The 45,291-nt window shown below is 59.5% G+C and carries 43 protein-coding genes and 4 pseudogenes; 16 read left to right on the top strand and 31 right to left on the bottom strand.

What is annotated here, in order from left to right; genetic code table 11:
- Window positions 1-729: 729 nt before the first annotated feature.
- From IVB12_RS32835 to IVB12_RS32790, 10 genes and pseudogenes are all read left to right on the top strand, one after another.
- Window positions 730-1,094, top strand: a pseudogene (locus IVB12_RS32835) (IS66 family transposase zinc-finger binding domain-containing protein); the annotation flags it as partial.
- A 726-nt stretch (window positions 1,095-1,820) separates the two neighbouring features.
- Entirely contained in the window at window positions 1,821-2,483 is a 663-nt protein-coding gene (locus tag IVB12_RS32830; protein ID WP_247305826.1) for a hypothetical protein, read from the top strand.
- The gene (locus tag IVB12_RS38535; protein ID WP_247305824.1) at window positions 2,480-3,466 is read left to right on the top strand and encodes a FliM/FliN family flagellar motor switch protein; all 987 of its coding nucleotides are present in this window, start codon (window positions 2,480-2,482) and stop codon (window positions 3,464-3,466) included. Before IVB12_RS32830 ends, IVB12_RS38535 begins: the two co-directional genes overlap by 4 nt.
- Window positions 3,463-4,125, top strand: a complete 663-nt coding sequence (gene sctR / locus IVB12_RS32820; protein ID WP_247305822.1) for a type III secretion system export apparatus subunit SctR — start codon at window positions 3,463-3,465, stop codon at window positions 4,123-4,125. The genes IVB12_RS38535 and sctR overlap by 4 nt, the downstream gene beginning before the upstream one ends.
- Window positions 4,122-4,382: a type III secretion system export apparatus subunit SctS gene (gene sctS, locus IVB12_RS32815; protein WP_247305821.1), complete on the top strand. Its 261-nt coding sequence runs from the start codon at window positions 4,122-4,124 to the stop codon at window positions 4,380-4,382. The genes sctR and sctS overlap by 4 nt, the downstream gene beginning before the upstream one ends.
- Window positions 4,383-4,460: 78 nt before the next feature.
- Window positions 4,461-5,270 carry a type III secretion system export apparatus subunit SctT gene (sctT, locus tag IVB12_RS32810; RefSeq protein ID WP_247305819.1) on the top strand — a complete coding sequence of 270 codons (810 nt, stop codon included), beginning with the start codon at window positions 4,461-4,463 and terminating at the stop codon, window positions 5,268-5,270.
- A 5-nt stretch (window positions 5,271-5,275) separates the two neighbouring features.
- Window positions 5,276-6,334: an EscU/YscU/HrcU family type III secretion system export apparatus switch protein gene (locus IVB12_RS32805; protein WP_247305817.1), complete on the top strand. Its 1,059-nt coding sequence runs from the start codon at window positions 5,276-5,278 to the stop codon at window positions 6,332-6,334.
- A gap of 165 nt (window positions 6,335-6,499) precedes the next feature.
- A complete protein-coding gene (locus tag IVB12_RS32800; protein ID WP_247305815.1) occupies window positions 6,500-6,823 on the top strand; it encodes a hypothetical protein in 324 nt (107 codons plus the stop codon).
- Window positions 6,824-6,826: 3 nt separating this feature from the next.
- Window positions 6,827-7,313: pseudogene (locus IVB12_RS32795) on the top strand (aldehyde dehydrogenase family protein); the annotation flags it as partial.
- Window positions 7,314-7,753: 440 nt separating this feature from the next.
- Window positions 7,754-7,885: an MFS transporter gene (locus IVB12_RS32790; RefSeq protein WP_247305813.1), complete on the top strand. Its 132-nt coding sequence runs from the start codon at window positions 7,754-7,756 to the stop codon at window positions 7,883-7,885.
- A gap of 420 nt (window positions 7,886-8,305) precedes the next feature.
- Here IVB12_RS32790 and ald read toward each other — a convergent pair whose 3' ends face one another.
- Window positions 8,306-9,418 (bottom strand): alanine dehydrogenase, encoded by a 1,113-nt coding sequence (gene ald, locus IVB12_RS32785; RefSeq protein ID WP_247305810.1) that lies wholly within the window; start codon window positions 9,416-9,418, stop codon window positions 8,306-8,308.
- A gap of 559 nt (window positions 9,419-9,977) precedes the next feature.
- On the opposite strand from ald, the gene IVB12_RS32780 reads away from it, so the two are divergent.
- The 3 genes and pseudogenes from IVB12_RS32780 to IVB12_RS32770 form a co-directional block, all read left to right on the top strand.
- Window positions 9,978-10,109: an autoinducer binding domain-containing protein gene (locus tag IVB12_RS32780; protein WP_247305808.1), complete on the top strand. Its 132-nt coding sequence runs from the start codon at window positions 9,978-9,980 to the stop codon at window positions 10,107-10,109.
- Between the two features lie 145 nt (window positions 10,110-10,254).
- Window positions 10,255-10,437 (top strand): helix-turn-helix domain-containing protein, encoded by a 183-nt coding sequence (locus IVB12_RS32775; protein WP_247305833.1) that lies wholly within the window; start codon window positions 10,255-10,257, stop codon window positions 10,435-10,437.
- Between the two features lie 143 nt (window positions 10,438-10,580).
- Window positions 10,581-10,953: pseudogene (locus tag IVB12_RS32770) on the top strand (acyl-homoserine-lactone synthase); the annotation flags it as partial.
- 306 nt (window positions 10,954-11,259) lie between these two features.
- Here IVB12_RS32770 and IVB12_RS32765 read toward each other — a convergent pair.
- The 24 genes from IVB12_RS32765 to IVB12_RS32650 all read right to left on the bottom strand — a co-directional run bounded on the left by IVB12_RS32765 (window position 11,260) and on the right by IVB12_RS32650 (window position 38,914).
- Window positions 11,260-11,502 (bottom strand): DUF2274 domain-containing protein, encoded by a 243-nt coding sequence (locus IVB12_RS32765; protein WP_247305831.1) that lies wholly within the window; start codon window positions 11,500-11,502, stop codon window positions 11,260-11,262.
- Window positions 11,503-11,507: 5 nt separating this feature from the next.
- Window positions 11,508-12,713: a TrbI/VirB10 family protein gene (locus IVB12_RS32760; protein WP_247305804.1), complete on the bottom strand. Its 1,206-nt coding sequence runs from the start codon at window positions 12,711-12,713 to the stop codon at window positions 11,508-11,510.
- Window positions 12,710-13,684: a P-type conjugative transfer protein TrbG gene (gene trbG, locus IVB12_RS32755; protein ID WP_247305801.1), complete on the bottom strand. Its 975-nt coding sequence runs from the start codon at window positions 13,682-13,684 to the stop codon at window positions 12,710-12,712. Before trbG ends, IVB12_RS32760 begins: the two co-directional genes overlap by 4 nt.
- Before the next feature lies 1 nt (window position 13,685).
- On the bottom strand, window positions 13,686-14,366 hold the full coding sequence (gene trbF / locus IVB12_RS32750) for a conjugal transfer protein TrbF (RefSeq protein WP_247305798.1): 681 nt from the start codon (window positions 14,364-14,366) through the stop codon (window positions 13,686-13,688).
- Between the two features lie 51 nt (window positions 14,367-14,417).
- A complete protein-coding gene (gene trbL, locus IVB12_RS32745) occupies window positions 14,418-15,650 on the bottom strand; it encodes a P-type conjugative transfer protein TrbL (RefSeq protein WP_247305796.1) in 1,233 nt (410 codons plus the stop codon).
- Window positions 15,651-15,653: 3 nt separating this feature from the next.
- Window positions 15,654-16,025 (bottom strand): putative entry exclusion protein TrbK-alt, encoded by a 372-nt coding sequence (trbK-alt, locus tag IVB12_RS32740; RefSeq protein WP_247305793.1) that lies wholly within the window; start codon window positions 16,023-16,025, stop codon window positions 15,654-15,656.
- A 2-nt stretch (window positions 16,026-16,027) separates the two neighbouring features.
- On the bottom strand, window positions 16,028-16,762 hold the full coding sequence (trbJ, locus tag IVB12_RS32735) for a P-type conjugative transfer protein TrbJ (RefSeq protein ID WP_247305790.1): 735 nt from the start codon (window positions 16,760-16,762) through the stop codon (window positions 16,028-16,030).
- Window positions 16,762-19,194 carry a conjugal transfer protein TrbE gene (trbE, locus tag IVB12_RS32730; RefSeq protein WP_247305787.1) on the bottom strand — a complete coding sequence of 811 codons (2,433 nt, stop codon included), beginning with the start codon at window positions 19,192-19,194 and terminating at the stop codon, window positions 16,762-16,764. The genes trbJ and trbE overlap by 1 nt, the downstream gene beginning before the upstream one ends.
- A gap of 8 nt (window positions 19,195-19,202) precedes the next feature.
- Complete coding sequence (locus IVB12_RS32725) at window positions 19,203-19,466, bottom strand: VirB3 family type IV secretion system protein (protein WP_247278017.1); 264 nt, start codon at window positions 19,464-19,466, stop codon at window positions 19,203-19,205.
- Window positions 19,466-19,786 carry a TrbC/VirB2 family protein gene (locus IVB12_RS32720; protein ID WP_247305829.1) on the bottom strand — a complete coding sequence of 107 codons (321 nt, stop codon included), beginning with the start codon at window positions 19,784-19,786 and terminating at the stop codon, window positions 19,466-19,468. The genes IVB12_RS32725 and IVB12_RS32720 overlap by 1 nt, the downstream gene beginning before the upstream one ends.
- Window positions 19,787-19,788: 2 nt before the next feature.
- A complete protein-coding gene (gene trbB, locus IVB12_RS32715) occupies window positions 19,789-20,709 on the bottom strand; it encodes a P-type conjugative transfer ATPase TrbB (RefSeq protein WP_247305784.1) in 921 nt (306 codons plus the stop codon).
- Window positions 20,710-21,198: 489 nt separating this feature from the next.
- Window positions 21,199-22,494, bottom strand: coding sequence for a C4-dicarboxylate transporter DctA (gene dctA, locus IVB12_RS32710; protein ID WP_247305782.1), 1,296 nt, complete (start codon window positions 22,492-22,494; stop codon window positions 21,199-21,201).
- A gap of 540 nt (window positions 22,495-23,034) precedes the next feature.
- Window positions 23,035-24,249 (bottom strand): TlpA disulfide reductase family protein, encoded by a 1,215-nt coding sequence (locus IVB12_RS32705; protein ID WP_247305780.1) that lies wholly within the window; start codon window positions 24,247-24,249, stop codon window positions 23,035-23,037.
- Window positions 24,250-24,466: 217 nt separating this feature from the next.
- The gene (locus IVB12_RS32700; RefSeq protein WP_247305827.1) at window positions 24,467-25,714 is read right to left on the bottom strand and encodes an MFS transporter; all 1,248 of its coding nucleotides are present in this window, start codon (window positions 25,712-25,714) and stop codon (window positions 24,467-24,469) included.
- 2,075 nt (window positions 25,715-27,789) lie between these two features.
- Window positions 27,790-27,939, bottom strand: a complete 150-nt coding sequence (locus IVB12_RS32695; RefSeq protein WP_247278021.1) for a hypothetical protein — start codon at window positions 27,937-27,939, stop codon at window positions 27,790-27,792.
- Between the two features lie 790 nt (window positions 27,940-28,729).
- On the bottom strand, window positions 28,730-29,731 hold the full coding sequence (locus tag IVB12_RS32690) for a nitrilase-related carbon-nitrogen hydrolase (RefSeq protein WP_247305777.1): 1,002 nt from the start codon (window positions 29,729-29,731) through the stop codon (window positions 28,730-28,732).
- Between the two features lie 10 nt (window positions 29,732-29,741).
- Window positions 29,742-30,452 (bottom strand): SDR family oxidoreductase, encoded by a 711-nt coding sequence (locus IVB12_RS32685; protein ID WP_247305775.1) that lies wholly within the window; start codon window positions 30,450-30,452, stop codon window positions 29,742-29,744.
- Window positions 30,449-30,787, bottom strand: coding sequence for a hypothetical protein (locus tag IVB12_RS32680; RefSeq protein WP_247305772.1), 339 nt, complete (start codon window positions 30,785-30,787; stop codon window positions 30,449-30,451). Before IVB12_RS32680 ends, IVB12_RS32685 begins: the two co-directional genes overlap by 4 nt.
- A gap of 592 nt (window positions 30,788-31,379) precedes the next feature.
- A complete protein-coding gene (locus IVB12_RS32675; protein ID WP_247278024.1) occupies window positions 31,380-31,799 on the bottom strand; it encodes a CopG family transcriptional regulator in 420 nt (139 codons plus the stop codon).
- A 12-nt stretch (window positions 31,800-31,811) separates the two neighbouring features.
- The gene (locus IVB12_RS32670; protein ID WP_247305770.1) at window positions 31,812-33,791 is read right to left on the bottom strand and encodes a conjugal transfer protein TraG; all 1,980 of its coding nucleotides are present in this window, start codon (window positions 33,789-33,791) and stop codon (window positions 31,812-31,814) included.
- A gap of 1,285 nt (window positions 33,792-35,076) precedes the next feature.
- On the bottom strand, window positions 35,077-36,804 hold the full coding sequence (locus tag IVB12_RS32665; protein WP_247305769.1) for a VirD2 family relaxase/mobilization nuclease: 1,728 nt from the start codon (window positions 36,802-36,804) through the stop codon (window positions 35,077-35,079).
- 240 nt (window positions 36,805-37,044) lie between these two features.
- Complete coding sequence (locus IVB12_RS32660; protein ID WP_346658361.1) at window positions 37,045-37,638, bottom strand: lytic transglycosylase domain-containing protein; 594 nt, start codon at window positions 37,636-37,638, stop codon at window positions 37,045-37,047.
- A 305-nt stretch (window positions 37,639-37,943) separates the two neighbouring features.
- The gene (locus IVB12_RS32655) at window positions 37,944-38,408 is read right to left on the bottom strand and encodes a S26 family signal peptidase (protein ID WP_247305765.1); all 465 of its coding nucleotides are present in this window, start codon (window positions 38,406-38,408) and stop codon (window positions 37,944-37,946) included.
- 41 nt (window positions 38,409-38,449) lie between these two features.
- Window positions 38,450-38,914, bottom strand: coding sequence for a DUF2840 domain-containing protein (locus IVB12_RS32650; RefSeq protein ID WP_247305763.1), 465 nt, complete (start codon window positions 38,912-38,914; stop codon window positions 38,450-38,452).
- A 171-nt stretch (window positions 38,915-39,085) separates the two neighbouring features.
- Here IVB12_RS32650 and IVB12_RS32645 point away from each other — a divergent pair, with 171 nt between their 5' ends.
- Window positions 39,086-40,138 (top strand): IS110 family transposase, encoded by a 1,053-nt coding sequence (locus IVB12_RS32645; protein WP_247305761.1) that lies wholly within the window; start codon window positions 39,086-39,088, stop codon window positions 40,136-40,138.
- Window positions 40,139-40,790: 652 nt separating this feature from the next.
- On the opposite strand, the gene IVB12_RS32640 is transcribed toward IVB12_RS32645, so the two are convergent.
- The 3 genes from IVB12_RS32640 to IVB12_RS32630 all read right to left on the bottom strand — a co-directional run bounded on the left by IVB12_RS32640 (window position 40,791) and on the right by IVB12_RS32630 (window position 42,281).
- The gene (locus IVB12_RS32640) at window positions 40,791-41,579 is read right to left on the bottom strand and encodes a replication initiator protein A (RefSeq protein ID WP_247305759.1); all 789 of its coding nucleotides are present in this window, start codon (window positions 41,577-41,579) and stop codon (window positions 40,791-40,793) included.
- A 3-nt stretch (window positions 41,580-41,582) separates the two neighbouring features.
- A complete protein-coding gene (locus IVB12_RS32635; protein ID WP_148742779.1) occupies window positions 41,583-41,861 on the bottom strand; it encodes a helix-turn-helix domain-containing protein in 279 nt (92 codons plus the stop codon).
- Between the two features lie 123 nt (window positions 41,862-41,984).
- A complete protein-coding gene (locus tag IVB12_RS32630) occupies window positions 41,985-42,281 on the bottom strand; it encodes a DUF2285 domain-containing protein (protein ID WP_247278032.1) in 297 nt (98 codons plus the stop codon).
- Between IVB12_RS32630 and IVB12_RS32625 the strand changes: the two genes are divergently transcribed.
- Window positions 42,247-42,465, top strand: coding sequence for a helix-turn-helix transcriptional regulator (locus IVB12_RS32625; protein ID WP_247305755.1), 219 nt, complete (start codon window positions 42,247-42,249; stop codon window positions 42,463-42,465). The genes IVB12_RS32630 and IVB12_RS32625 overlap by 35 nt on opposite strands.
- Window positions 42,466-42,851: 386 nt before the next feature.
- Here IVB12_RS32625 and IVB12_RS32620 read toward each other — a convergent pair whose 3' ends face one another.
- The 3 genes and pseudogenes from IVB12_RS32620 to IVB12_RS32610 form a co-directional block, all read right to left on the bottom strand.
- The gene (locus tag IVB12_RS32620) at window positions 42,852-43,034 is read right to left on the bottom strand and encodes a hypothetical protein (RefSeq protein ID WP_247305753.1); all 183 of its coding nucleotides are present in this window, start codon (window positions 43,032-43,034) and stop codon (window positions 42,852-42,854) included.
- Window positions 43,035-43,129: 95 nt separating this feature from the next.
- Entirely contained in the window at window positions 43,130-43,324 is a 195-nt protein-coding gene (locus IVB12_RS32615; RefSeq protein ID WP_247305750.1) for a hypothetical protein, read from the bottom strand.
- Window positions 43,325-43,327: 3 nt separating this feature from the next.
- Window positions 43,328-44,105 (bottom strand): annotated as a pseudogene (locus IVB12_RS32610) (ferredoxin--NADP reductase).
- A gap of 681 nt (window positions 44,106-44,786) precedes the next feature.
- Here IVB12_RS32610 and IVB12_RS32605 point away from each other — a divergent pair.
- Window positions 44,787-45,077, top strand: a complete 291-nt coding sequence (locus IVB12_RS32605; protein WP_247305747.1) for a hypothetical protein — start codon at window positions 44,787-44,789, stop codon at window positions 45,075-45,077.
- The last annotated feature ends 214 nt before the right edge of the window (window positions 45,078-45,291 follow it).

Below are 45,291 nucleotides of genomic sequence, written 5' to 3'. Positions count from 1 at the left end.
GATGATCTGCTCTTCCGTAAAGCGGCTGCGCTTCATGCTCTGGTCCTCATATGGGCCAGAGCGAACTTCAATCTGGATTAAGTCCAGGGGGCAAGGTCAAAGGCTCTCGACCTCGGTAAAGTGAAAATAGAAACGGAAGAGGAATTAGTTAAAAGAAAGGGTGCGGCGTATCTGCGCATTCCGACACCAGATCATGCGCGCCCCACCGATGCTGAAATAGAATAAACTTGTATCGGAGTTGCGAAACGTCGCTCATACGGGTGATGTTCATTTGCATGTTCATTGCCGGGGCGGCATGGGGCGTACAACGCTGCTGATGACCCTGGCAGACATGTTGCACAATTCCGACAAAGTGCAATGTGCACAGATCATAGAACGCCAGGTAAGAAGCGGATGCCATTTCCTGGACGGAATGGCTCGCTTTAAAAGCACATCATGAGCATCAGATGTTCGATACATCCAGTTCCGGTATGCCGCCGACCGCGGCTCCCGGCAATAGGATGCCGTGAAATGGACCCCGCGTGGCGGGACCGCTTGAACCGGCTTCTTAGTTGGAAGCTGACCGCTCTATGTTGAAACCCATTCACGTTGGGAAAGCTAGATCGCGTTGACGGCTCTAATCCAGAGCATCGCAGCGGCGATGTGTTCGCCGTCAGGGCGTGTGAGACAAATTGAACGGTTTTGCGGAGGGGTAGGATTTCTGGTTCATCGTAGCCGCCAAGAGCGAAGATGAAGCAGAAATCCGGACCGCGCAAAGCGCCGGCAGAACAAGTGGTAAAGGACATTCGGCGCCAGACACGCGGGCAGTATTCAGCTGAAGAGAAGACCCGGTTGGAAGGGCTGCGGGGCGAGGAGAATATTCCCGAGCTGTGCCGGCGCGAGGGCATTGCCGCCTCAATGTACTATGGCTGGTCCAAGGAGTTCCTCGAAGGCGGTGAGCGTCGTCTGGCGGAGCGTCTGGATGTGGTGCCGGCGAAGTTCCGTGTGATCGTCACGCGTCGTCCGAAGTACGCCTTCAGGAACGCGGACGGCGTCGTCAGGCGCCGGCGCCGGCCCATATCATTGAAGGAGGCATTCCGACGGAAGCGCGCCTTTCGACTCCGTACGGATCGGACACTTCGCTTCGATTAAGCTCAGCCACCAAAAAGATGGACCACGCCTCATCCGGGATCGCGGATACTCCGGACGAGCGGTCGCACTGCAAGCCATCGTGAACTGATCATAGCCATCCGGTATCCGCTTCGCTTGCAAGCATCATTGCTTTCCACGCACACGAGACGCCGGGACACTAACCGGCCCATCTGTCAAACGGCGCGACTGTTTCCAGTCAAGCCTCTGATCGAAAATCGAGTCCATCTTAGTCGGCCAGCACTCCAAACATAACATGGCCTGCGTCTCACCAGACAAGCACGCCGCGAAGACCCTTGCCAGTCACGGGACGTCATGCCGATCAGCCGAATGTGTGAGTGACCTCCGAAAATCGCACAGGTCTCTGCTCATTCAAATCGGCCATCGGACCTGAGCATGTTGTTCCTGAAAGGCATAACGTCATCAGCTGACCCCATATCGAAATTGTATTGGCTTCTGGTCGACCGTGAGTAGATGGAGAGGTGGATGCTACTCCGTTGAGCGGCTGCTTGCTCTTCTCCTAGGAAGTAGGTTCCGACAAATACGATCCTGGAGACGTAGGCCCAGTGAAAACTACTGTTGTGGTTCGGTAAGTCGCCGTGATGGTGAATGGAGTTTCCTGCCGAGCCCGTCAACGCGGCTGCGCCGGGTAACCCATTCCCATAGCGGCCAAACTCAGCGGAGGGAGTTGGATGCAACTAGCGAAAAGGGCTGCGATGTCGTGCATCACGCCACGTGACCGTTCAATTGCGGTGGCGGCCCCGGTGCCGACGTGCGTGCGTACCGGGGATATCGCTTGGTTCTCGCAAATGATCGAAGAGACGAACTTAGACGCTTGCGAGGGATCCGATCGCGCACCCAATTGCAAGGATTTCGACAATGATCCGCATGATCTGGCCGAAAGCGAAAGCGCCACGTCTTCTCCCTTGATTGCCGGTTCAATCATCGGTGCCATGCCGAGCCCTATACAGCGCCGGCGAGCCCCCGAAAAGCTGTCACGATCGGTTGAACTCGCCGAGTTGACCAGGAGGATCACCGAGCGCACTTTGGTCAGCCGCGACTATGCCGGCAATACTGGGGTGCAGATCATGCTGAACCGCGAATTGTTCGGCAATGCGCGTGTAATCGTCAGTTTCCAGCATGATACCCTGAGGGTTTGCATCGAATCCGAGCGGCTTTGGCCTATCCTGCAGGTACATGGCTATCCATTTGCGCGCGATTTGTCTGATCAGCTTGAAATGCGCATCCTGCTGGTCGTCGTCGCCTGCAGCTCAATATTGGACGAACAAGGCAGTAACCGGCGATCTCGCGCATTTGAGACGCTATTCTACTATAAAGTTGAGAAGGGCGCGTGATCGATCTAGCCTGCTATGGCCCACGTGAGGCTGCCGCCGTTTCGCGTCTTGCTACACGTCTGCCAGTCCCCTTCAACATCGCTGGCATCGACGTGGAAGCTGTCATGCCAGGCTCGACACCTCCGCGGCTTCCAGCGGATTACTGCCGGACTTTGATGCGCCCACGCGGCCACAGGATTCGAGTCGCAATTGACTCGACGCTCCTTCCGGCGGTGGCTGTGCAACATTGGCCGGAAATTACCGCATTGCCTCCGGGTGACGGCCTGCGAGAAATCCTGTTCGACATTATCTTCCGAGATCTCGCGATCCAGGTGGAACAATGGTGTGGGCATCGGCCGATCTGGTCTTCGGCCGAAAGCACTGAAGGGTTTCCGTACGCATTTGAGATTCTTCGCTTGGAGCGTCCAAACGACATCCTCGGGCTGGTCGAATTCGATGGCAGCGGACTGCAATGGATCGCCGACTGCTGCTCTGGGCTTCCGGTCGTATGCGCCGCGCTCGATGATCTGTCCCTTTCTCTCGTTCTGCTGGTCGAGCGCCTCAGCCTTATCTTGACGGATCTGCATCAACTCGCGTCAGGTGACGTCATCCTGCTGGATACCACCCCGGTGGGCAATGACGGCATCATAACTGTTCTCCTATGCCTCTCTGGCGATCCTTGCTTTCGCGCCTCGATCTGCAATGGCCGCCTTACCGTCCTTTCAGCTGTGGACTGTATGATGGATAGACCGGATCCGCTCGCACCGGAAACCTTCGACAGCATTGACCTACCCGTTGATGTGGATGCTGGACGCCTGACCATGTCGCTTAGGCAGCTTCGCGAATTGGCTATCGGGCAGGTGCTGGATCTTGGTTTTGATGCCACTACCAATATCAGCTTGCGCGTCAATGGCCAGGTCGTCGCAACCGGTGAACTGGTGCGCATCGCCGAACGAACAGGTGTGCGCGTGCTGGACTTGCGATTAGCACGAGCAGAACGATGATGGAGCTGCCTGATCCCACGACGCTGATCTTCCTAATCGCAGCCATTGCGATCGCCCCCTTCGTTGCGATTACCGTCACCTCTTACGTGAAGCTCGTCGTCGTCTTTGGGCTCATTCGCAATGCCCTCGGCGTTCAGAACATTCCGCCGAACATGGCGCTGAATGCGATGGCCATCCTGCTCTCGGCCTACATCATGCAGCCAGTGGCCAAAGGTGCGTATGAAGCAGTGCGCGACAAGCCAATCGCATCCCAAGATCTCCGCGAACTAGGGACAACGATTACGCTAGCTGCTGAGCCCCTTCGCAATTTTCTCCTGAAGAACACGTCGCAACGGGAACGGCAATTCTTCGTCAATGCGACTCGGGGATTGTGGAGCAAGGAGGACGCCGCCGCCATAACGGGCAGCGAATTCATAATCTTGATTCCTACTTTCATCACATCCGAACTGGAGGACGCGTTCAAGATCGGCTTCTTATTGTTTCTGCCCTTTATCGTCATCGATCTCGTCGTTTCGAACATCCTTCTGGCAATGGGCATGATGATGGTTTCGCCAATGACCATATCCTTGCCATTCAAGCTGTTCCTGTTCGTTGCCGTGAACGGGTGGCAGCGCCTAATTCATGGCCTCATCTTTTCCTACACGGGAGCAGCACCATGAATACCGCCACACTCACCAACATCGCCATTGGCGCGCTCAAACTGACACTTGTCCTGTCGATGCCCACAGTCCTCGTCGCTACGGGCGTCGGACTGATCGTTAGTGTTGTGCAAGCTCTGACCCAAGTTCAGGAGCAGACACTCTCCTTCGCGGCGAAGCTGATATGCGTGAGCCTGATACTGGTCGCGACCGCGAATTGGTTCGGCGAACTAAACCGGTATACGGTGAACATCTTCGACCAGATCGCCGGGATCTAGGCTAAGGCTCCAGGGACTTGCTCGATTGCCTCCCACCGCGCGGCACGCAACAGGAGCAATCGCGCCAGCTGGCTGTCCATGGCTCGACCAATCCATGCCATGTCGCCACTTGATCTGGCTCATCTGCATACTTTCCTTGTTGTTCTTGCGCTTGCGATGGCGCGTGTGACAGGGATCATGCTGGTCATGCCCTTTCTGGGACGCGGCATGGTGACAGCGCTAGCGCGCAACGGCATGATCATGGCATTGGCGCTCCCGATAATGGTGTTTGCTTGGACAACGAGGCCTGCGGATCTCGACATCACACGTCTAACACCGATCCTGGGCCTGGGGCTGAAGGAACTCTTGCTCGGGTGCCTCCTGGGCATGCCAGTTGCCGCTACTATGTGGGGTGTGGAAACCGCGGGCACGTTCATTGACCACCAGAGGGGGGCCACGATGACAAGCCTCTTGAGCCCGGGAAACCTCAATCTGGACTCGCCGCTTGGGACCTTCCTAGCTCAGCTTTACGCTACTTGGCTGTTCGTCAGCGGCGGCTTTTCCAAACTATTAGAAGCGCTCTATCGCTCCCATGACATCTGGCCGCTGTGGAGCTTTCATCCTGCATTTGGTCCGGCCTTCGTCACCGGTATGTTAGATCTTGCAGACCTCGTGATGCTGCTGACATTGCTTCTCGCCGGTCCAGCCATCGTTGCGATGTTTCTCAGCGAGTTGGGCTTGGCTCTGGTCAGCCGGTTCGCGCCGCAACTGGAGGTCTTCTTTCTCGCCATGCCGGTCAAGAGCGCAGTCGCCCTTCTGCTGCTGATTCTATCGCTCACGATTGCTTTGGCCAATGCCGACAAGCATATGCCGTCGCCTTTCGCGATCGTCAATCGCATCGCTAGGTGATTGTCGTGACCGGCAGAAAGACCGAAAAGCCGACCCCCAAGAGGCTGCGGGACTTGCGCAAGAAGGGACAGGTTCCGCACAGTAAGGAAGTCGTGTCGGCGGCCGTGACCCTTGGGTTCTTCGCGCTGTTCTTCGCCTCTTTGCCTGGCCTAGTAGACCGACTTAAGGCAACGATCCTGTTGCCCGTATCGTTTATTGAAGAGGACTTCCTAATTGTCAGCCGACAGCTACTCGAGTTTTATTTCGGTGAAGTACAAAGTATGGTCGCACCTTTCCTCGGCATCGTCCTGGTCCTTGGCGTGGGCGCTAACCTGCTGCAGAACGGGGCGATTTTCTCCCCCGAGGCTGTCACACCGTCGCTGAAAAAGCTGAGCCCCGGTGAGAACGTCAGAAGGATAGTCTCGCTGCAGAATCTCGTCGATCTGGGTAAGGCGATCGTGAAGGTGCTTATACTCGGCCTCGTCATAATGCTTGTGCTGCGCCAAGGTGTGCATGCGCTTGTGTGGACGCCGAGCTGTGGCATATCGTGCCTAAGTGCCGTGACGGGTAACCTGCTGGTCGGGATTGCTGGTTATGTGGGGGCGAGCTATCTTGTGGTGGCAATTGCGGATTTTGCGTTCCAGCGATGGCAGTTCACGAACAAGAATTTGATGTCGCTGGACGAAGTGAAACGAGAAGCTAAGGAAAATGAGGGCGACCCTCTGATCAAAGACCGACGCAGGCGCCTCCATTCGCAATTGTTAGCCAAGGACGCGATTGAGCAGTCGCGTAGAGCGACCGTGTTGATCACCAATCCCACACATATTGCAGTGGCGATCGACTACGATCGGCAGCGCACCCCCCTGCCCATGATCGATGCCATAGGTACCGATCGCTTGGCGCAGCAAATGATTGATGCCGCGGCCGCTGCGGGGGTGCCGGTGATGCGAAACATTCCGCTAGCGCGCGCGCTCCTGAAGGACGGCCTGGTGGATGAGTATATTCCATCGCACCTGATTGTACCTCTCGCGACGGTTCTGCGGGCGCTCGAAAAACTGGCGGCTGAGACCGGTTATCGGTCCTGACTTCAGCTTGATGGTTGCTCGCAGTTTTCAACAGCCCGAAACATGCCGCCGGTGCGACGGATCTGCGGTTCTTGTAGCAGCCATAGGCAAGAGATATTGCTTCATAACGAACATCTATTTGTTCTGGAGATTGCGAGCCTCTATCTTCACGTACGTGGGAAAGGAATGGGCGCCGCCGAATGCGACGGTCCCATCGGCCTCGACGTCTTGCTGCCAAGATGCACGTCGACGCGAGTGGGCTCTCTTGGAGAGCCCCTCGACTCATACATCGCGCCCAAGCCCTGGCGAGCCTCACGGGTGCTCGGGGTCGTCAAGCCCCTCGGTGAGGACGACGAGGCGCTCATGGAACCCGAGCGCAAACTCTCCCACATGCGCTCCGATACCCTCCATAGCTTGAGCGCGACGCTCGGGGTGGTTAAGCTCCTCGGCGAGGACGACGAGGCGCTCATGGAGGGCGGGCGAAAGCCTTGCCACACGTCGGAGAGCTGACGCGGCGCCATCACGCCGTGGAACTTCCCCAATTCGATGATCACCCGCAAAGTATGGCCGGCGCGCCCGCCGCAGGCTGCACGGTGGTGCTGAAGCCAACCAGCATGACGCCGCTCTCGGCGCTTGCGCCCGCGTCCCTCGCTGAGAAGGCCGGCGTGCCCAAAGGTGTCTTCAACGTCATCACCGGAGATCCGCGACCGATCGGCGAAGGTTTGTGCGAGCACGCGGGCGTCCCCTTTGTCGGCTTCGGCGGCTCGAGCGAGGTCGGCAAGATCCTCTACCGTCGGCCTGAAGAAGCTCGGTCTCGAGCTGGGCGGTAAGGCGCCTTGCGTGGTGTTCGACGACCCGATATCGATGCCGCCATCGAAGGCGCCATCGTCTCCAAATACCGCAACATGGGCTAGACCTGCGTCTGCGCCAACCGCCTCTACGCACAGGCAGGCATCTATAAGGATTCGTGCAGGCTCTCAAGGTCGCGGCGATAAAGATCCGCAAGGCTGCGGTTCGTGCCTGCACACTGTCCATGAGCGGCGCGATCGCGACGGTTGTGCTCAGTTTCATAATTCGCTCTTGACAGCCGCAGCTCTGGTTTTGGCGGGCGCCGTATGGACGTGGACGCTATTCGACATTGGCGTGCAGCTCTACGCCCCGCGCTGGGTTGCGGGCCAATCCGTTGCGGCTTGGTAGGTTGCGTTCTCTGGGGGCCTCGCAGTTGGCAGTTTGGGCTGAGGGCGCCTCACCGATGCCATCGCTTTCGACATCACGCTGCTCGTCTCTGCCGGACTGATGCTGCTCTTGCCGCTGCTTGGGCGCTGGCTGCGCATGCCGGCCATCACCGAGCGCGGGATGACGCCGACATTCTTGCGATCCTAAGGTGCGGCTCACGCTGACCACCGGAACGGCCCACTGGTAATTGAGCTCGACTATCGCGTGGCCTCAGAAAATGAGCGAGCGTTCCACAACCTCATGCAGGACGTGCAGCTCTACCGGCAACGCAACGGCGCCGATGGTTGGTCAATTGCGCGTGATATCGCCGCCCCCGAGCTGTGGACCGAGTGCTAGACTGGCCGACATGACTCGATATTTGCGCCACCGCAACCGCTGGACCAGTCGGAGCGCGCATTAGGCGAGAATGCCATGGCTTTTCATATCGGGCCTGAGCCCCTGCGTATCCGTCGTATGCTGGAGCGTCCGCTTGGGTCGGTACGCTGGAAAAATAATGTGTTCGACCGCGCCGCGAGTGAGCTCTAGCTGCTGGTTGAGCGCGCGGCGCAGGCACTAGCTGTCGTCCGTTCCATCGCACCCGCATTCAAAGACCTCGGGCACGTTGACGCCCTTGCGCTTGGCTAAGCCTTCGCCGTCAATCAAGTTGGGTAGAGGACTTCCATCTCCGAGCTGTCGCTCATACTCGGCACACAAAAAGGGCCACTCTGATGAGCGGCCCAAGTCTGCGACGAAACGTCCCGTAGGGGACCTCTAGGATCAGGCCGCGGCCTGTTCGATCGGCGAGAAGGGAAGACCAAGGCTCTCGGCGACAGCCTTATAGGTTAGCCGGCCCCGATAGACATTTAGGCCTGCGCGCAGATGCGGATTTTCGAGCACAGCTGCAAATCCTTTACTGGCGAGAGCCAAACCAAAAGGCAGCGTAGCGTTGTTGAGTGCCTGGCTTGAGGTGAGCGGCACAGCTCCCGGCATGTTTGCGACACAATAGTGGATAACGCCATCCACCTCATAGGTTGGATCGGCATGTGTCGTGGCCCGCGATGTCTCGAAACATCCGCCCTGATCGATCGCTACGTCCACGATCACGGAGCCTTTGCGCATCGAACTCAACATACCGCGGCTGACCAGTTTCGGCGCGCTCGCGCCAGGAACGAGGACGGCACCAATGACAACATCCGCCGCAAATACCTCTTCTTCAACGGCCTCAATCGTCGAGAATCTGGTACGTACTCGCCCTTCGAACAGCTCATCCAGTTCGCGAAGCCTGGGAATCGAACGGTCGAGGATCGTGACCTCAGCACCCAAGCCTGCCGCCATCCGTGCAGCGTGAGTGCCGACAACGCCCCCGCCAATCACCACAATGCGAGCGGGTGGCACGCCCGGTACCCCGCCGATCAGCAGTCCCCGCCCGCCCGCGTACCGCTTCAGCGCCGCACCCGCGGCTTCAATCGCAAGTCTTCCCGCAACCTCGCTCATAGGGGCAAGCAGTGGAAGGCCACCGTGCGCGTCGGTCACAGTTTCATAGGCAATTGCGGTGCAGCCAGACTTCATGAGGCCCTTCGCCTGGTCCGGATCCGGAGCCAAATGCAGATAAGTGAAGAGGATCTGGTTTTCTCGAAGCTGCGTCCATTCGGAGGGCTGTGGCTCTTTGACTTTCACGATCATTTCGCTCGACGCGAATACCTCGCGAGCAGAGGTCGCAATCGTCGCGCCAGCCTTGCGGTAGTTATCATCTGTCGCGCCAATCCCGGCGCCGGCGTTGCTCTCGACCAATACGCTGTGGCCAGCTGCAACGTATTCGCGGACGGCCCCAGGCGTCAGGCCGACGCGGTATTCGTGCGTCTTAATTTCCTTGAGAATACCGACCTTCATTTGCAATCTCCTTGGTGAGCAGTTCGTTGTAATCGGAAGAGCAGTACAAACCTGCGAGGCGAGAAGCCAAATAGCGCAGTAATCCGGCGATCTGCCCCGCCTGCTTGCAGGATTTCGAACAGACGACCGAAGACCGCCGAGTTGGCAGGGATGCTACCACAGGGTGGCAAGACCTGATGCGGCCCCGGCGCTAAACCGGGCATTCGTGATCAGGATTGATCTACGCCGGACTGGATCGACTTCTTCGTTGTTTGCCTCATTCGCAACGATGCTCGATTCGCTAAGACGAGTGGCGCTTGCGAGGGTGACCCGCGGGTTCATCAAAGATGGATCGGGTTTTTCAAAGGTTTGCGGAACGATTGACCGAAAGCACGCATCAGGACGCAGCTCAGCAGAGCATGGCTGAGGTCGCCGCTGCGCTCAAGCTGTCGTGCTTCGCATATCTAACTCTTCCCATGAGCCGGGCAGTGCTCCCAACGTGATCTCGACATATCCCCTCGTGGACCGCCATCTATCTGCAGCGTGGCTACGAATCCGTCGATCCGGGGTGCGTCGGGCAATGCGCCAGCCTAATCCCTTTCGATGGGGGCTTGGATTTGAGGCGCGAAATCGGTCGGAGTCCGAACGCGCTTTGTTCGAAGAAGCCGAAAAATTTGGGATTTGCTGCAGGTTTACATTCTATCCACGATGACAAGGGCGCAATCGCCGCGCTGAGCTTTGCAAGGGACGAGCGTCGAACTGGTTTCGAGCGCGCGCTTGTCGAGCACGCCCAGAGCCTGCGATTAATCGCAACGTTTTTACATGAGCATGCAAAACGCTTCTGGACGATTGATCGCATGATCGGCGGCGTGGTGCTGTCTCCTCGCGAGTACCAGTGTCTCGAATGGTCCGCGCGCGGTAAATCGGCTGGGGAGATCGGGATCATTCTCGGCATTGCAGAGCCAACCGCGGGATTTCACCTGGACAACGCCCGTGCAAAGCTGGTGTCAGCTCGCTTCGTCAAGCGATCGTGCGGTTGACCGAGTCAAAATCTCGAAAATGAAACACCGGCCTTCCATAAACACCTGTGGAACTGCACAGGATGCGCTTGCCTAGGCCTTCTGCTTAGTTGCCGAAACGAAGCAGGGAGGCAAAAATGATGCAGCTCATCACGCCGGAGTACATGGAAGTCGACAAGTTTGACGTCCTTGAGCGGTGGATCTACTGAACCGCTCGGGAGCCGGACGTATTCAAGGTTGCGTCCGGCTTTTGCCTTCGACCGGTCCAACCATGCTGGGGGACATCTTCCCGATCCTGCTGGACGGCCGCCGGCGCCACGAAGCGATCGGATCTGGGGGAGCAGCCGATTCGCGCTCGATGTTCCCGCGGATGCGCCGAAGGCGAGCGGCGGACTTGCTGCTGCCAGTTACGAGCTGTTTGCGGGTATGATTGAATTCGGCCTTTCTATTGAATTGATCGAAATCGTCGCTGTGACCGACGCCCGCATGGAGCGCATTCTTCGCCGGGCCGGATGGCCCCTTGGCAGGGTGGGAAAACTCGGGGAATTCGTCCACGATCTCGCCGAGATGCACCGGCTGCGCTACCGCGTTTTCGAGCAACGCCTGGATTGGACCGTCGAGGTCAGCGGCAGCACCTATGTCGGACTCGAGCACGAGGCTTATTCCTGTCTTCATGCTGATCAGCCTTTTGATGATGCCGTGACTGACGAGCAACATCAGGAATCCTGCAGGGCCGGGTCTCATTGCCGGCGTGCCGATAGGCAGAAAACTCGAATCGGCTCGCACCCGCGCCATTGCGCAGCTTTCGGTAGACAAGGTCCGCCAAATTCGCCTCTCCGAGCGCTATTCCTCGCCTTCGATCGGTCGCTGACGCGCGCGGCGCGCTTTCCGGAAGCTCCTGTCGGCCGCCATGAACCGGGCCAGCATGGGCGCGATAAGCTTGGCCGGATCTCCGATCGGCTGAGCGGTCTCCTGTGCAAGGATCTGGGCATATGCCACGAGATCCCTGTGCACGCTCGCGGGCAGTTCATGCGTAATCTTGATCGGCTTGTCGTCTTCGATTACTCCGATCTTAAGCTTTGTCATCGTCCTCAGCCTCTATACGGTTCGAGCATCAGGTCACGGTTGACGATCACCCGCACCGGAAATCCCGGACGGATCGTCAAAGTCGGCTGTATGTTGAGATTGCGGCGGACAACCTGCTGGCCTGTTTGATTGATCGAATCCCCAGCTCCACGGCGGAGGGCGGCAATGAGATCGTTGTTGGTATTGCCGTTATCCGCCCCGGAATTCACCTCCGTGCCGACGGAAAGCAGCGTCGAAAGAGCGGCCGCCCCCAACAGTTCCTTCCAATGATTGTCGACCTCGTCCTCAAGACCAGAGAAGCCTGCCGCATCTGCACCGGGCTGCCGTTCCAGAACAATCGACCTCCCATTCGGCATGATAAGGCGCGTCCAGACCAGGAGCACGCGCGACTGCCCAAATGCGACCTGGCTATCGTAGCTCCCGATCAGCTTTGCTCCCTGGGGGATAAGGCGAGCTCGCCCGGTAGGAGAATCGTACACCGACTCTGTGACTTGCGCCGTGATCTGGCCAGGCAGGTCGGAGCGGATTCCTGTGATGAGAGCGGCCGGAATGACCGTTCCGGCCTGAACGACAAAAGGCGAAGCCGGCCTCACAAGGCGATCGGAGCTTGTCGTCCGACGATCGACCGTTGCACTGACGAACGCAAGCTTTCGGTCTTGGCCATTCTGAGCAAATGCTTCGTCGGATGATGGCACGCCGCTCGAACGGGCTTCGCTCGATGAAGTGGCGGGGGCTTGTGGCCGGACATTGGTGCTGGCAAATACCTTGCTGGTCCGTGCCGCCTCGCTCTCCTGATTGACACGCTGCTGTTCGGCATCAATACCGAGCGAGCTGGATGTCGAAGATCCCTGTGCTGCGACGATCGGCCGACCGAGATCACCGGGCAAAGGCGGCCCCAGGCGCGGCACGTCCTTCGGGATCTCGGTGTAATCCTTCGGTAAGGTCGCGAGCTGATCGGCGACGTTATGGTGGTCAGTCGCGTAAAGCTCCTCGGGTGCTGAAGTACCTGACCGTTTCTCGTGCAGCGCCCAGAGCACCGCGCCAGTGATCAGCGCGAGCACAAGGGCGCTGCCGCCGATAAGGACTTTCCGCGAGAGGCGCGCAACTTTTGGCTGATCCGGCCGGAGCCGCAGGGTTTCGGCAATCTCTTCCGGCGGCTTGCCCCGAAGCGCTTCCTTTGGTGTATCGATCGCCTGGTCCGTACCGTTCAAAGCGACCTCCCGTCGGTTCGCACGATCCTGACCTTCTGCTGGTGCTCCTCCCCCAGCCTCAGTTCCGCGGCCGCGAACAGCCGGTCAACAATCAGCACATTTCCGTAAGCGCGGTAGTTGACGATCTCGGTTTTGCCGTCGGGCCCGATCACGAAGAGCGGCGGCATCTCGCCCTGACTGACGCCGGGGGAGAATTCAATGTAGGTTTTTCGGCCGTCATCATAAGCGTTGACGGGACGCCAAGGCGGGCTGTCGCCCTCAATGGCGTAGCGGTAGCGGCGCGCCGGCAGGTCCGGAATAAAGGGTGCCGGCGGTAAAGCTTGAGCTCGCCCGCCAGGATCCGGCGGATAGAACCAGGCGACCGAGGGCATATAGGGCTTTTCGTTGGCGCGAAGCTCGATCAGGTAAGTCCGGCGATCAGTATTGACGACGAGGTTGGTCTCGATCGAGGGACGGGTTGGCTTGACCATGATGTGAACGCGGCGGGCGACGCCGCTGCCACTCTCGGTGTCGCCGACCACCCAGCGGACGGTATCGCCTGCGGCGAGCGGTCCTGAGCCGATCAGCTGCTCACCGGGCTCGAGCGCAATGTCCGTAATTTGCCCCGGCGCGGCATAGATCTGGTAGAGCGCGCCCGGACTATAGGAAAACACTTGCACCGCATTGTAGTAGCCGGCTTTGCGAGGCTGCACGCGTGCAGCGTCATTTGCGGTTTCGATGCGCTCGACAGGCTCCTCGGCCTCCGCGCTCTTGCCGCCTCGTGCAGCCTTCCAGGTCGGTGGCACATGTAGCGGTCGCGGGCGATCATCGGCAAGCGCCGGCAAGTCCGGTGCCGGCGGGAGCTCGTTGTCGTAGCTGATTTGCGGGGGCCTGAAGGTCGTGCAGCCGCCGAGCGTCGAGACACAGACCAGAAGAGCCAGAGGCAAGCACGGCCGCGCTTTTCGTGACACAAAAACAAGACCTGACGGCATGTTAGCCGAGCTCCTTTGACCAATTGATAGCGCTGACGTAGATGCCAAGGGGATTTTTGCGTAGGCGATCCAGATCGCGAGGCATTTCCACGACGATGGTAAGGATGGCAGTCCACCGTTCCGTTGCGGCAAGTTGGCCGTTATCGTAGCGGCGCTCGATCCAGGCGAGGCGAAAGCTCTCAGGCGAGGCTCGGATGACGCTCGAGACCTCGATCGCGATTTGAGACTTTCCGAGCTTAGCGAAGGGGTCGTTGTTGCGGGCATAGTCGTTGAGCGCGGCGGCGCCGCGATCGGTCGTGAAGTCGTAGGCACGCAGCCAGTTCTCGCGGAGGACAATCGCGTCCATCGGCAAGCCGCGGACGTGCTCGATGAAGCGCGCCAGGTGAAACGCTATTTGAGGGTCCGTCGGCTGGTAGGCAGCATTTGCAGGGGCAAGTGCTTTCGCTTCACCCAATTGATCGACCTCAACCACCCAGGGCGTGATCGTGCCATGGGCTGATTGCCAGACCAGAGCTCCAGCAAAGCCCGCGGAGAGGAACAGGCAGCCGAATGCCATGAGCCGCCAGTTCTTGGCCTGGACTCGTGCTGCACCAATGCGGTCATCCCAGACTTGAGCTGCGCGTTGATAGGGCGTGACCGGCTCCGGCGTGCGGCCATAGTGAACGGCCGATCGTTTGAACATTTGTCTGACCTCAAGGCATGGTTGGAAATGGATTTTGGAGAGACAGCGAACTCAGCGATTGTCTTGTGAGAGGTCCACCGATGCGCCGCTCCCGCCGTGATCGCCTGACCGAACCGCGTGCGTGGCCGCTGATGCTCCCTGTTGGATGGTCTGCGCACGCTTCATACGCCGAACCCAGGCTGGCGGGCTGTCGGGGGCGGCCGAGGAGCCCCCCTCCTCCTGACCGACATGACCAGTCGCTCGCCCAAGGCCGGCTGCGAGCGAACGCAAGGGACTTGCCGCGCCTGGCGCGCTCGCCTCGACGCCGGAGCTTCCCGCCCGCAACATGTTCGTCGCGCCACTTGCAATCGCGCTTCCACCGCGCAGCGAGCCCGCAATCGCGCCGGCGGCAAGACCTGCAGCGCCGGCGGCAGCGCCAGCTCCTGCCGCGATCACCCCACCGGCAGCGAGGCCCGTGCCGACGGCGGTGCCTGCGCCAAGCTGCGGACCTCCGGAGACGATGCCATTGGCGATACCGGGGCCGAAGATGCCAAGGCCCAAGAGGGCGAGCGCGCCCAGGACAAGTGCCATCGCATTCTCGATGGTCGGCTGGTTGCCGCCAAAGCCGCTCGTGAACTGCGAGAACAAGGTCGACCCGATGCCCACGATGACGGCAAGGACCAGAACCTTGACCCCCGATGAGATGACATTGCCCAGCACCCGTTCAGCCGCAAAAGCGGTCTTGCCGAACAGGCCGAAGGGGATCAGGACGAACCCGGCAAGTGTCGTCAGCTTGAATTCGATGAGGGTCACGAACAGCTGGATCGCCAGGATAAAGAACGCGAGCAGCACCACGGTCCAAGCAAACAGCAGGACCACGATTTGCACGAAATTCTCAAAGAAGCTGACATAGCCCATCAGCCCAGAGATGGAGTCCAGGATTGGCCGGCCTGCATCAAGGCCTACCTGCGCAATGCGGCCCGGCCTTAGGAAATCTGCTGACGAAAGGCTTGTCCCTGAGGCTTTCAGACCTAACCCCGCAAAACTTTCGAAGACGATCCGGGCGAGGTTATTCCAATTGCCAATCAGGTAAGCAAAGACGCCGACAAACAAGGTTTTCTTGACCAGCCGGGCGATGATGTCCTCGTCCGTTCCGAATGACCAGAACAGGCCAGCCAGGGTGATGTCGATTGCAGCCAGCGTTGTGGCGACATATCCGACTTCGCCCCCGACCAGACCGAATCCGGAATCGATGTAGCGGGTGAAAGCTTCCAGAAACTGGTCGATGACGCCCGTGCCGCCCATGGCTCACTCGCTTTGGCTCGGAATGGAGGGAAAGCCGGACGGGAGGCGACCTTCGTCTTTACGCGGGACTGGAGAGGGGAATGGCGCCGCGCCGGTCCGGCTATGCGAACCATCAATTGACCTGCTTCCGCCTAAGAACTGATTGCGCTGCTCGGCCCAGATCTTCTGGCATTCAGGCAGAGCGTCTTTCTGCTCGTAGGTGACGGTACGGCATTGCTCGAGCTTTGCTGCGGTCAAATCCGGTTTTGAGGCTAGAGAGACGGAAGACTGGGTCGCGCTCTCGTCGGTGCGCAGGCGAATGGCGCAGGCGGCAACCAACAGGACAGCAAGACCAGCTGCTGCCGCGACAGGTAGTCGTTCAAATCGTATTTTCATGATCAGTGGAACATCTGCACGGTTGTCGGTTGATAGTTTTGGCCCGGATTGAGAAAGCGCCGCAGCTGCTCCCTACCCTGCTCCTGCGCTGCAGCCCGTTGGGCGGATTCGAGCGTCTGTGCGCGACCTTGCGCGGCAACAGTCGCCGTAAGGTCCGCAAGCTGCTGGGCTTGCAGCGCAAGGAGCTGGTTGCCGGCCTGACTTGCCTGGAGCGCACCCGCTGCGCCCTGGCTCGCCGTCACGAGGGCGGACATCTGGATGCGGTTGGCGTCGAGATTGCCGACAACGCTCGCTTGGACCCTCATGGCGTCCTGCAGCCCGGCAACTGAGTTCTGCCAGCGTGTTTGGGCATTTGCGACCAGGAGCCCATCGGACATGCTCGCCGATGCCGGCGCATAGGTGGTGGAAAACGCGCGATCGATCTGCTGGACGTCGTAGGCAATCCGCTGCGCCTGCGAGAGTAGCTGCTGGGTGCGTTGAATCGACTTCTCGAGCTGTTGCAAGGATGAATAAGGCAGGCTCGCCAGGTTCTTCGCCTGATTGATCAGCATCTGCGCTTGGTTCTGGATCGAAGTGATCTGATTGTTGATCTGCTGCAGCTCACGCGCGGCCGTCAGCACATTCTGAACGTAGTTGTTGGGATCGAACACGATCCACTGCGCCTTCGCTTCGCGGGGCGCTTGGATCATGGTCATGGCGATGATACTTGCTGCCAGAAGCGGGCGGATACAGCTCATCAGAGCGCTCCTTGTTTGGCGAACTGCGGAATGAGATTGCAGGCCCAGCCGAGGTCGCGCGCCTTGAGCCAGCCGGTGACGAACTCGTCCCTTCCGTGCTCGGCAAGCACCCGATCAATCAAAGCCTGGTCGGCTTTGGACGAGGCGGCCGCGAAGGCGAGCGCGATTTCGCCAAGTCCGAGCTCGAACAGGCGGTTGCCGCGGCGCGATTGGCAGTAGTAGTCCCGCTTCGGAGTGGCGCGGGCGAGGATCTCGATCTGCCGGTCGTTCAGCCCAAAGCGACGGTAAATCGCCTTGATCTGCGGCTCGATGGCGCGATCGTTTGGCAAAAGGATGCGGGTCGGGCAGCTCTCGATGATGGCAGGCGCGATTTTGGAGCCATCGATATCGGCAAGCGATTGGGTCGCAAACACGACCGAGGCGTTCTTTTTGCGGAGGGTTTTGAGCCACTCGCGGAGCTTGCCGGCAAAATCGGCGTCATCGAGCGCAAGCCAGCCTTCGTCGATGATGAGCAGTGTCGGACGGCCGTCAAAGCGGTCCTCGATCCGGTGAAACAGATAGGCCAGAACTGCGGGCGCGACAGAGGTCCCAATCAATCCGTCGGTCTCGAACACCTGGACGGAGGCTTCACCCAGCCGTTCATATTCGCCGTCGAGCAACAGGGCGTATGGACCACCGAGGCAGTAGGGCTGCAGCGCGCGCTTGAGAGCGTTGGACTGCAGAAGAACGGAGAACCCAGTCAGAGTCCGCTCCTTAACTGGTGCCGAGGCGAGTGAGGTCAACGCCGACCAGACATGATCCTTGGTCTCAGGGGTGACTTCGATCCGCTCGCGCGTCAGGATCGATGCGATCCAGTCGGATGCCCAGCCTCGCTCGCCGACATCGTCGATGCCTGCAAGCGGCTGGAGCGAGACGAATTCTGAGGATTCCAGGGCGCCGCCGAGATCATGCCAGTCGCCCCCCGTGGCGATGGCCGATGCGCGGATCGAGCCTCCGAAGTCGAACGCAAAGATCTGCGCCTCGCGATAGCGGCGGAACTGCAGCGCCATGAGCGCGAGCAGCACCGACTTACCGGCGCCCGTCGGCCCGATGACCATGGTGTGGCCGACATCTCCGACATGCAGCGAAAACCGGAATGGCGTGGAACCCTCAGTCTTACCGAAGAACAATGGGGGCGCGTTGAGGTGGTGATCCCTCACCTCTCCGGCCCATACGGCAGATTGCGGGATCATATGGGCGAGGTTCAGGGTCGAGACCGGCGGCTGGCGGACGTTTGCGTAAGTTTGTCCCGGCAGGCTGCCGAGCCAGGCTTCGACGGCATTGACCGTCTCGGCCATGCAGGTGAAGTCGCGGCCTTGGACGACCTTTTCGGCGAGGCGGAGCTTTTCGTCGGCTGCGCGAGGATCCCCGTCCCAGACCGTGACCGTTGCCGTAACGAAGACCTGTGCGATCTGATCCGAGCCCAATTCCTGGAGCGCACTGTCGGCGTCCATCGCCTTGTTGTGGGCATCGGTATCCAGAAGCGCGGAGGCCTCGTTCGTCATCACCTCCTTCAGGATCGCCGCGATCGACTTGCGCTTGGCAAACCATTGCCGCCTGATCCTGGTGAGGAGCTTTGTGGCATCTGTCTTGTCGAGCATGATCGCCCGCGTGGACCAGCGATACGGGAATGCCAGCCGGTTCAGGTCGTCGAGAATTCCGGGCGTGGTCGCGGTCGGAAAGCCCACGAGCGTCAGAACGCGCAGATGCGCCTCGCCCAGCATGGGCTCGAGACCTCCTGTCAGGGATTGATCGGCAAGCAACGCATCGAGATACATCGGAATTTCTGGCACGCGTACGCGATGCCGTTTGGTCGAGACCGTCGAATGCAGGTAGGTCAGCGTTTGCTCGTCATCGAGCCAGCCACATTCCGGCATGAAACCCTCGACGATCTGCAGGACGCGGCCGGACCGGTCGACAAAGCCGGCAAGTACCTCGCGCGCATCCGCTCCCGCAGCGCGATGGCTGCCCTCGTACAGCAGGCGCTCCGCCACGGCCGCACTCTCTGCCGGAGGCAGATAGAGGAAAGTCAGATAGTAGCTCGACTCATAGTGGCTGCCGGCCTCCTCGAATTGCGCTTTCCGCTCCGCATCCACCAGCGCCGAGGCGACGTCCGGGAATGTATCCGGCGGATAGCGTCCTGCCGAATGCCGTTGCGCCTCGACGAAGACGGCCCACCCCGATCCGAGGCGACGGAGCGCATTGTTGAGGCGGCCTGCGACAGCAACAAGCTCGGCCGGCACTGAGCTGTCGAGATCCGGCCCTCTGAACCGGGCCGTTCGCTGAAAGGATCCATCCTTATTGAGAATGACGCCCTCGTCGACCAGGGCCGCCCAAGGCAGGAAGTCGGCAAGGCGCGTGTTTGAACGGCGATATTCGGCAAGATTCATCATAGGCAACTCTAGGACCTGAGGTGGCTTGGAATACGGACGTGCCGGCGCACGACTTCCACGAAATCGGGATCGCGTTTTGCGGCCCAGATGGCGGCCATGTGGCCGACGAACCAGAGGAGAAGGCCGGCAACCCACAGGCGCAGCCCAAGACCGAGTGCCGCCGCTAACGTGCCATTGGCGATCGCCACGGCGCGCGGCGCACCGCCCATCAGGATAGGCTCGGTGAGCGCACGATGCACGGGCGCGATAAAGCCTGCGACAGGCTCCTCCATTAGATCACCACGCCGCCGCCGAAGGAGAAGAAAGACAGAAAGAAGCTTGATGCCGCAAAGGCGATGGACAGACCGAACACGATCTGAACCAGGCGACGAAAGCCACCAGACGTGTCGCCAAATGCGAGCGAGAGCCCGGTCACAATGATGATGATGACCGCAATAATCTTGGCGACGGGACCCTCGACCGATTGCAAAATCTGGTTGAGCGGTTGCTCCCACGGCATATTTGAGCCAGCGGCGCCCGCCGGGATACTGCTCAGCCAAAGGGTCACAATTGCCGTGGCCGGAATGCTGGCGCGCCGGAGAGATGAAGGCATCGTCATGATCGGTCTCCAATTGCAGAAAGGCTGTAATCACCTGATGCTTCTAAGCCGGTAACGCGGGCGAGCTCGCTCAAGCGGCGTTCGGCGCCGCGGCCGCTGAGCACCGCGATTACGTTGATTGTTTCGGCGATAAGCGGCCGGGGGACTGTGACGACAGCTTCCTGGACTAGCTGCTCGAGTCGGCGTAGCGCCCCGAGCGCCGTTCCGGCATGGATCGTGCCGATTCCGCCCGGATGTCCGGTGCTCCAGGCCTTGAGCAAATCGAGCGCCTCGGCTCCGCGCACCTCACCAATGGGAATTCGATCGGGGCGCAGACGAAGCGACGAACGGACCAGGTCGGAGAGCGAGATCAAGCCATCCTTCGTGCGGAGCGCCACGAGGTTTGGCGCCAAGCACTGAAGCTCGCGCGTATCTTCGATGAGAACGACACGGTCAGTCGTTTTAGCCACCTCGGCGAGAAGGGCATTGGTCAGTGTCGTCTTGCCGGTCGAGGTGCCGCCGGCGACCAGAATGTTCTTGCGCGCGCAAACTGCATCCCTCAATGCACCGGCCTGATCCGGCGTCATAATGCCGACTGCGACGTAATCCTCGAGGCTGAACACGGCGACCGCCGGCTTTCGGATCGCAAATGTTGGCGCGGCCACGACCGGCGGCAGCAGCCCCTCGAATCGCTCCCCCGTCTCGGGCAGCTCGGCAGAAATCCGTGGGCTCCCGGGATGAACCTCGGCACCCACGTAGTGAGCTACCACGCGGATGATTCGCTCTCCGTCAGAAGGGGATATATTCTTGCCTGTATCCGTAAGGCCGCTCGACAGTCGGTCGATCCACAGTCGGCCGTCGGGATTGAGCATCACCTCGACGATTGCCGGATCTTCCAAAAACCATGCGATGGCGGGCCCCAACGCGGTACGCAGCATACGCGCTCCGCGCAAGTTCGCTTCTGAATCAAAAGAATGGATCGCCACGATTTGCCCCAAGCTGCTGAGGCCGCTTCGGCGCCCTCATCTGAAGGCAAATAAAAGATAGGTCGTGTCTTACCGCAACAAAGGGAATATGCCGTTCGAAGTCTAGCGTAGAAAAAGGAACATTTGAAAAGAGCGCCGGCTTGACGCGCCGACCCCTCGACGGCGAGGCGAGAAATCGACCACTGTCGCTGCCGCGCGTAGGCACGATTGAGCTCCCGCTTTTGGAGGACGCTCAAACCCGGGATAATGAACCACATCAGCCGGCGGGCTGCCGCAGGTACCAATGCCGACGCTGGTCTGGTGCACCACCGTGAGCGTAATGACCCTGCACCATTCCCCCTGGAATCAGGCTGGCCCTGTACTGCACGACGATTGCCCCCCAGAATGCAGACATTCAAAGAGTGATTTCTAGTCCGCAATGGCCGAGCTGAGATCGCAGGTCTACTTGAGCTGCGCGTGTAGCGAGACATGGTCGAGTTCACCTTCCCACCACGACACAAACACCGCGGCAATACCGTTTCCGATAATGTTGGTAAGCGCGCGCACCTCGCTCATGAACTTGTCGATCGAGAATACGATCGCAATGCCCGGGACGAGGTCAGGACTGACCACGGTCAATGTTGCGGCCAGTGTGACGAACCCGGCACCGGTAACACCACTTGCGCCCTTCGAGGTGAGCATCGCCACAACCAGTATCGTGAGCTGCTGGCCGAAGTCGAGATCGACCCCGAGCGCCTGCGCGATGAACAAGGTCGCCAACGTCATGTAAATGTTCGTCCCATCCAAATTGAAAGAGTATCCTGTCGGCACCACCAGGCCAACGACCGGCTTGGAACAGCCCAGCCGTTCGAGTTTTTCCATCAACTGCGGCAGCGCGCTTTCGGACGACGACGTTCCGAGGACGATCAGCAGCTCATCCTTGATGTAAACGATGAACTTTAGAATAGAAAAACCGACCAAGTGCGCAACCAGACCAAGCACAATGATCACGAAGAGCCCGGCTGTCACGTAGAACAGCGCAACCAAGCCGATGAGTTTACCGAGCGCGGACGGTCCGAATTCGCCGATAGTGTAGGCCATGGCGCCGAACGCCCCGATTGGCGCTGCCTTCATCACGATCCTAATGACACCAAACACCGCGTGTGCAGCATCGTCGACCAGACTGCGCATCCGCTCACCCCGCTCGCCAAGCGCCATCAGCGAGAACCCGAATAGGATGGCAAACAGCAGCACCTGTAGCACGTCGCCTCGGGCCAGAGCGCCAACTACGCTATCCGGAATAATATTAAGGAGGAAATCGACCGCCTTCTGCCCTTCCGCTCTTTTGACGTAGTTGGCTACCGCCGCGGCATCAGCCCTGGGAGCCAGCCCATGGCCGGCCTGAACGAGATTGCCCATCACGAGACCCAGGATCAGCGCGAAGGTTGAAACGATCTCGAAGTAAAGCAGCGCCTTGACGCCGACTCGGCCGACCTTTCGTGCATCCTGAACATGCGCAATGCCGGACACAACAGTGCAGAAGATGATCGGCGCGATCACCATTTTGATCAGCTTGATGAATCCGTCGCCAAGCGCTTTGACCCAGCTGTTCGTTCCCACAGCAGGCCACAACCAGCCAACGAGAACGCCAATCAGGATCGCGATGAGTACCTGGACATAAAGAACATTGTACCAGGGGCCGGATGGCTGGAACAGGGCGGCGGCTTTGACAGAGCGGCGCTGGCGGTTATTGTGCATCACGCTCGACCCGGCGCCGTGGTACCAAAGAGGGGTGACAATGAAGGCACGGCTTCGCTCAGTGTTACCTTAGCGCGGCGCGCACAGGGCACTGACCGCTTTAAACGACCCCGTCCGTTGCCAGGGTTTGCCGCCTCTCCCGAATGGGCTTGTGGCCAACGCGAAACGAAGTGCTGAATCCCTTCTGAAACCAGCCATAAAAACTTAAGAAAGCTTCCTTGAGAGTTGGAATGCATCAACGTCACCACCCATTTCAATCTTTTTTGGTTGTTCGAAGATGCCACCAGCATCTTATAAGACGCCACCTTTAGCAGCCCGCGACCACTCTTCACCTGGACAGGCATTCTCGCCGCTATCGCACCGGATCGCGACGTACGTTGAAGAAACATTCATCGTAGAGAAGTTGTGGTGGTGCGGCTCGCCTGCGTTCACCCCTCACTCATCCTATCCTCACCTCAGGTGAATGCCCCGACATCCCCAAAGGCATCGACGTCGATCGCAAAACCACAAGGGCCGAGAAGACATGGCCAGCAGCATTGCTCACGCTGCCTCCCTTGGCGATCCCAGTTGCGGCTTTTCGGGAGCTGTGTTTTGCGGTGTCGAACAACACTCCTCGTAACAGAGCTTCTCACTCCTGTAGCTCGCCAAGGCCTGGAGTGAGCACTGCACGAGATCCCGTTTCGCTACATCCGAGGCAGGCGCTGCATCCAGCCATTTCAGCGCCACCTCGACCAATTCGATCGCGCGATCCCTGTTACCGGTCTCGTAATAGTACCGAGCGACCGCCCCGTACGAGAGAAACTTCGCGCCCTCGCTGCCTTGGGGCGGATTCGCCGCCAGGATGTGTTCGGAGAGGTCCTTGCCCATGGCAAAGCGCTCGGCATGTGGAAAACCGGAGTAGTCTTTCGCGGGGTCGAAGAGCTGGCGGATGGCCACGCTCATCCAAACCACGGATTTCTTGTCGATCGCATCGCGAACCAATTGGCGCAATACCGCCAGGCCGGCCCGCATGTCGCGTATCTTGTGAAGCAACAATTCCGCATGAAGCCCACGAAAGGTGACATCGTCCGGCATCGCAGCGAGTGCCTCCTCAACCCCTGAAAGGGCTGCCGCCCAATCCTTACTGTTCATGGCGGCTTCAAGTCTGGCAAAGATCGGCTCCACCAGCGCTCGCTTCTGCGATAGTTCGCGCTTTCTGCGTCGACCCTTGGTTATCCTCTCCGCATCCAGGGCTTGGGCTTCGTCGCTCACTGCCCAGGAGCCGTCAAGAACTTTGGGCAACGCGTTATCGAATTGCGTCGGATGGCCGATAAAGGCGAAGCGGCCGTCACGATCGATCACGAATGACGAGGGAATCCCGACAGAAAAGCTGGGATCCATCCAAAGCTTGTTCATTTCGCCGGCGTAGTCGAATGCGATCGCGAAGTTCAGATTTGGCAAGCTCTTCGTCAACCAAGCGTCCAAGCTGGCTCGCGCTTCATCTGCCGTCGAAGCTTGTTCGTGAGCCGCGATGCCCACCACCTCAACTCCGCTGCTCCTGTATTTGCTTTGCAGGATCACCAAATTCTGCATCGAGGCGATACATGGTCCGCACCACGTCGCCCAAAACTCGATAATGTATACTTTCCCAGGTTCGAACGTTGTAACGGGCTGGCCACGTAGCCAGTCCTCAACTTTGATGGAGGGAGCCGGCGAACCGACTCTCAGCACATTCTCCGCACCGACTTGACTTGCGCTCTCAGTCACACTGGTCATTGCTCAAATTCGCTTTACCTGGCTCTGCGGAAAACAACAGCAAGTCGCATGCCAGCCAGCGCTCATTGATATTACGCATTTTTCGTATCTTTCCTGTCGACCTTGTGACGCATGTCGCATATCCGACCAGCTGTTTGGAGCTTCTCAGGCAATCAGTCGGCCGGACGTTCTTGACGCGCCTGTAGACCGGCGAGGCGGGTCAGGCAGAGGGCCGACTTCACCACTCCACATCTTGATCGGTTTTCAGGATAACCATTTCGGCGATCGGGATAATGACGTGAACTGACCTGCTTTGGCCCGTCGACTTGCGCTTGAGGGCGATCTCAGATTTCCAAATCAACTCTTTGAGCCGAGGGGCGATGAACCAGACCAGGGCGACCAGCTGCAGCACAACATTGATACTGAACGCCGTCTGATACGCGATTGAGGGGTAGTGTCCGTCCTTTGCCGGCCATTGCGCGAGAATTAACCCCGTCCCGTACTGGACGAGGAAAGCCCACCCGAAATGCAGAACGTTGAGCACGCCGTTCGCGCGCGCGATCAGTTGGGCCGGAAAGTAATCTCCGATGATCGCGTAGCTGAGCACGATTGCTGATCCGACCACCGCCACAATGATCCACGACGGTAGCGACGGAAATGGCGGATGCAATATCAGCGCGAGTTCGGCTGCAATGAACACAGCAGCTATGATTGCGAGCAACGTTTCAATGTTCTTGCCATGCCGACGCAGCGAATCGGCGACCACGCCGAGCAGCAATGCGCCAATGCTTAGGGCTATCGCCATGACGAGCAATTGTGTGACAAGGCTTGTTCGATCCAACCCTTCCACATCGTTCAGCCAGGACGCTGCCCACAAGGACTGCAGGGCCCACGCGGACCCAATACATGTTGAAGAAATCGGCGCAATTCTCCAGAACCGCCCATCCGTATAGACGGTCTTCAGGCTGACCGTTCCTGGAGGGCTCTTCGCAGTTGCCTCATGCTCTGGAACCAAAAAATAGATCGAAGCGGCCGCGGAGGCACTGGATGCGGCAAGCAGCTCAAATAGACCGCGCCAGCCTATCCAATTAAGCAATGCCTCGGCTGGTGCGGTTGCCGTTACCGCGCCCAGTGCACCCAGCATGATCATACAGCCGTTGATGAGCGCCACGCGCTCTCTCGGAAACCAGAGCACGACTGTTTTCAGGCCAGACATGAGGGAAGCTGCGGTGCCAAATGCTATCATCGCGCGAGCAACCAGAAGCGACAGAAATCCACTCGATAATCCGAAAAGCGCAGCGCCTGCTGCAGCCAGCAGCAAGAGCGCACCCTGGACTCGGCGCGGACCGAAGCGATCCAAGAGCATGCCCATCGGAATCTGGCTGCCGGTAACGACCAGAAAGTAGATCGAGCCCAACAGCCCCAAATCGGCCGTACCAAGCTCCAATTCAGACGCGAGGCGGCCACAAATTAGCGTGTTGATCATCCGAAACAGGTAGGAAAGATAATATCCCGCGGCAAAGGGAAGGAACACGCAAGAGATGATCCGCCAGCTCCAACCCCGGTTGACCGGCTTCTCGCCTGATATCAGCCCAGCGGCATCGCTGCGCGTGTTGCTCGGAACGCGGCCACTGGCTTTAACACAAGGCGTTGGCAGCTGTCGAAAGTTGATATTGCTGCCGCCCTCCTCGGCGACAGCACACGCCTCTGAGTTTTCACCTACGACGGCCACACAGTGGGGTTCTTCTTCAGCTGGCGCTCGTCGAACGGCGCGTGACGCTCCGCCTCCCATTTCAGACCCGGATCGGCTGGAATTTCCCGAGCGATCAATTGCCTCCTGCAGCAAGGGGCGGCCAAACCGTACGCGACGATCGACCTGCTCGGCAAACGCCTTGAAGCGCTCGAGCCCGAGTACGCACGCCTCGTCCTGCTTGGATGGCGGCATCGGCGGCGTCAGCGTGAGGTGGTATCGCACATGGAGAGCCACTATTTCCGCGATCATCGCGATGTCCGTCCGCAGACTGAGCACCTGCTCATTCGTTCGCTCGATCGCCTCGAAAACAAGGCCCTCTATAGGCGGCGCCGGATCCAGGAAGCGCTCAAGAGCCGCCTCGATGGCGACGCTCTTGCCCATACCAGCGCGCTCAGTCGCGGCTTGGAGTCGCTGAAAAATGCACTCAGAAAGTTGAATCGGTATCTTTCTGGTCTGCTGAGCATCGCTTGGACTCGGCTGCGCGTCTACCTCAGCTTCATTCCGACTTGAGGTCGGTTCTCCCCGGCGCTCGCCGCTAATCTGCATACTCCAGCTTCCTTCTCTCTGCGACTGCACACCGCCCGCGCTTGCACGCGCGTGGTTTGTATGTTCGGTCGAACGGATGAATCGCGCTGCGATGACGCACGACAAAAGCGTCGAGACCGCATGCCGCTTCAACCGCGGGGACATTCTGGTCGCAGTCTGGCGTACCGAAAGAAAGAAACGGCGGACTCTCAAAGACCAGCGCCAGACGTCTCGTAGCCTCTTGTCCCTCTAGACTGTCAGGTCGCCGACAGACGAGCGATTTCGCGGACGGTGCGTGCACCCTTACTTGAAATCGAAAAAGTCACCGATCCAAAAAAGAGGCGCAGGCGCAATCTAGACATCGCCCTCGCGCCCCCGACGTCGCGAACGACCCCCGCGGACGCACCGGCGTTGTTCCCTATGGGGTGAGGCGCCTCATAAGAAGCGCACCAGCTCATGCGCGCGACCACAATACACCTGCGCCTCACCGATTTCCGGCATGCATCACCAGCGTGCGATAGGACTTACAACCGTTCGCGTGCCGCGCGTCCAGCCCAGCTCACGGCCGTTGAAACGTATCTGCTGGCCCGGTGCGACCACTCACTTCTCGGGGCCTTAGGGGAATGGTCGGCCGCACTGGCAGGCGGCTAAATCGCGTAGCGGGTCCCCCTCGCTACGGCAGACGTAGCGCTCGTTGTGCCCGTCCTCGCCAGCCAGGAGATCCATCGCTCCCTCCGCACGCCGGGCGTTGCTTCCGCATCTGATGGAGGACTGCCATGTGAATTGTCCCTGCCGACAGCGAGCTTACTCGCGCCAGATCGGCTGTTACAGCACGTCGCAGCACATTCCGCGCAAGGCCACTGCTCGCCCGCCTTGACGTCGGAGCGGCCGATGTACTTAAGTGCATCCTGGTAGCGTTGAGTTGGGGCACACCATGGATGTTGAGTTCTACAGCTTTGCATAGCGGGCGCGCGATCTGGCCGGTAAGGCCGACCCGTTCACGCGAAAGCGGCTTCTGGTGCTGCCCGCGAAATACGATGCCAAGCTCGGCAAGCCTTCGTCGGCCAGCCGCAATCTTCAACGCACGCTACCGCTGCCCCGCACCGTGCCAGCCGTGAGCGCCATCTCCGATGCCGGCGAGGCTTGACGAAGACCGCCGGCAGCGGCAGCAAACATCACCGCTCCAGGGCGCTGGATTTTCCAGGGACGGTACACGAACTACATCGGGAAAGGATGCGCACCCAAGCCGGAGTGAGCCCCCGGATCTCACCAGTCGACCGCCCTCACCGCACTTCGGAAGCACTGCGGCCGCCGAGCAGCTTGCCGGTGTAGGCATTCACGAAATGGACCGAGGAGCATGCCAGACAAACGACCGGCAGATGAGTGTCGGGACCGATCTGCTCCAGTGCCGTCAGCAGGTGCTGCACGTTCATGCCCGGCGTGGGCACCTGAAAAGTACTCTTTGCTCCATCCGGCCAGCATAGGGCTGGATACTGCGCCCTGAAACTGCGGTTGTTTACTGAGAGCGTGCCGGCGCCTCCTGGAGCACCGTGCGGCGGCAGTTATGAATCTTCATCGCGTCTGGAGGCTGGGTCGAGGACACCATTTTGCGTATTCTTTGGCCCAGCGCTCAAGCCGCGCGGCTGGCTCCGCATCGTTGAGCGCAAGAGTGGGCACCTTCTCGGCAAGTAATCTGGTTTTATCGTCCTCCATGGAATTCCTACCCCGAATGGGGCTCGTGTTGCGCAGAATGCTGGATGCCCTTGCATACAACTCACCGTCGCTTGACTCCGCGTTCACCTTCGCCAGCTTCCCCGGCGAGGATTGCCTGGACCTGATCTCCCCCGCCGTTGGACGCCACTCGGAAAGACCTGCCGTGACGAGCGTCTCGAGCTGACGATGTGGCCTTTGCGATATGAGCGGATCCTCATTGAGGCAACATCCAGATCTCGAGGCGGGGCGCTGCAAGGATGGGCGATGCGGCGGTCAGCGTAACAGTTCGAACACCTGAAGCGTACTTGCCGCTGCAGTGACGAGGTGCGCTGTAGGCTGAAGGCCTCGGCGAGGCTCCGCAGCTGGGCATTTCTCCAATAGAGAATCGGTCTGGATCATGCGAGCGGCCCGCATGGCCCTGCTGCAAACTAGTTCCTTCTACCTGTATCTCCGGCCGTTCGGGTCGAAGCGGGATGCACCAATCTCCTCCGGCCCTGGCGGGCAGGACCATTAACTCTCAAGCGGCGTCAGAGCGCGGGCCTCGCGGTGAAGGCCGGGAGTCGCCACGCTCCTGGGGGGAATAATCCGTTCATGGACGTGCGAAGAAGGTGTCCGGTCAATCAGGAGGCTGATCAGTTCAGGGCGACTGTAGTGACCGCTTGCGTCCATCACTCTCTTGCGCCCGTCGATTTCGATGAAGTCGAGATCTGCAATCACATCTCCTTCACCTTCCTTCAGGGGCTCGCCTATCAATTGACCATCGGGGGCAACGATAGCGGTGAAGCAACCGCCCGAAATCGGTGCGATAGCAGCGCCCGTGTCGTTGGCAATTTGGGCTTGTTGGTCGGCGTTGAGCCATGCGGTTGCGCTGACGACGAAGCAGGCCGACTCAAGGGCATGCTGTCGGGTGCTCACTTCCGTTTGCTGGGAGAAGAGGGGGCCGAAGATCGAACCGGGGTACATCGCGGAGTGGATCTGCTCGCCATCGGCAATTAAGGCGTATCTGGCCAGCGGGAGATAATGTTCCCAGCACGCAAGCTGGCCGATCCGGCCAACCGCGCTGTCTACGGCGCGAAGGCCGGCACCGTCGCCCTGGCCCCACACCATCCGCTCATGATAGGTAGGGGTGATCTTGCGGCGACGCTGGATCAGCGTGCCGTCCGCATCGAACAGGAGTTGAGTGTTGTAGATTGATCCTCCGTCCCGCTCGTTGGCGCCGACTGAAACGACCATTTGGGCGTCCTTGGCGGCATCGCCGATCGCATGCGTCTCCGCAGAGGGTACCGTAAGGGATTGCTCAAGCAGCCTCTGATGCTCATTGGCAAGCGTGAAGGGCGGCTGGACGAACGAGAAATACGGGTAGTAGGGAATGATGGTCTCGGGGAACGTGGCGAAACGCACCCCCTTCTTGCCCAATTCGCGAATCTTTTTGGTGATCTTCTCGACTGTCCCCTCTCGGCTGTACAACACGGGGCTGATCTGTACGGCGGCTGCCTTGACGATGTTTCTCATTCTCTTCTTCTCATTGTGAGTATTCGAGCGCTGCACTGGACTGGTGTAGAGGACGACAGATGACTGTCACGGGAGGCTCTTCGAGCACAGCGGCAAGGCTTGTCGGATTCAGGGCTGTGTGCGTCTGCCATCGACAGGCGCGTCGATGCCGGTGATGTAGGATGCGTCGCAGAAAGCGAGGAAGCTCACGCGCCGCGATCTTCCGTGGCTTGCCGAAGTGTTTCGCGGCTATCTGCTCGAGCAGGACCGATCCGCGGTCTTGCACGCTGACCTCGGAAATGCCGATTTTCCTAAACAGCGGGGTTTCAATGACGCCCGAGCTCTCGGCGTTTACGTGAACGCTTCGGCGGATCAGTTGGTCGCCAAGCGCTCGCGTCAAGTTGCACAGTGCGGCCTTGGATGCGGATACGGCCGATGTTCCCGCGATTCCGACCTGATCGGACAAAGAAGCCGTGAAGCCGATCGCGTTTAGATTGCGCGCGCGAGGCAACGCGTTGTGGACGTTGAAATAGGGTCTAGGGAAATTGACGCTTAAGACGTCAAAGCTCTGCTGCGTTGTTTCCGCGAGCGAGCCGGGTTTCGCGATTTCGGCATTGGCATCGAAATGGGCTATAATAGTTTCGCGCATTCCTTGGAAGCGGGATAGCCAGCGCGAAAAGCGGCAATAGCCAAGCCTCGCTGTCCAGATAGCTGCGCAATGCCCTGCAGGACTGTGGCTCATGACGCGTTTTCCGCATCGCTTGGGTTATGCGTTGAGGGATAAGACTTTCTACCTACTGTGTCGGTAGTCGCGTCGGCTACTGCCGTAGTCGAATCATGCGCCATCATGTAGTACGTGGCGAAGTGGCCGCTCTTGCTGGCGATCTTACCATTCTTGCGAGTGACGTTGCCTTTCTCACGTTTGGTAATCAGCTTCATCTTGCACCGCTTGGCGATCAGGGGCATCGGGACAAGCTTCCATCCCGTGGCCTTGCGCAACTCTGCTTGTGTAACGCCGCCTTGTCGTGAGGCGAGAGAGCGGATCAGATTGGATTTGGTGTGAGGATGCTTGGCCATCGTCGCCATCCGGGGGAATTGGGCCTCATTCAAACGGCTCCAAGCCAATGGGCTTCTCGTGGCGCAGCTGTCCCTTCCATCGAAAGGGGACGATTTAGTTCCGTTCCTTTGGAATTGTGGAAACATATTGCAGACGATCTCAGGCGTTGCCCGATCGCAATCTGACGTAAACGATACCGTCGCACCAGCTTGCTGAAGTGTGGGGCAGTGCAAGTTCTCGCATTTTTCGACAGGATGTTCGCATAGTAAGACCTTACAACGTGGATTGCTAACACAGAGGACCTGCGATGCAATTCGCTAAAACTGGTAGGCCAACTATTCAGAAGACCTTCCGAAACTCTGGAAGGCTTCCGCTTGTCAAGCAAGCAGCGTTACTCCAGTGAGCGGCAGCTCGATGGAGACCGGGCAAGTCTCAACTCGCTTCAGATTTCAGCATTCATGTCATGCGGCCTGCTACCTTCAGATATCTGCCGTCGGGACCGATCTAACGCGCTCGCTCCGTTCGATTTGGCTCTATCGTTGTTTGCGGCCGAAATGTACTCGGCGCGAGCACCCTCGCAAATTCCCTTGTAGTCCTGCATCGCCCGCCCGCTTACTCTGGAATTGCGGGGTTCGAATCGAAGCTCACCTCTTTCAGAACGGTTGATCCGCTGGAAAGCCTTCGGCCAAGCGCTTCAACGAATCGATCATAACGTTCGGCGCCTTTGGCGCGAGCGGCTGGACTGGATTGTTCTGGTAATGCCGGCACCGATGTCAACCAGAAGCGAATGAACAGGGCGAGCGTCTCGAGCGTGATGTTGCCATTGCGTTCGAGACGCTCGAGCAGCCGTGCGGTCCGATCCAGCCGCTTGGCAATAGCCGCCTCGCGTCGGTCGGAATCGTCAGGCGAAAGAAATGACGTGATCGCGGCCTCTGCGACCAGCGACTTGGGTTGGCCACGACGCTCCGCGAAGACATCAAGGGTTCTGAATGTCTCCGGATCAAGGTAGACACTGAGCTGAATCTTTTTCACCGATTTGCCCACTCAGAGGTCCATGCCATCGTCAGGGTCGAGGCTGGTCGCGCGCGCTAATCCCTGCATTGCGCGGCTAAGCGCTTGTGCCTGGACAGCATCTGCGTCGGGCTCATCGGGACCAGCATCGAACTCATGTTCCGCGAGCGGTGCCTTGATTTCGATCTCCTCGTGCTGCGGCAATTCTGGCTCGCGCCGCAGCCCTCCATTCGGATCGCCACGCTTTTGCTGCCGAGGCGCAAGCAGTTCGGTCGAGGGCGCAGGGGTTGGGTGCCCTGACCAGTCTTCATTTGGGCGCGAGGACAAGAGAATTGTTCCTGTTTCAGCGGGCTTGACGATTCGCTTCTGAAATTGCGGGTCCTCATAGTAACGAACCTTAGTGGCACGCAGCGGATGGAGGCCCGACACCATCACAATCGCCTCTTTCGATGAGAGCTGCATGACTTCGCCGGGCGTCAGGAGCGGACGGGACGTCTCTTGGCGGCTCACCATCAAGTGTCCAAGCCAGGGGCTTAAGCGATGCCCGGCATAGTTTTTCATGGCGCGCAGTTCGGTTGCGGTCCCCAGAGCATCCGAGACGCGCTTAGCGGTGCGCTCGTCATTTGTGGAGAAGGCGATCCGGATGTGACAATTGTCGAGAATCGCGTGGTTCGGCCCATAGGCACGTTCTAATTGATTCAAGCTCTGAGTGATCAGGAAACTGCGAATGCCATAGCCCGCCATGAAGGCAAGCTGGCTCTCGAAAAAATCGAGGCGGCCAAGGGCTGCAAACTCATCGAGCATCAGTAGGAGCTTTTGACGGCGCCGGTCGGGATCCAGGCTCTCGGTCAGGCGCCGTCCGATCTGGTTGAGGATGAGCCGCATCAGGGGTTTGGTGCGGACGATGTCGGATGGCGGCACGACGAGATAGAGTGAAACGGGCTTCTGTCTGTCGACGAGATCGCGAATGCGCCAATCGCTCCGCGCGGTGACCTTAGCGACGACCGGATCGCGATAAAGGCCCAAGAAGCTCATGGTGGTCGACAGCACGCCCGACCGCTCGTTTTCGCTCTTGTTGAGCAGCTCTCGCGCAGCTGAAGCGACGACGGGATGAACGTGATCACCAAGATGGGGAGTCGCAAGCATCGCATTCAGCGTGGCCACGATCGGGCGGCACGGGTCCGAAAGAAATCTGGCAACCCCGGCAAGTGTCTTGTCAGCTTCAGCGTAGAGGACATGCAGGATAGCGCCGACGAGCAGAGAATGGCTGGTTTTTTCCCAATGATTGCGCCGCTCGAGCGCCCCTTCGGGATCGACTAGGATATCCGCGACATTTTGCGCGTCTCGTACTTCGCAATCACCACGGCGAATCTCAAGAAGGGGATTGTAGGCCGCGCTTGCTGCGTTGGTCGGGTCGAACAAGAGTACATCTCCAAGGTGCGCGCGCCACCCCGAGGTCAACTGGAAATTCTCGCCCTTGATATCGTGGACGATCACCGAACGCGGCCAGGTCAAAAGAGTCGGAACGACAAGGCCGACTCCCTTGCCCGAACGGGTAGGCGCAAAGCAGAGCACGTGCTCAGGCCCATCATGGCGAAGATATCGACCATCGAAACGCCCGAGCACAAGGCCATCGTTGCCTAGCAACCCCGCCCGTTTGACTTCGCGCGTATCGGCCCAACGCGCTGATCCGTAAGTCGTGACATCGCGAGCCTCATGCGCGCGCAAGACCGAAAGCATCATTGCTGCGGCGACTGCCGCGATCCCACCGCTCCCGGCAATGGCGCCCCCCTGGAGGAATATCGTGGGCGCGTAAGCGTCGAATTCAAACCACCAGATGAAGAAGGCAAACGGCTGGTAGACGGACCAGGTGCCTAATCTGAACCAGGCCGGTCCAAGCTGCGGCTGGAACGCAAGCTGACAAGCAGTCCATTCGGTCGCGGCCCACACGAAGGTGAACGCGATTAGGCAAACCAGGATCAGCTGATGCCAGATGATTTTTGTCGCAAACATGGCCTGCCGATATCGACACAATCGACCTGTTGGCTACAATCAGAGGCTTATGCTTCTCGTAGTCGCGCGCGCCCTGGCGAAGGGATCGGCGGGTCAGATTGGCAAGCCGCGTTTGGGCCCAAAAAGATCCCTCGCGTGGAACAGGCCGCCTCAAAGCACCGTCCCAAGCAGCTTCGCGTGATAGGCGCTTGGATGATGAGACAATCAACTCGTACCGTGCTGCCGCTCGAGGCGAACCGGCCGGCCTTCGCGAAGCGAGGCTCCGGGTTATAGATGTCCGGAAGGCTAGCTCGCGTCTGGCCTAAGCTCTCCGTAAGTGCGCGCGATCAAGAGAGGTGCGGCGTGCCACAACGCGTTATCGACGAGGTGAGCGTTCCCGGATTAAATCGGCGGGAGGCGGGGGTCCTGGAGTACAAGAATCATGCGGGGAGCGTCCCCGGCAGGAGCTTATTTCCGATGGGACGACACTGCCGGGCCGACGGTCATCTAGATACTCCCGCACATCGTGTCGAGCGAGTCCTCCTCCAGCCGGTCGACTGTTGATGCCTTGGCCAGCCAGATGCTCGGATGTTGTACGTCAGCTGTTGCGGTCTCTCTGGGAGCCGGGACAGGCGAACTGGCGTTTGCCAAATCTTCATTGCGCGAATCGGGTTGCCCTTCGGCTATCCGCTGTCAAAGCCAGCTTGCGGGCTCGGAGCTCTCCGATTGCTCGCCGGCCTGCCTACGCGGATAACCTCGCGCGAATGCCTCCGGATCAAAATCGAGCAGGTTGAAATCGCTATTCGCCCGCTCGATGACACGCCCACAACTGAGTCCAGCAAACTGGACTCTGGGGTCGGTGGGCGAAGCGCCGGAGTCTTCTGCAGAGCATCTGGCCATCGGCATCCGAGACCAGCACGCAAGGAAGTATCGTCACCGCCATCATGCCACAGCCAGACACCTTCCGATCACTTAAAGATCGAAGGCCCCATGCCGTTTCCGCTACACGGGATGGCCATCTAGATTCGAAGGGTTCTGCTGTGCGATTTAGCCGTTGAGAGTCTCAGCGACCTAAGGGTGAACGGCGCATTTTTCCACACAGCTGGGTCCAGTCGATGATCGAGCGCCACCAAGGTCGAGCGAACCCGGAGGCGATGAAGAGATAGTTCCAGAACGGTGGACCCTCCATTCGCTATTCGCTGCTCACTATCGCTCCTCTCCCATTTTTCCGCCTTGACAGTCGACGCGAGGCAACCAAGTCTTTCCTGCCCTGCAATTGGGCGCAGTGCAGCGCCATCGCCTCAGGTCAAAGCGATAGGCCGCGCTTGCGACCGAAGTCCCAGTCGACGCTGCCTGGACCGGCGATGCCGCTGACCTGTTTTCCCAACTCCCGCTCGAGCGAAGGCGACCAGGGCACAAGCTGAAACCCGAGGCCGTTGTCGATCATCGCGAAGCGCCCCGAGGCCAGTGACAGGCGTCGACGATAAACCCCCGAAATCTGCTCACCTACATCAGATGACGAGTGCGGAAGCCCCGTTTCCTTCATGAGACGTCGTGTGACGACGTCGAGTTCGCGATCGCGGAGGGTTTCGATCAGGTTGCGGCTTAGCCGGACCTTGTTACCATCGCGCTGGGCGAGCCCTTGGTCGGCCAAAACATCGATGCGCCGTTCAAGTGCTGCACGAACCTCCGCGCCAAACGCATTGCGCGAGAGCTCGGCAGGATTTCGCGCAACGAGCTGCCGGTCTAGCCACGTTGCACCATCCGCCGCGACCTGCTGGTCCAGGACGAGCTCCGAGCGAACCGCGAGCGCAATCCGTGTGCGACCACGGGCGTCCGCAAACCGGCGCAGTTCCACAATCCCACCGATCGGCCCATCGCCGGCCGCCTCAACGTCAGGAAGCTTCACGTGATGCACGCGCCCGTCAATCCCATCGACGATTGCAAAAGCTGTGCCCTTCAGCTCGTCATCAAGCCCGCGCGCGATGAGACGGCCAACGATCGGTTCGCCTTGAGTTTCGCCCTCCAGTGCCCAGGATGCGGGGGTGCGGCTGGCGCCGTCTCGCGTGAGGGTTTTGTGCAGCCGCTTGATGATGTCATCGCGCTCACCCAGCGCGCGCAACCTCGCCTCCGCATCGGCGGCCAGAACCCAGACCGCGGGGCCGGCAGGTTCCGCCAAGCCGAGCCGCTCGAGCGTCCGCATCCGCCCGATGCGAATTTCCCGCAATGGATCGCGCTCGGCATCCCGCTCGAACCTAAAATCGATAACGCCGTCCGCCATCCCCGCTTCCCGGGCAAGCGTCCGATCGAGCCTGGTCCAGCGTTCGGCTGTCGTGTCCGCCTCAAGGCTCTGGCGGATCTCGAGCTCCGAACGAGGGCCAAGTTCGCGCGTGACAAGGTCGCTGGCGCGGGCGCGTAAGCCCATAGCGATATAATCGCGGCTGATGACGAGGTCGGCACCGTCATCGGTACGGCCCCGCACGAGGATGTGAATGTGCGGATGCTCGGTATTCCAATGGTCGACCGCGACCCAGTCAAGCCGTGTGCCAAGGTCGCGCGAGGCTTGGTCCATCAGCTCCCGAGTGAAGCTACGCAGGCTGGCAAGTTCACCAGCATCATCAGGCGAGACGATGAACCTAAAATGATGGCGGTCACCCTCGCAACGCGTGACGAACGCGCGACCGTCCGCAACATCCCCCGCAGCGTCGAATAGTTTGCCGGGAGCGCCGTCGCGAGTGACTCCGTCGCGCTGCAGGTAACCGATATGGCCGCGCAACGCGCCCGGCGAACGCATCCGCCGTACCACCCGCGCCTTGACCATAGCGCCGCGGCCGCGGGCGTTGAGGAGCCGTGAAGCAGCGATGCTCGCGGCGCGGCCGCGTCCAAACTTACGGCCGTGGCCATCCTTGCCTTGCGAGAGGCCCCCGGCCTTCTGAGCGGCTGTGAGTACCTGCGCCAGAAACGGCTTTGTCCGGGGCGCGCGCGTGGAACGGATACGGCCGGGACGGATCCGAAGATCATCGTCGCGCGTCATTCCGGCCGCCGCAAGGCATCGAAAACCGTGTAAGAACAGCGCCTTGGGGAAAGCTGAACTTTGCTCCTAGTCGCCGCAATGTTTAGTGGATCATTGAAATCCGTACACTTTCTCGCACAACCGACCGGCCGCACCTTGCGGCTTTTATCCTGCCCTCGGCGGTCGGCTCCCCCCGCTCTCTGCCGGCCATTCTCAAACATGCGAGAACCTTCGAGGCCTTGCGACCAAATCCGATTGCTATCATGGAGACTGCACCTTGATTGATCGATGCCAAAACAGCCCCCTCGCGCGAGGTACAAGTGCACGGGCAACAGCTTTAGGCGCTGCCTTCGACGGATTCATTGTGCGCACTCCTGATGCAAAGTTGTCGGCAGCGGACGAGCTGCCAGATCGCTCAACAAAAACTGGAGCTTGCTGCCACAGGACGACGCGTCTGGCGGCCGAACCACGGCTGTTGCGTTGCTCAACTCCGATCAATGCTGCGAGTCTGGCTACATATGTTTGCGTTTCTTCTGGAAGCGATCGACCTGTCGTCAAATGCTCGTCATACCGCTTCGGTCCCGCATTGTAGGCTGCAAGAAACCCTCCCGATCCGAACCGGTCGAGCATCTCGCGAATGTACGCTGCCCCAGCTATAATATTGTCGTGCGGATCAAACGGATCGATACCGAGATCGTGACGAGCGCTCAGTTCGACCCAGGTCGCGGGCATGATTTGCATCAGCCCGAGCGCTCCTCGAGGCGATATTGCGTGCGCATTACCGCCACTTTCGACCTGCATCACGGCATCGATCCAACGCTCCGGGATCGCGAACCGGTGGGAGGCTTCGGTCACGAACGCGGCGTATGCAATGCTACGAGGCAGGGTTATGGAGTGCGCAGCTGGTGCCCGCGATGCGACCTCCGCTCTGGCGCTCGAGGTCGGTCCGAACGTCAGCAGAACTTCCAAAAAGCAAGCAGTGGCCCCACATCGCATTGTGCGGACTGCCGCCAAGTATAAAGTTTCTCCCAGCCGGCCTTGAGGCCGCCTGATCCTGGGGCAATTCGCGCCGATTCTCAAGAAGCTGGCCGAGACGGAGCAACGATGTTGCGAACGGCCGTATGGAGAAATGACAAGCCAACAGGGGAGAGCCGGCATTGTCACTTCTCTCTGGTCCACACCGGGAGCGCTCGCCCAATGACGGCCGATCTCGGCAGGGGTCCGAAATATCGGCCGTCTAGTGAGTCCGCCGACTGCCAGTTCATGAGAAACACTTCGCCCTCAGCAATGACCCGGCAACCCTGCCAGACCGGCAACGGACGGCCGCGACGATCGCGCTCGCTTGCCTCACCCACGTGTATGCTGTCGACGATGATTGCGAGGCCCGTTCTGCAGACGGTTTGGCCGGGCAACGCCAGCACACGCTTGAGCATTGGAAGGCCGCTTGGCAAATAGCCGTTGAGATCGAGAAAAGTCGCGAGCGGGTCTGGAGTTCGAACCGCCACGAGCTCAGTAACGTGCAATGGTCCGGCCTCTTGCAGGCGATAGACTCCGATCGGCACGCTGTCCGAGGCATTCCAGATGTACAATGGTGAGGTGTTGTTGACTGGCCAGAGCGCGAGCATTGTGGCCCCACACATCGCAAGAATGTTCCCCAACCGTCCCATCAGAGTGCCAACCTACGCCGATGGAGCCACGCTTGGTGGCGTGCACGGGTATAAGCTCGTGGCTTTTCGTTGACAGAAAGTCGGTTGTGGGCGTGATGCCAATACTCGGGGGCCGCATCGGCAGGATCGATGCCCAGTGACTCTACGGAGCCGATCAACTGGAGAACGCGTTCGACCTTTGGCCAACCAGCTAATCGCAGCAGGCTTTCGCCGCCGGGACTGACCCAAGGCACGGTTGAGTATCGCTGGCCTGGCGCGACCGCGCGTAAAATGTCGATCCGAGACAGGACGGTTCCGAAGTCGTTGGACGTCCAGCGCACGAACGCGAAGATTTTGCCGGGCAAAAACGAGAGAATGCGCCGGTGATGATCAACGATCTTCTCTGATGCAGGTTTACCGAACCGGATTCGATTTTCGATGCGCTTCTCGAGCCACAAGAGCTCAACAGTTGTGAGGTCGCTCACCTGACTGCTCCATATTGTTGAGAGGGATTTGGACGCGCCGAGAATGGCTATCACCGACGCATCGTGCGAGGAGCCTTTGCGTCGGTAGGACGGCTGTAATGACGCTTGCATGGATCGGTTGCTTCGCGATAATCCGGGAACGGAACGGGCGGCGCGTTCCGGCGGAGAATGATGGTAGAGAGGAACGACGGAATTTATGCAGGGCTCGACGTGTCGCTCCAGGCAACGAATGTTTGCGTGGTGGACGGCGACGGCAACGTCGTCCAGGAAGCGACACTCAAGACCGATCCGGACGCGATCGAGCTGTTCTTGGTGGAATGCGGAATCCACGGCCTGGAAGCGTTCTCGTACAGCGCCTGGCTGTTCACGGCGCTTTCCGAAAAGGGCCTCCCCGTGATCTGCATCGAGACCTGGCATGCCAAGGCGGCGCTGAACGCGATGCTGAACAAGACCGATCGGAACAATGCCAAGGGCATCGCGCAGATGATGCGGACCGGCTGGTTCCGCGCAGTCCATGTCAAATCGGAAGGCGCGCAAACGCTGCGGGCGCTGCTGGTCGGGCGCAAGGCGCTGCTCGGCAAGGTGCTCGACATGGAGAACATGATCCGCGGCCTGTTGCGCCCGCTCGGCCTCAAGGTCGGCGAGATCTCGGTCGGACATTTTGACGCGCGGGTACGCGAGATCACGGCCGGGAAGAAGGAATTGGAGGCGATCGTCACGCCATTGCTCGACGCTAGAAGCGCGATGCGGCTGCAGCTGGCCAAGCTGCAACGCTTGGCGCTGGCGGCGGCGCGCCGCGACAGCGCGGTGCGGCGGATGATGACCCTGCCCGGCGTCGGCGCACTCGTGGCGCTGACGTTCCGCGCCACCGTCGACGATCCGGCGCGCTTCAGGAGGTCGACCAATGTCGGCGCGCATTTTGGTTTGACGCCGCCGCGCTACCAATCCGGGCAGACCGACCGCATCGGGCGCATCTCCAAATGCGGCGATGAGCTGACGCGGGCGATGCTCTACGAGGCGGCGATCGCGATCCTGACGCGCATTCCGAAGAACTTTAAGCTGCGGCTGTGGGGCCTGCGGCTCGCCAGGAAGAAGGGTTTGAAGCGCGCGGCAACAGCCGTGGCGCGCGCCCTCGCTGTGCTGCTGCACAAGATCTGGAGCGATGGCACGACGTTCCGGTTTGGCGCCGGCGGCAAGCGCGGCCGGGTCGCTGCGGCGATGTAGGGGCCTTCGCGACCCGGCCGCTTCCACGCGCGCCTTCTCCTTCCGCCACGGCGGAGCAGCGTCTCCCGAGGAGACGGGGATTTGGGTGAGATCGCAACTTTTCTTGCCGGCGGCTTCATGACGACGTTTGAAGCCATCACGCACGGCGCTGGTTAGCCTGACCGCCCTTTCCTCAGATTCCGGCTTGTGGTGGCCGTCGTGCCAACCACGGATGTTAGCAAGTTCTCCTCGACGAGCGAGTGGCTGCAAAAGGATGTGACGCGCATCAGGCGATGATGTTGACGTCAGCGATCGCGCAGATTTGCGCGCGATCGCGTGCGCGCGCGTGCGTTGGAGGAAAGAATCGCATTGCGGAGAAGTTTTGCGCGTGAGAGAGTGAGCACATGAGGCATCCTCGTTGCACGCCCGGCCGACTTGTTCACAACGTACTGATTCACGACAAGAAGGAAGATTGCCGTCGCAGTGTTTTAGGTGCGATTTCAGTCCCCGGTAGCACGCGGATGGGGTGCCCGATGGCACGAGTCTTCCAGTCCCTGATAACACGAGCGAATTCACAGCTTATCCCCTGCAGGGCTGATAAGGCCAAGCTTTCGCAATGGCCGCGTAGGCGGGTCGATCTGGACGGGTGCGAAATTCAATCGTTCTTCGCCATTCAGGTCGTGTGTGATAGCCAGCCGATAGCTCGGCAAGGTCTGATGATGCACGATTTGGCCCGGTCGTCGGCGAAGTGCTTCAGCGGCGTGAGGCTCCCGGACTTGGCATGCAAGTGCATGAGCCCGCTATGCTGATGACCCCCGTGCTTGCGGATGAGGCGATAGAGCCAACGTTCCAGTCCACCGGTCAGATCGAAATACGCGCGATCAATGGTCAGCACGAGCGATTCGTTTAGAACGCCCGTGTAGAACCAATCGGGTAAGATCAACTCAATCGCACGGGCATGCCCGTGTACATCGCTTGTGTGTTTCCATTCGTTCCTCCAGGAGAAGCGATGCCGCGATCGTTCTGTCGGTTGTCGGATTGAGGTCATGACGCTGGCTGATTGCAATCGGTCGAGCGCAGCCTTGAGGCGGTCGTAGTCGCGTACGCTGGTGCCGCGGCCGACGAAGGTCAGGATGTCATAGGGGGTGGTGGACATCAGGCGCGAGGTTTTCAACCCGGCCTCACGGGCATCGACAATCTGTGAGGCAGCCAAATCAGAACGTCCGCGTCCCAGATCGTGCTCCAGGCCATGTTCCGGCACCGCTTCGACACGGATGGTGATGGTGCCTGAGCGGAAGTCGATCGGGACGATCCGCTTGGACTTTGCTAGCGAAAAGAACGGATACGCCATCAAGTCTTGCGCGTCCCGTGCAGCGAGATTGCCCGGAAGCGCGCGAAACAGATCGAGTTGGTCGCGCTCTGACCGCCGCCTCCCGCCTGCAGTTGAGTTGCTGTCGGGCATAGGTCAGCGCCGCTCCTTGCCCGCGTACGGAATCGGCGTGTGCCGTTTCGCGGGCAGGACTGTGCCTGCGCCAGGATCGCTGGTGGACGTTTTGGCGCCGCGGTCAACCCACGCCGTCAGGTCTTCGAGCGCATACACAACGCGGCCGCCCAGCTTCCGATACGTCGGGCCTGTGCCATAGGTGCGGTGCTTTTCGAGGGTGCGACCGGACAGTCCGAGAAAGCGCGCCGCCTCGGGCGTCCGCAGGTATCGCGGCGGCAAGCCGGCGTTCGGATCGGGCATTTGCGAGGCTCCGTGGTCGTCTGGAGCGCGACCGGGTTCGGTCGCGCGTCGACGGTCACCATGACGGAGTAGGAGTGCTCAGGGGATGCCGAAGATGGACCGATGATTTTCGGCACCCCTGCTCTACTCCCTGCGAGATGGGGGATGCAGTAATGCGCGATAGCCGCCGCGCATCAGAGCCAAGCCGGCCTGCACCAGGCGGATGGTCCGGCTGCGCAGCTCATGGGTTTTCCAGCCGCGTTCAGGGATGCATTTTCGGCCGAACAGCACTTCGGCGATGACGCGATAAGAAGCGCCAAGTGCCCATCGAGTGCGCACAGCGAAGGCCAATCGTTCGCGTCGCTGCGCCGAAAGCTGATAAAATGGGGGTCCTGGGGCGCGGCCGGTGATAGCGCGCCACAACCGACGTGAAGCGTGCACGCGGATCTCCGAGGCGTCCGGCTTTACTCAGCAATACATCAGCGATTTAGAGCGTGGCCGGCGCAATCCCACGATAGTGACGCTGTTCGAACTCGCGAGCACATTAAGCCTTAGCCACGTCGATCTCGTGTTGCCTGATGAGGAATTCTGCAAAGAGCGAACCAAGACGCCGAAGCAAAAATGAAAGGACCTCAGCTTGACGCTTGTTTCGGTTGCCCGGCAGTTGCTGCATGACTTGAACACGAAGCTCCGCCTAGGGTGTAGCCTTCGCCGCCTTCGTCATCGAAACAGGTTCGCGTATATCGGCGCGTCGAGGAGGATAGTCAAGCTCGTGTGAGAGGTATTCGCGCGCTTCCTTCGGAGCGCGTTGACCACACTGCGCCTATCTCGCGACTATACTGCGCACCAAAGAGCAAGCTTATGAGCCGTTAACCGGCAATTCTTCTATGATGACCGGAAATTAAGGCTTCAAGACCATGGTCACAATAGGCTGCCTAAAGGCGGGCTTTACCATTCCAACACAGCGTCCGCCCAAGGATTGATCAACGAGTGCTAAGCGCTCGGCCGGCGCTATAATTCACAAGCGTCGACCTCCTCGTCGGGGAGTTTCTCAGCGTCCAGCTCCAGCCTGTTTTTCGCCTCTTCCAGCTCCCGTGTGACTAGCACGTAGTCTTCGAACGTGCTCGAGGCGCTGATCTGCGTGTCGATCAACAGCCGCAGCTCGTGCCTGAACTGATACTTGCTGACGATCATTCGCCTTTCCTACTATTGCTGGGTTCAGGTACGAGATCCAACTTTTCGAGCTGGCGCGTCGAACAGTTTGCGCTACTTCGGCGTCGCTCAGAGACTCACGAGCGCTCCGACTTTCCGCCCCCGACGCTGTTTACGACGTTGCGTAAAACGATTTCAGAAAGCTGCACTACCTGCCGCTTGAGAAACACAACCAGCTGTGTGAGACGAAGAATTTCTTGTTTGCAGCGCTCTAGCTCGCGCTCTTCGTCTGTCATCGTCGATGCTTCATGGCGATTTGTACTTGTCGTCATGGTTCATATGCCCTCCTTCTGCGAGACGAATCTATTTCGTTCTGCGAACTTTTTTTCGAACACGAATTGCGCCGGCTTGCCTTGATCCCCATCGACAAACCCCTTCGCCACCAATAGCTCGCGGGCCATCGCGCACCAAGCCGGGGCTGCCACAGATCATGATGCGGTCATGCTGCGGCTCCAGTTCCGGCAGTTCGATCTCCGCGAACAGCTTGCCTGAAATGATCAGATCGGTGGCCCGGCCGCGGTTACAGAAGGAATCGCGCGTCACGGTCGGATAGTAGATCAGCTGGTAGCGCACGAAGTCGCCGACCAGTTCGCCGCACGGCAGTTTTTCCGTGATCATCTCGCCATAGGCGAGCTCGGCGACGCGGCGGCAGCCATGCAGCAGCACGACATTCTCGAATCGCAAATAGGTTTCAGGATCTTTGATAACGCTCAGGAACGGCGCAAGCCCGGTGCCGGTGCCGATAAGATACAGATTGCGCCCGTCCCCGAGATTATCGATGACCAGCGTCCCCGTCGCCGTGCGGCTGACGATGATCTCGTCACCCTCCTTCAGATGCTGCAGACGCGAGGTTAAGGGACCATCCGGTGCCTTGATCGAGAGGAATTCCAACCGGTTCTCGTAATGAGCGCTGGCGAGGCTGTAGGCCCGCAGCAGCGGCTTCTCGTCGACCTTGCGCCCGATCATCGTGAATTCACCGCTACGGAAGCAGAACGACGGATTCCGGGTCGTGGTGAAGCTGAAGAGATTGTCCGTCCAGTGATGGACGCTCAGTACTTTTCCTGGCTGAACTTGCTCATCTCACCGTCCCGGCGGCGATCAATCCGCAGGCGCTGCCCATTCACGTAGATTATCCAATCTCTTTACTCTTCCGCCCGCCGGCCTCCCCAAATAAACTTTTTGCCCAGTTCACGCGGGCCGGTAGGCTAGCTTTGCCAGCTCACTCTCGGCCGAGTGGCCGTGCCCCTTCTCGAGCCGCCGCAATGGCAGATTTGGGCGCATTTGCTCCGACAAACATAGTACATTGCGAACAAACAATCTCGTTTCGCACGTGAGTGTGGTGTCTCGGCTTCAGTGGAGCGCTTCGTACAAAACACCTGTTCCATCTCGCCTGGACCTTGCGCTCGGTTCCAACGCTACTGGAACGCGAACTCCAACGAGGATCGACGCTCCGACATTCGCCGAGATATCAATCCCCTGAACATGCTTCCTACGACCGTGTGATTGCTGAAGCAGACTGTAACAACTCTGCGATTCTGCTTAATGCAATGAGGCGCGTGTTCACGGCTAAATCCTGCATCTTGGCCACCTTCTTCGATGGATTTCACGCCGCACATGGTCCCGAACTTTCCCGGACAGCGGCCTTGTCATGACGGCACATGCTCGGTCCGATGCAGACAGCCGCGTGCTTTCAGCCTCCCCTCAAGCAAGGACTAAAGCCGAAGCACAAGAGACATGGGCACGGACTTCAAGGTCTGCATCGAGCGGCAGTTCGGCGGAATAGAAGGTCCTGTCCTGGACAAGATCGCAACATCACATTGTGTTTGTCGGGGCATTGTACCGGCAGAAGCGTTCGATGAATGGAAGGATGTGATCGGCGGACTTCCTCCATCGGGACGGTTTGGGATGGGCGTTGTGTCGATCAATAACGAAGTGATGTCTGCCCGGAGGGCGGCGACGCTGCGCCCGCCTGATCTTTTTATCCGGGAGGAGAACGAAGAAAGGCCCGACCTAGTTGAGCCATGACGAACTGGTCGGGGTCAGGTGCACGTGCCAGCGCTGTCTTTTAGCCATCCATCGTTGGATCAGTGCGGACTTAGTCGTCCGTGAAGAACCTCCAAGCGGTTGATCAAGAATCAGTTTTCGGGGCGAGAAGGTCTTTGGGATTGCAAACTTTCGGGCTTTGACGGCCCAAAAGCTTGCAGTTTCATTTTTGAGGATTCCGTCGAATCACGAGTCG

Origin of the sequence: Bradyrhizobium sp. 179, from assembly GCF_023073535.1 — a bacterium.
Lineage (GTDB): Bacteria > Pseudomonadota > Alphaproteobacteria > Rhizobiales > Xanthobacteraceae > Bradyrhizobium.
Note: the sequence above shows the minus strand (reverse complement) of the source record. Positions and strands in the feature narration are given on the sequence as shown.

Coding starts and splice junctions, on each gene's coding strand:
- IVB12_RS32655 (WP_247305765.1), bottom strand. CDS start 38,408: ATGCTCGCGCTCTGGCCAGTCAACAACACCTCACCATTGTACATCTGG.
- IVB12_RS32705 (WP_247305780.1), bottom strand. CDS start 24,249: ATGACCAGTGTGACTGAGAGCGCAAGTCAAGTCGGTGCGGAGAATGTG.
- IVB12_RS32605 (WP_247305747.1), top strand. CDS start 44,787: ATGGGCACGGACTTCAAGGTCTGCATCGAGCGGCAGTTCGGCGGAATA.
- IVB12_RS32685 (WP_247305775.1), bottom strand. CDS start 30,452: ATGAGCCACAGTCCTGCAGGGCATTGCGCAGCTATCTGGACAGCGAGG.
- trbG (WP_247305801.1), bottom strand. CDS start 13,684: ATGCCGTCAGGTCTTGTTTTTGTGTCACGAAAAGCGCGGCCGTGCTTG.
- IVB12_RS32620 (WP_247305753.1), bottom strand. CDS start 43,034: ATGATCGTCAGCAAGTATCAGTTCAGGCACGAGCTGCGGCTGTTGATC.
- IVB12_RS32615 (WP_247305750.1), bottom strand. CDS start 43,324: ATGACGACAAGTACAAATCGCCATGAAGCATCGACGATGACAGACGAA.
- sctT (WP_247305819.1), top strand. CDS start 4,461: ATGGCTCGACCAATCCATGCCATGTCGCCACTTGATCTGGCTCATCTG.
- IVB12_RS32640 (WP_247305759.1), bottom strand. CDS start 41,579: ATGCCCGACAGCAACTCAACTGCAGGCGGGAGGCGGCGGTCAGAGCGC.
- IVB12_RS32700 (WP_247305827.1), bottom strand. CDS start 25,714: ATGATCAACACGCTAATTTGTGGCCGCCTCGCGTCTGAATTGGAGCTT.
- IVB12_RS32680 (WP_247305772.1), bottom strand. CDS start 30,787: ATGGCCAAGCATCCTCACACCAAATCCAATCTGATCCGCTCTCTCGCC.
- IVB12_RS32665 (WP_247305769.1), bottom strand. CDS start 36,804: ATGACGCGCGACGATGATCTTCGGATCCGTCCCGGCCGTATCCGTTCC.
- IVB12_RS32765 (WP_247305831.1), bottom strand. CDS start 11,502: ATGACAAAGCTTAAGATCGGAGTAATCGAAGACGACAAGCCGATCAAG.
- trbL (WP_247305796.1), bottom strand. CDS start 15,650: ATGGGCGGCACGGGCGTCATCGACCAGTTTCTGGAAGCTTTCACCCGC.
- IVB12_RS32645 (WP_247305761.1), top strand. CDS start 39,086: ATGGTAGAGAGGAACGACGGAATTTATGCAGGGCTCGACGTGTCGCTC.
- IVB12_RS32695 (WP_247278021.1), bottom strand. CDS start 27,939: ATGAACGTGCAGCACCTGCTGACGGCACTGGAGCAGATCGGTCCCGAC.
- trbK-alt (WP_247305793.1), bottom strand. CDS start 16,025: ATGAAAATACGATTTGAACGACTACCTGTCGCGGCAGCAGCTGGTCTT.
- IVB12_RS32775 (WP_247305833.1), top strand. CDS start 10,255: ATGATCGGCGGCGTGGTGCTGTCTCCTCGCGAGTACCAGTGTCTCGAA.
- IVB12_RS32635 (WP_148742779.1), bottom strand. CDS start 41,861: ATGCCCGATCCGAACGCCGGCTTGCCGCCGCGATACCTGCGGACGCCC.
- trbJ (WP_247305790.1), bottom strand. CDS start 16,762: ATGAGCTGTATCCGCCCGCTTCTGGCAGCAAGTATCATCGCCATGACC.
- IVB12_RS32830 (WP_247305826.1), top strand. CDS start 1,821: ATGCAACTAGCGAAAAGGGCTGCGATGTCGTGCATCACGCCACGTGAC.
- sctR (WP_247305822.1), top strand. CDS start 3,463: ATGATGGAGCTGCCTGATCCCACGACGCTGATCTTCCTAATCGCAGCC.
- IVB12_RS32670 (WP_247305770.1), bottom strand. CDS start 33,791: ATGTTTGCGACAAAAATCATCTGGCATCAGCTGATCCTGGTTTGCCTA.
- IVB12_RS32725 (WP_247278017.1), bottom strand. CDS start 19,466: ATGGAGGAGCCTGTCGCAGGCTTTATCGCGCCCGTGCATCGTGCGCTC.
- IVB12_RS32780 (WP_247305808.1), top strand. CDS start 9,978: ATGCGCCAGCCTAATCCCTTTCGATGGGGGCTTGGATTTGAGGCGCGA.
- sctS (WP_247305821.1), top strand. CDS start 4,122: ATGAATACCGCCACACTCACCAACATCGCCATTGGCGCGCTCAAACTG.
- trbE (WP_247305787.1), bottom strand. CDS start 19,194: ATGATGAATCTTGCCGAATATCGCCGTTCAAACACGCGCCTTGCCGAC.
- IVB12_RS32800 (WP_247305815.1), top strand. CDS start 6,500: ATGGGCGCCGCCGAATGCGACGGTCCCATCGGCCTCGACGTCTTGCTG.
- IVB12_RS32720 (WP_247305829.1), bottom strand. CDS start 19,786: ATGCCTTCATCTCTCCGGCGCGCCAGCATTCCGGCCACGGCAATTGTG.
- trbF (WP_247305798.1), bottom strand. CDS start 14,366: ATGTTCAAACGATCGGCCGTTCACTATGGCCGCACGCCGGAGCCGGTC.
- dctA (WP_247305782.1), bottom strand. CDS start 22,494: ATGCACAATAACCGCCAGCGCCGCTCTGTCAAAGCCGCCGCCCTGTTC.
- IVB12_RS32690 (WP_247305777.1), bottom strand. CDS start 29,731: ATGAGAAACATCGTCAAGGCAGCCGCCGTACAGATCAGCCCCGTGTTG.
- ald (WP_247305810.1), bottom strand. CDS start 9,418: ATGAAGGTCGGTATTCTCAAGGAAATTAAGACGCACGAATACCGCGTC.
- trbB (WP_247305784.1), bottom strand. CDS start 20,709: ATGCTGCGTACCGCGTTGGGGCCCGCCATCGCATGGTTTTTGGAAGAT.